Raw genomic sequence first — 49,701 nt, 5'->3', positions numbered from 1 at the left:
AATGGGCCACAACATGAGAATGTTGTGTCCGCCCGGACCTGCCATCCCACGTCAATGGCGGCTCTTATGGGCCAAGCGGTCATTCCAGCGCTCCTGTGCGAAAGGCCGCTAATGGCGCGAAGCCGAATAAGTCGGGAGCGAACTCCCGACCCAAACCAGGCCTTCGCGAGGTCCGCTTACAGGAATTCTGATGAGCAGCACGAGCGACCGATGGTGGCCGTGAGCGGCCCGTCCGCTTCGACGCTTGTGCGGCTAGAAAGCGGGCGTAGCAGGAATGCTCGCCGGCGAGGTCGGCGTGGGTCAGCACGGCCCGAGTGGCGAGCGAATGATCTCGGGGCAAGAGCATGGATCGCAATGCGATGTAGCTCGGACAGCCCTGTCGGCCAGAAACTGCAAGGTCCAGCCGGCATAGCGACCTCGTCACCGCTCGATGGGCTCAAGCCGCAGCTTCCTGCATCCGGGGATCTCGTCGACGCGCAACTCGCACTCGCGCGAAAGCGCAGTCCGATGGCCGAGCGGATCGGATACGATCGTCAGCTGAGCTGATCGTCGTGAGCCGCCATCGAATTGAATGCGGTAGACCTGGTACCGCGTTCGGTGTTTGCGGGCTGCCGCCATCTCCGTGGCCGTGAGGCGGACCGTGCCCGACTTGACCTCGATGAAGCGCACAACGAGGTCGAGCCGTCGGGGATCCGCGGCGAACGTGCGTTCGTCTTCCTCTGAAGCGAAGCTGAGGCAATCGCAGCCGAAGGCGTTCCGGCCCTGCAGCCGCGACACGTCGACCGGGTGTCGGCCCTCGCTCTTCTCGAACATGATCGCCCACTGCTCCGCATCGGCTGGGCCATGAATATCGGTCGGTCCTCCCAAGGCGCCGGTCCCGGCGCCGATCCTGACGCCCGCTCCACCACCGCCGCCGCCTCCAGCGCCCGCGGGCGGGTTCGTGGTGATCGGCGTCGCCCGGACGCCCCCAAGGCTGCGCTCCGGGCCGGTGCCGGCTCCCGCGCCTTTCGTAGCCTCACCGAACGTCGGTCCCTTCGCGTGCGGACCGGCCCCGACCGGAGGCGATGGGCCGTCCGCGGCCGGACCGGATGACGTTCCAGCACCTGCCTTGCCCTTCGCCTCGCCGCCGGGGTTGGTCGTGCCCAGCGCGAACGTGGCTGCGTCCATCGTGCCCTCCTCAGGGTCGGCGTTGGCGAGCTCCTCGTCGACCTGGACGAAAAGGCGGTCGATCTCGTCCGCCGACAGGTTGGTGAGCAGGCGGCGCAATTGCATGCGCCGAAGCTCAGGAGCGTCGACAATGAGCAGCTTCTCGAAATCACCCCCGCTCTGAAGGTCGAACAGTTCGGCCAGGCCATCGCTGATGGCGGTGAGCGCCTGGAGCCGGAACTGGTCGCTCGGCGCCGCTGGATCGACGACGACAAGGAGCTCGTCCTCGCGGAGGAGGTAGCCCCCAGGGTCCAGTTGGCCACCCACCGTATCCTCGCCGACGGTGAACCGCAGATCCGCTTCCACCACCGGAGCGAGAACCAACCTCTCCAGACGCCGCAGGCGAGGCAGCTCCACGCTGTGCGCGGCCCTGTAGGCCTTGATGAAAGGCAGCGTTGCCGAAAGGACGCCGCGCAACACCTCAGCGGTCGCGCGATCCACCTCGACCGACCTCGTCAGCTCCACTGAGAAGCGCTGCCGGCTCATGGCGTCCACGCCGAACCGGGCAAGGACCTCCTTGGCGCTCCTGCGGGGCGGAAGGTCGAGGAGCGCGAACAAGCTGCGCCCCACCGCGGGAAAGTTGTCGCGGTCGGCATAGCGAGCCTCGGCTGGTCGCGCCCAGGCCACCGTCCCGCCCTTGCGGACCTGCAGCCGTCCCGTCGCACGGAACGCGTCGCCCTCCGGCCCACCCCGGGACGGCTCGAAGCCGTCGAGATCGAGCACCTGCAGGTAGAGGCGGCGCACGAGGTCCGGCCCTGCCTTCCGGGCCTCCAGCGAAGCCATAAGACGGTAGATGTCCGCCTCGCGGAGTTCCGGCAACCTCTGCGGAACCCCGGCGTTGAGTAGGCCGCGCAGCCAGATAGTCTGGTTCATCCCGAACGAGACGGCCGCCTCCGCGAGCGGTCGGCCGGGAACCGCGAACAGCTCGGCCAGTCGGCCTGGCTCGACCATGGAGTCCCTGGGCGCCACCTTCCGCCCGTCGCCCACCCTCAGCCAAGGGCGCGTCGCGATCGCGTGCCGGACCAGGTCCGGCAGATCGCCGGTATAGGGCCGGTACTGGGCACGACCCTGGCGAGCGTGGACCGTCGTGACGAAGGCACTACCCTTCACGGCGTCGAACCGCTCGTCGAGCGCAAGCCAGGACAGGATCGCGTCGCTGCTGGCGTCCGCGAGGATCCGGTCCAGGCCGATGATGCCGTTAATCGACGCCTTAAGGTTGGCATCCCAGCGCAGATCGGCCTTCCGCAACGAGGCATGGTAGCCGTCGGCTGAGACGTCGACGATCTCAGGCAGGCAGGCTCTGACGAGGTCGCGTTCGCTTGGCGACACCTGCTGGACCTCCTCGCTCGGCCATGTCTGCACCCCGATCCAGCGCAGGAACCTGGCCAGGTCGGGGGCGTCGGGGGGAAGCCCGTTCGCTTCCGGCGACCCAACGAGCAGCGCAGGCTGCGACGCGTAAAGCGCCTGCACGATGTCGCCGTCGCGGCCGTAGCCGCCCGACAGGTGGGTGCGACCTGCCGCCCGCCATGTTCCGTCCTGGCAGCGCACCTCGGTCGCACCGGGAGGGTAGGCGGAATCGCGCGCGACGGTCTGCCGAAGGGCATAGAGAGCGCCCAGGAGCTCACGGCGGATCCGGTCGGGGTCGGCCTTGCCCTTCAGCATCTGCGCCCCCTGCCGGCGGAGCGACGTGATCACGCCCACAGCGCTGAATTCGGTCACCCCGAAGTGCTCAAGCAGGCCGAAGCGATCGCGGGCTGCGCCCGGCGACCGTGCGACGAGCTGGTTCCACAACCCGCGATCCAGAAACTTGGCGGTGGCCCAGCGGGGCAGTGCAGGCGGCCGCCCGCTGGCCGGCGGGGGAAAACAGGTGTTCTTCCGAGTGAGCGCCCGGCCGGCGCCGTCCACCAGCAAGGCTCGGTGATGGTGCTCCGATGGCAAAGCTTTCGCGATCCCGATGATCGCCGCCGCCCGCTCGTCGATGCGGAGGTCCGCCTTCACCAAGGTGCCGACGATCCCGGCCGCAGGCATCACCCCAACCTTGAGGCGCTCGAGCACGGCCACATCCCGGTCGGAGCGACATCGCGCCAGCGAGCCGAACAGGCGCTTGGGAAGATAGTCGACGTAGTTCTTCGGACCGAGGGCTGTGGCCGCGGCGGCCACGCGCCGTCCCGCCAGCGTCCCGATCAGCGGCAGTTCGGACGCCCGCTCGTAGACGCGCTGCTCGAACGTCGCGAGGCTTGGAGGAAACGTCGCCCGCCGGGACAGAAAACCGATCGGCTCGTCGATCACCTTCGCTTGCGCGAGCGCCACGAGGAACTCGGCATAGAAAACGGCAAGCGCATCGAGGACGGCGTCGTTCACCTCGGACTCGGCGCTCAGCGACTTGCGGTTCGAGTCGAGCTCCAGGGTGGCATGGGCCAGCACGGGGAACGGCAGAGGCAGATCGGTCGGGAAGTAGGCGTGCAGCCGCCCGGGTTCGGGGGCCCCCTTTCGAAACGCTAGCGCCAGCTCGTAGCCCCGCGCGGCCGAGGAGGGTTGCGCGACCTGGCCAGTGCGCCGGCGACAGACCCAGCGCTGCTCCTCGACGTCCCCCGTTCGTTCGATCTTGAGTACGACCTCGTCTCCCTGCAGGTGCCTTCTGCTCCAACGGAGCTCGGGCTCGCCCTCTACCTGGATGGCAACCTCTTCGATCGAGTCCACGAAAAGGAGGAACGAGGGCTCGAACTCCCGCACCTGGGCGAGGGCGCGGCCATGCTTCTCCGCTGTCAGCCCAGCCGCCACCACGGTGTCGTAACCTTCGGTGCGCAGGGCGAGCGCGCGCCGGCGGCGCTCCGCGGCCGCGCCCTCGTCGAGCGCGTTTAACTCCTCGCCAACGAGTGGAAACGCCAGCACCGGCACTTGCGGATCGGCGGAATCGAGCAACTGCCCCAGCCGCACGCTCCTGTCGGCGATCTCGGCGGCTTGCCCGAGAGCGTGCCGACGATGGAAGCCGATCCCGAGCGCCCCGCTCGAGATGAACGGCTCGCCGGACCAGTTGAGGAGCGCGCGAAAGCCCAGGCCCTTGGCGCCGATCAGCCCGCGCTTGCGTCTCGCCTTGTCGCTCGTGTTCGGGGTCATGAGCGACCGCACCCCATCGGGCGAGAAGGGAGCGCCCGTGTTGGCGACGAGGAGGGCGTCCGGCCGAAGCTCGATCCGGACGCGGCTCCGCACGCCCGCCTCGGTCGCCGCGTCGGCCGCGTTCTGAACGAGCTCCAGCAGCTCGCGGCCCGCATAGTCCCTCGCCGTGGCGTGCTCCTGCGCCGCATGGCCGAGCAGGAAGTCGGGTTTCGCCAGGTAGGCGTTCTTAGTCTCGCTTGTCAGCTGGGCGACGAGCGTGACCCAGTCCTCCTGCGTCCCAGGCACCTCGGGGGCAGGCGCATCAGCGGGGAGGACTGCCAGGAATGCCCCGGCGCTTATCATCTGAGTTGTCACAGTCGCATCTTCAGTCCGCCGGCCGTAGATGGCCAAAGGCGGCCCCCTGACCATGGCAGTCAGCAGTCGTTAAGTCGACAGACGCGGAGGCAATCCTCGACGGGCAATGCGAACCCGACCATAGACTCAATGCGACCCAGAGCTGGAGGCTCCAGCGCAGCCTGCTCGCGCAAACATGTGAAGCAAGCGGCTTGAACTTGAAGGCACAGCGGGTGGATCGAAGCTCGAGAGAGGCTCACGGCCGGCCCGACGCAGGAGGGACGCTGTGATCAATGTTGAGGTGCTGGACGCCCGCCCCGATCCGCGGGGCGGCTTACGTGTTGTTGCCGGCGACCGCTTTCAGGAACTGGCTTCAGCACCTGCAACGGCCGGCTTGGGCGCAAAGCTGAAGGTCTGCTTCCGGGCAAGCACCGCAAGTCGGCTTCTGGCGCGAAGCCGAACTGCCCATCCAGGTTTGCATCAAGTTTGCTGGCAAGTGAAAATGGCTCGCGGTCATTATGGCTCGACGTGCTGGAAACGGGTTGCTTTAGCGCCTGGACGGGATGCGGTAGGATAGTAGTAGCTTGGCAAGGTGCGGCAGCTCGATAACGGTGTATCGAGGATGATGAAGTTTGTCGTTTTCTTCGCCGTGCGGATGACGCCCCTCGGTCGGCACCACCTGTCCCTTCATGCATTGGAAGCGGCGGGCCTTGGGCACACAACGGGCCCTCATCAGGCCGCCTCCGAGGCTTTGCGCAATTAATTGCAGTGACTTTCGCACCTTCTCCAGCGCCCTGGATGGAGGCGTTGCCGAGCCAACCGGTTGTGATAGACTGAAATCATCGCAACCTTGCACGCCACTCGGCCCAGACCCGCTCATGTGTCAGCGGGCTCATGCGTGCGAAAGCAAAGCCGTGAACGATGATCATGTTCCCGCACCGATCGCGGTAGCATTTGCCGGGCGCGCCATCCTATCGGTGAAAGAAGTCTGTGACCTCCTCCGGATGGACGCCAAGACACTGCGTAAGCACTGTATTGCAGGCAACATCCGATTTATTTTGAAGGGGATAGGAGAACGAAGGCCAAGGAGAGAATTTATGCTCTCTGATGTTATGGGTTTCCTCCAAAACAGGTCTCGTGTTGAATGTCTGTCTACCGGCCTAAGGGCTCGCCGTACTACCATTTCGACTTCCAGTGCCGAGGTGTTCGATTTCACGGCTCGACGAAGCAAACCGAACGCCGCCTTGCGGAAGCGGTAGAGCGCTCAGAGCGGAAGCAGGCCGCTGCATCAGTCAGCGCAGATCGTGCTCGCACCGCAGGGCCTATGACCTTCGATGCTGCCGCAGGCAGATACTGGGATGAAGTCGGACAGCACATCGCATCAGCGTCCGAGACCGAACGAAATATTGAGCGGCTCGTCGAGTGGATCGGCAAGGAAACACCTGTCGCCGAGATCACCGACGACACCGTCGCTCGTTTGGTGGCCCGGCGTCGTGGACAGCATCGACGCGGTGAAAAGCACCTGGGATTCGTGTCTCCGGCACAGGTGAATCGGTCTGTGACGCAGTTGCTGCGCCGGATCCTGACGCGAGCCCGGAAGGTCTGGAAGGAGCCTTTGCCCACAGAGCCGAACTGGACAGCGCACGTTTTAGCCGAGCCACGAGAGCGGACACGGGAGCTATCCTATCAGGAAGAGAGGCGCCTTGAGGAGGTTGAACGGGCAGATTACCGGCCTGCTCGGCTCTTTGCGCAAATCACCGGCCTCAGGCGTCGAGAAGTGGTTTCGTTGACCTGGCGGCAGATCGATTTTGAAGCCGATGTAATTCGGGTGGTCGGTAAAGGCGACAAGCCTCACATAATACCGGTCACCCCGGACCTACACGCGCTTTTGTGGCCCCTTCGGAGGCACCACGAGACCAACGTTTTCACATACGTCTGCCAAAGGACGCGAACTGAACCTCGCTCTCGCCGACAGCTAATTGCTGGTGAGCGCTACCCAATAACTTACTGGGGGCTCGGTTCGGAGATGCGACGGGCGCTCAAAAAAGCCGATGTTTCGGACTTCCGCATCCACGATCTGAGGCATACCGGAGCTACGCGCGCACTACGCGCGACCGGGAATCTCAAGCTGGTGCAAAAGCTCCTGAATCATTCGAGCCTGCGAGTGACGGAAAAATACGCGCACGCTAGCCTTGAGGATCTCCGCGACGCAATGATGCAGACGGCCTCGGATGATCGAAGACGCCGCGCAAAGTCCCGAAAAAACTCCCGAACTGCGTCGGCAGATTGGGAAAAGTAGTATTCTGCAATAGGTTAGAATGCTTCACCAAGGGCCTTGTAAGCGGTAGGTCGCGAGTTCGATTCCCGCAACCGGCACCATTCTGCCGCGGTGACCAATGCAGGTTCGGCACGTTAGCCGAGACCGCAGAAGGAACCCGCGATGACGATCGATCCGCGCGAAGCAGGGCCGCGTCCGCCCTTTCCGGGCCAGCAGCAGCAGGAACGGCCCGGCCTCACCTCGAAGATGACGCCTGCACCGGATCACGGCGAGACGAGCTATGTCGGCAAGGGGCTGCTGACCGAGCAGGTCGCCCTGATCACCGGAGGCGATTCCGGCATCGGCCGGGCGGTGGCCATCGCCTATGCCCGCGAGGGCGCGGACGTGGCGATCTCCTATCTCGAGGCCGAGCAGTCGGATGCCGAGGAGACCGCGCGCTGGGTCGAGGAGGCCGGGCGGCGCGTCCTGCTGCTGCCGGGCGACCTGCGCGACGAAGACCATTGCCGCGGGATCGTCGCGCGCACGGTTCGAGAACTCGGACGCATCGACATCCTCGTCAACAACGCGGCGGCGCAGACCATCAACGACGGGCTCGACGACGTGACCGCGAAGGATCTCGAAGGTGCCTTCCGGGCCAACGTCTTCGCGATGTATTACCTCGCCCAGGCCGCGGTGCCGCACATGCGGCCGGGCTCGGCCATCGTCAACTCGACGAGCCAGCAGTCCAAGGTCGCCGACAGCACGATGCTGATCTACGCCGCGACCAAGGGCGCCATCGCCAGCCTGACGATCGGCTTGTCGAACCTGCTGGCGCCCAAGGGCATCCGGGTGAACTGCGTGGCGCCGGGCCCGGTCTGGACGCCGATCCAGCCGATCGCGAAGAGCCCTGAGCAGATCGAGAAACTCGGAGCCGACACCCCGCTCGGCCGGGCCGGCCAGCCGGCCGAGCTGGCGCCGGCCTACGTGCTGCTCGCCTCGCGCGAGGGCAGCTACATGTCGGGTGCCCTCGTGCCCGTCACCGGCGGCACGCCGATGTACTGATCGGCGGCCGCGCAGCACAGCCGGAGGGTGCCTCATGTCCAACCCGGTCCGGTCGGCCGTCCGCGCCGTGGCGGAGGGCGGCGTCACGCTGGTGGCAGCCCTCAACCGGTTGCGGCTGCCCAAGCGGCCGAGCCCGTTCGCGGTCGGCATCCATGCGCCGATGCGCGAGGAGCTGACGCTGTCCGATCTGCCCGTCGTCGGAACGATCCCGACGGCGCTCGACGGCCGGTATCTCAAGATGGGAGCCAACCCCGTCCGCCCTGCCGCAAGGGCCCACGAATGGTTCCTCGGCGACGGCATGGTGCACGGCCTCGCCCTCGCTGAGGGCCGCGCCCGATGGTACCGCAACCGCTGGATCGGCTCGCGCCTCGCAGCTGCCGCCCTGGGCCGGCCCGCGGCCGATGGGCCGCGCCGGGGCCGCAACGACACCGTCAACACCAACGTCGTCGCCATCGGCGGGCGCGCCTTCGCCTTGGTGGAGGCCGGCAGCTTCCCCGTCGAGCTGTCGGAGACCTTGGACGCGCAGCGCTACAACCCGTTCGACGGAACGCTGTCCGGGTCCTTCTCGGGGCACCCGCATCGCGACCCGCTCAACGGTGAGACGCACGCGATCGCCTATGACGGAGCGATCTGGGACAGCGTGCGCCACGTGGTGCTCTCACCCGCCGGACGCGTGGTGCGCGAAGTGGCGATCCCGGTCGAGCACGGCCCCTGCATCCACGATTGCGCGCTGACGGCGCGCTTCGCAATCGTGCTCGACCTGCCGCTCACCTTCTCGATGCGGGCGCTCCTCGCCGGCTATCGCCTGCCGTTCCGCTGGAACCCGTCCCACCGCGCCCGTGTCGGCCTGCTGCCGCGGAACGGCCAAGCGGCCGACATCGTGTGGTGCGTGGTGGAGCCGTGCTTCGTCTTCCACGTCGCCAACGCCTTCGACGAAGTGGACGGCCGGGTGATCCTCGACGTGATCGCTTATCCGAGGGTGTTCGCCTCGGCCGGCGGCGGTTTCGACGAACCGGGCCGGTTCGAGCGCTGGACCGCGGACCCCGCGACGCGGCGGGTCGAGCGGCGGGTGATCGACCCGACGCCCCAGGAATTTCCCCGGATCGACGAACGCCGGTTCGGGCAGCGCCACCGCTACACCTATTGCGTCTCGGTCCCGCCCGACGGCGATCCGCAGCTCACCGGCGCGACGCGGCTCTACCGGCACGATGCGGAGACGGGCGAGCGGCACGTGCACGAGTTCGGACCCGGTCGTCTCCCCGGCGAGTTCGTCTTCGTCCCCGCCGCCGACGACGCGGGCGAGGAGGAAGGCTGGCTCATGGGGCTCGTCGTCGACACGGCGAACGAGACCACGGATTTCGCGATCCTCGACGCGCGGAAATTCGAGGCTCCGCCGGTCGCCACGGTTCGGCTGCCGCACCGGATTCCACCGGGCTTCCACGGCAACTGGTTCCCGGCCCAGCCCTCGGGCGAGAGGGGAGGGGACGCTTACCCGGAGAGGGCGACGACGTAGGGGCCCTACAGCCGGAAGCGGTCGATCTCGCCGAGCAGGGTCACGAAGGCGTGCGCGCCGTGCTCCAGGGCGGCCCGGCCCTTCTTGGCGGTGCCGAGGCGCGCGTCGCCGAGCGAGCCCGATGCGTGGAGGTCCTGCGTCTTCCAGGCGAAGGCGGCCGGGCGCCCGGCCCGCAACAACGAAAACTCCCGCTCCATCGCCACCGTGCGCGGCGCGAAATCGGCGATGGCGTCGGTGCGCACGAGATCGGGTCGCAGATGCAGCATCAGCGCCGTCTCGATGCCGCCGGCATGGATGCCGTGGCGAATCTCTTCGTCCGGAAACAGCCCCTCGGGCAGGCCGAACCGGCTCCACGCAGTCGTCACCGCGAGCATCCCGAACCGCCCGCGCAACTCACCCGCCACGAGGTCCATCAGCGGGCTGTTGCCGCCATGCGAGGAGACGATGACGAGCTTTCGGCAGCCCGCCCGGTGCAGGCCGGCGCCGATCTCGGTCCAGGCCGCGAGCGCGGTGGACGCGGTGAGCGTCAGGGTGCCCGGAAAATCGTCGTGCTCGTCCGATTTGCCGACCGCCTGCACCGGCAGGAACCACACGTCGAGCGCCTCGGGTACGAGCGTCGCGACCCGGTCGAGATAGCCTTGCGCGATGATGGTGTCGGTGCCGAGCGGCAGATGCGGCCCGTGCTGCTCCACCGCCGCCACCGGCAGCACTGCGATGGCACGGCCCATGTCGCGGGTCCGCACCTCTTCGGTCGTCAGATCGAGCCAGGATCGTGCCGGCATTTTTTGGGGAGACGCCTCTGCCTATTCGACGTCCCTTGGGACGGCGAGACGGCGTCGGAGTCAACGTTCGGCAGCCCCGCGCGGGTCGCGCGGGGCCAGGCCAAGTTCAGCGACCGCGGCTCACCAGCCAGCCGAGGCCGAAGGCGGCGGCCGCCACGAGGGCCAGCGTGGTGCCGCGGTTGTCCTCGGCGCGGGCGACCAGGGCGCGGCCCTGGCGGCGGGCCTCGTTGCCGTAGTGGCGGGAACGGTCATAGGCCTCGTCGCGCAGCGAACGGCCGCGCTCGTAAGCGTCATCGCGCAGCGAGCGCCCGCGGCTCGCGGCCTCGTCGGCGAAGTGGCGCCCGTCGCGGTGAAGGCCCTCGGCCTGGGCGTGCATGCGACCGTAGGTCGATTGCGCGACGCCGGCCACCTGCTCGTAGGCACCCTCGACCTGCGGCCGGGCGCGGCCCGACACGGCGCCGAGCGCGGAGCGCCCGCGGCCCTTGATGTTGCGGATGCCGCCTTCGAATTGATCACGATTCATTGAAGTCTTCTCCAATGGTGAGGCGCCTGGATCGGCGCCGGAAAAGAAAGAGCCGCACCCGAGGCGGGTGCGGCTCTGTCGGTCGAAACCCGAAATCCGTCCGGATCAGATGCTGCGCTTGATCTTGTCGGCGGCGTTCTTCACGCCGTCCTTGGCTTCGCCGACGGTGCGCTGGGTCTTGCCCTCGACTTCCTGCGCCTTGCCCTCGGCCTGAAGCTTCTCGTTGCCGGTCACCTTGCCGACGGACTGCTTGATGTTGCCGGTAGCTTCGTTGGCGAGGCCCTTGAGCTTGTCGGTGGTGCTGCTCATCGGATGTCTCCCTTCGTTGGCTGTGCGCCGAATTGTGGCGCCTTCGGCAAGCGGAACGGTGAGCGCGGTCATTGGTTCCGAACCTAGGTTATGGGCAGCCCTGGTCTGCACGGCCCGCATCGGGCGCAAGCCCACGCTCTGCTTCAAAAAATTTCTGCGCACCGGCCAAATATTTTCCAGTCAACCTTCGCGGCTCGATGGGTCAAGGATGCTGTATCCAAAATACCTAACCGCATAGCGTCCGGCCGATCGCGCCAATTCGGCATTCGCGCCGGGACGAAGGGATCAGGAGACTCGATGAGCGTCGATGCCGACCCGCTCCACCGCCCTGCCGCCGCGGCGAACGGACGATGAGCGCCGCCATGGATTCGGATGTCATGGATGCGGGCGTGACCCGCTGGATCGGCTTCCGCCACGACGGCGCGGCCGGCTTCGGCCGCCTCGACGGCGAGACCATCGCGGTGTTCGAGGGCGACCTGTTCGATGCGCCGACCGACACGGGGCGGACCCTGCCGCTGTCGGAGGTGACGCTCGACCTGCCGTGCCGGCCCTCCAAGCTGATCGCCCTGTGGAACAATTTCGGGGCGCTGGCCGAGAAGCTCGAACTGTCCCGGCCGGAGGCGCCGCTGTTCCTGATCAAGCCGGCCAACACCTACCGCCCGTCGGGCGCGACGGTCGCCGCGCCGGAGGCGTCGGGCCGGGCGCTCTACGAGGGCGAACTCGCTATCGTGATCGGCAAGACGGCGCGGGACGTCTCCGAGGCCGAGGCGATGGACCACGTCTTCGGCTTCACCTGCATCAACGACGTGACCTCGGCCGCGATCCTGAAGGCGGATGCGAGCTTCACCCAGTGGGCGCGGGCCAAGGGGCTGGACGGGTTCGGCCCGTTCGGCCCCGTCATCGCCACCGGGCTCGATCCGGCGACGTTGACGGTGCGGACGCTGGTCAACGGCCGCGAGCGCCAGAATTTTCCGATCAGCGACATGCTGATGCCGGTGGCCCGGCTCGTGGCGCTGATCTCGCAGGGGATGACTCTGGAGCCCGGCGACGTCATCGCCTGCGGCACCTCGGTCGGCTCCGGGCCGATCCCGAAGGGGGCGACCGTCGAGGTCGTCATCGACGGCATCGGCACGCTGACGAACCGGTTCGAGTAACGCGCACAGAAACGTGCGTCGGGAAACACGGCCGCGCTTGCTCCACGAGGGCAACGCATAACGGCCAAGTGACTTGTAGAGGCGGACGGCCCGCGGAGCGACGAACCCGCGGGCCGTCCCGGACGACCATCACGCGAGAGGGCCCGCGAGGGGTCCTTTTCGCGAAACACGGATGAGAGACATGAGCATCGCGATCGTCGGCGCCGGCGCCATCGGCGGATATCTCGGGGTGAGGCTGGCGGAGGCCGGCGAGGACGTGACCTTCATCGCCCGTTCCAACGCGGACGCGATCCGCGAGAACGGCATGCGCCTCATCGAGGAGGACGGCACCGAGATCCACTCGAAGTCGGTGAAGGCGACCCGTTCGATGCAGGAGGCGGGCGTCCACGAGGTCGTGCTGCTCACCGTCAAGGCGCATCAGGTCGGCCCGATCGCCGCCGACCTGCACCACCTGATCGGCCCCGACACCGTCGTGGTGACGATGCAGAACGGCATCCCGTGGTGGTACTTTCTGGGGGGGCACGGCGGCGAGCATGCCGGCACGCGTCTGGAGAGCGCCGATCCGGGCGGCCTGATCGCCGACAACCTCGACCCGAAGCACGTGATCGGCTCGGTGGTCTATCCGGCGACCGTGCTGACCGATCCCGGCACCGTGAAGGTGATCGAAGGCAACCGCTTCGGCCTGGGCGAACTCGACGGCGCGAAGTCCGAGCGGGTGCTGGCGCTGTCGCAGCGCCTCGCCAAGGCGGGCTTCCGCGCGCCGGTCACCAGCGACATCCGCGCCGAGATCTGGCTCAAGCTGTGGGGCAACCTCAGCTTCAACCCGATCTCCGCGCTGACCCACGCCACGCTGGAGGACATCTGCCGCTTCCCCGACACGCGGGCGATCGCGGCCGAGATGATGCGCGAAGCCGAGACCATCGCGAACCGGCTCGGCGTCACCTTCAAGCTCGGCATCGAGAAGCGCATCGCGGGCGCCGAGAAGGTCGGCCCGCACAAGACCTCGATGCTGCAGGACGTGGAGGCCGGCCGCCCGATCGAGCTGGAGGCGCTGGTCGGCTCGGTGATCGAACTCGGCCGCCTGACCGAGACGCCGACGCCGCATATCGATACCGTCTTCGCCCTGATGCGCCTGCTCGCCCAGAGCCTGGAGCGCGCCAACGGGCGCCTCTCGATCCAGGGAGCCTGACCCGATGCGCATGCCCGACGATTCCGCCTCTTCCCCCATCGACGCCAAGGAGGCCCCCGTGGCCGCGACCACCCTCTACGACCTGATCCGGGCCGGCGACGACGCGGCCACCGCCCTGTCGAGCCCCGGCGGCGTGCCGCTGACCTTCGAGGCCCTCCGCGCGCTGACCGACCGCACGGTCGCCGAACTCAACGCCCGCGGCATCGGCCGCGGCGACCGGGTCGCCATCGTGCTGCCGAACGGGCCGGAGATGGCGGCTGCCTTCATCGCGGTGGCCGCGGGCGCCACCTCGGCCCCGCTCAACCCGAGCTACAAGGCCGACGAGTTCGAGTTCTATCTCACCGACCTCAAGGCGAAGCTCCTCATCGCCGCCGACGGCTCGGCGACGCCCGCCGCCGCGGTCGCCGAAAAGCTCGGCCTGCCGGTGGCGCGGCTGAAGCCGACACCGGACGAGGGCGCCGGAAGCTTCACGCTGGCCTTCGCCGACGAGGCGTCCGAGCCTGCCGCGAACGGCGGCCCGGCTAACTCCGAAGAGATCGCGCTGGTGTTGCATACCTCCGGCACCACCTCGCGGCCCAAGATCGTGCCGCTGACGCAAGGGAACGTCTGCGCCTCGGCCCGCAACATCCGCAACGCCGTGCAGTTCACGGCCGAGGATCGCGGCCTCAACATCATGCCGCTGTTCCACATCCACGGCCTGATCGCCGGCATCCTGGCGCCGCTCTCGGCGGGCGGTCAGGTCTCCTGCACGCCGGGCTTCAACGCGCTCAAGTTCTTCGCCTGGATGGATGAGGTGCGCCCCACTTGGTACACCGGCGTCCCGACGATGCATCAGGCGATCCTGGGCCGCGCCGCGCGCAACGGCGAGATCATCGCCAAGAACCCGCTGCGCTTCATCCGCTCCTCGTCCTCGTCCCTGCCGCCGCAGGTGATGAAGGAGCTGGAGGCGGCGTTCTCGGCCCCCGTGATCGAGGCCTACGGCATGACCGAGGCCGCCCACCAGATGGCCTCGAACCCGCTGCCGCCGAAGCCCCATCATCCCGGCTCGGTCGGCCTCGCGGCGGGCCCGGAGATCGCGATCGTCGATCTCGCCGGCGAGCCGGTGCCGGCCGGCGAGACCGGCGAGATCGTCATCCGCGGCGACAACGTGATGAAGGGCTACGAGAACAACGACAAGGCCAACGCCGAGGCCTTCACCCGGCAGGGCTGGTTCCGCACCGGCGACCAGGGCACGCTGAGCCCCGAGGGCTACCTCTCGATCACCGGACGCCTCAAGGAGATCATCAACCGCGGCGGCGAAAAAATCTCGCCGCGTGAGGTGGACGAGATCCTGATGGACCATCCGGCGGTGTCGCAATGCGTCACCTTCGCGATGCCGCACGACAAGCTCGGCGAGGACGTCGTCGCCGCGATCGTGCTGCGCGAAGGCGTCCACGCCGTCGAGAAGGACATCAAGGGCTTCGCCTCGGAGCGGCTCGCCGCCTTCAAGGTGCCGTCCAAGATCCTGATCCTCGACGAGATCCCGAAGGGCGCTACCGGCAAGCTCCAGCGCATCGGGCTGGCGCAGAAATTGGGACTCGCGTAGTTCTTTCGACACACCCCGCGGCCCACCGGCCGCGGGGTTTCTTTTTGCTTTGCTCGACGCTCGTCATTCCGGGGCGCGAAGCGAACCCGGAATCCACGACTGGCCGCGACGGTCCGACTTCGGCCGGGTATCCCGCATCACGGGTGGATTCCGGGTTCCGCTGCGCGGCCCCGGAATGACGGGAGTGGGTTCGAAAGAGCGATCTGACACGCATCGCTTCTTGCGTGCAGCGCCGGCTGACGCGCAATCCGAAAATCCCAAAAATAAACCCCGCCGGAGCGGGGTTTTTGTCGTCGTTCGTTGGCCTGAGCGTCAGACCGCCATGCGGACTTCACCCTCGTTCGGCTCGCGCAGCACGTAGCCGCGGCCCCACACCGTCTCGATGTAGTTCTTGCCCTCGGACGCGTTGGCGAGCTTCTTGCGCAGCTTGCAGATGAACACGTCGATGATCTTCAATTCCGGCTCGTCCATGCCGCCGTAGAGATGGTTGAGGAACATCTCCTTAGTCAGCGTCGTGCCCTTCCGGAGCGAGAGGAGTTCCAGCATCTGGTACTCCTTGCCGGTGAGGTGCACGCGCGCGCCGCCCACCTCGACGGTCTTCTGGTCGAGGTTCACGACCAAGTCGCCGGTGGTGATGACCGACTGGGCGTGGCCCTTCGAGCGACGCACGATGGCGTGGATGCGGGCCACCAGCTCGTCCTTGTGGAACGGCTTGGTGAGGTAGTCGTCGGCGCCGAAGCCGAGGCCTTTCACCTTATCCTCGATGCCGGCCATGCCCGACAGGATCAGGATCGGCGTCTTCACCTTCGCGACGCGCAACGAGCGCAGCACCTCGTAGCCCGACATGTCGGGCAGGTTCAGGTCGAGAAGGATGATGTCGTAGTCGTAGAGCTTGCCGAGATCGACGCCCTCTTCGCCGAGGTCGGTCGTGTAGGTGTTGAAGTTCTCGGATTTGAGCATCAACTCGATGCTCTGCGCCGTAGCGCTGTCATCCTCGATCAGAAGTACGCGCATCGTCGGTCCCCACCCCGGCCCAGCCGTATCAGGGCGCTTGAGACAAGCCGCCGCCGGGCGCCTACCGACGGCCTCGGCAGACGCTCCCTCATTCCCACTTCAGAAACGCTATTCCTTAACCGTTAACAAAAGCCGAATCCCGCTTGCAAGGATCATCGCATTCGAGTCCGCAGGCGATTCTCCTTATGGTTGGCAATCTGTTCTCCGGGAACCGCCGCTTTGGCCGGGTGGCCGATAGGCCGGATGGGGTAAGCCGTTCATTTCCCTCAGGTTGTCAGGTTTGTTGCCCAAGAGTGACAGGGGGCGATCGTTACCGCACAAGCTTTCGTGGGCCTTACCGCGATGGGTCGGATCGCGCCGACCCGTGCCGAGCGGGCCGCCGGGGTGTTAAGATATCCGTCCGATCGATGGCGCGAGGAAGGGGCTAAGCCGATGACGCGCGGGCGGTGGCCGGCATGACGGGCGGGGCCGGAGGCGGGCTGGCGGCGGCGCTCGCTGCGCTGTCCACGGTCGAGACCCTGGAGGTGTTCGGGCGGGTCACGGCGATTCGCGGGCTGCTGGTCGAGGTCGCCGGGCCCGTGGCCGCGATGCGGCTCGGCGGGCGGCTCGACGTGGTGGTGGAGGCGAGCGGGGCCGGCAGCGTCCCCTGCGAGGTGATCGGCTTCTCCGGCGACCGGGCGCTCGCCATGCCGTTCGGCTCGCTGGAGGGCGTGCGCCGCGGCTGCCCGGTTCTGGTGCGCGACGAGGCGGCGGGCGCGGTCCGGCCCTCGCAGGCCTGGCTCGGCCGCACGATCGATGCGCTCGGGCGGCCCATCGACGGACTCGGGGCCCTGCCGCAGGGGCCCGCGATCTATCCGCTGCGGGCCGACCCGCCGCCCGCCCACGGGCGCCGCCGCGTCGGGCCGCCGCTCGATCTGGGGGTTCGCTGCATCAACACCTTCCTCACCATGTGCCGCGGCCAGCGCATGGGCATCTTCGCCGGCTCGGGCGTCGGCAAGTCGGTGCTGCTCTCCATGCTCGCCCGCTACACCGCCGCGGATGTGGCCGTGATCGGCCTCGTCGGCGAGCGCGGCCGCGAGGTGCAGGAGTTCCTGCAGGACGATCTTGGCGCCGCCGGCCTCGCGCGCTCGGTCGTGGTGGTGGCGACCTCCGACGAGCCGGTGCTGATGCGCCGCAACGCCGCCTACGTGACGCTGGCGGTCGCCGAGTATTTTCGCGATCAGGGCGCGCAGGTGCTGTGCATGATCGATTCGATCACCCGCTTCGCCATGGCGCAGCGCGACATCGGGCTGGCCGGCGGCGAGCCCCCCACGGCCAAGGGCTACACCCCCACCGTCTTCTCCGAACTGCCGCGCCTGCTCGAGCGGGCCGGCCCCGGCACCGGCGAGGGGGCGATCTCGGGGCTGTTCACGGTGCTGGTCGAGGGCGACGACCACAACGAGCCGGTGGCGGACGCCGTGCGCGGCATCCTCGACGGCCATATCGTCATGGAGCGGCGCATCGCCGAGACCGGCCGCTATCCGGCGATCAACGTGTTGCGCTCGGTCTCGCGCACCATGCCGCGGGCCTGCGACCCGGCTCACCTTCCGACGGTGCGTCGTGCGCGAAAGGTGCTCGCGACCTATGCCGACATGGAGGAACTGATCCGGCTCGGCGCCTACCGGGCGGGTTCGTCCCCGGAAGTCGACGAGGCGGTCGCGCTCATGCCGGATCTGACGGCTTTTCTGGGGCAGGGTAAGGAAGAAGCAACCTCCATCGGCGAGGGTTACGAACGGCTGGCCGCCATCGTGGGCGGCGGGTGAGGCGGCATCGCGTCGGGGGACGGACCCACAAGGTCCGGCGAACGCGTCCGGCCCTTTCACCAGCGTAGCGTAGGAGTGGATGGCCCGACATGAAATCGCGTGACACGCTGATCCGGCTGCGGCGGTTCCAGGTGGACGAGAAGCGCCGCCGGGTGGCGCAGATCGAGATGATGATGGCCGACTTCAACCGGATGGCATCCGAGTTGGAGCGCGAGGTCGCTCAAGAAGAGGCCCGCGCCGGCATTTCCGATCCCGCCCACTTCGCCTACCCGACCTATGCCCGCGCCGCGACCACGCGCCGGGACAACATGCGCCAGTCGGCGGCCGCCCTCGAAGGCCAGCTCGCCGAGGCCAAAGCCGAACTCGGCGAGGCGTTCGAGGAGCTGAAGAAGGTCGAGATCTTGGAGGACCGCGAGCGCTCCGCCGAGCGCGCCGCGGAAGCCGCCCGCGAACAGGCCGAGATGGACGCGATCGGCCTGCGCGCCCGGGCCTGATTCTTTTTCGGGGTCGCACGACCGCTCTTACGGATCGTCGGGCCGCCTCGGTGGCTCGGCGATTTTTGCGTTGAGGTGCCGACACGCTAAATGTAAGAAATATTCCTTACTCTGTGTCGCGAGGGGCCGATGTCCGTTCCGTTCAGGGAGCACAGCCGGATCACCGCCAAGGGCCAGACGACGGTGCCGAAATCGGTGCGTCAGGCCCTCGGCGTCAGCTACGGCGGCGAGATCGCCTTCGTCGTGGACGAGCAAGGCGTACGCGTCGTGCGCGTGGAGGAAGAGACCGATCCGGTCATCCAGAGCTTCCTCGAATTTCTCGCCCGAGACATCCAGCAGAATCCGGGCAAGAGCGTCGTGGACTTTCCGGAAGCGCTCGTGGAGCGGATGACCGCGCTCACCCGTGGGGCTACGGTCGATCTCGACGAAGAGATCGACGGGCCGGTCGCCCTCTGAGCCGATGCCCGTCGTCGGCAACTGGACGGTCCTGGCGCATCCGCTGCTGCTCGATCAGCTGGACAGGCTGACCGCCGCCGTGGCCTCAGCGCAGACCAAGGATTCGGACGGATATCTCGGCACCGCCAACGCGAAGCTGCTCGTGATGCTGCATCGGCTGCTGTTCGAGACGGTGGCGCAAGATCCGACTCGTCCCGAGTATCGTCAGGGCAACACCCTGGGCGACGGGCGCAAGCACTGGTTCCGGGCCAAATTCGGCAACGGGCGCTTCCGCCTCTTCTTCCGCTACGACAGCCGGGCCAAGGTGATCGTCTTCGCCTGGGTCAACGACGAGACGACGCTGCGCACCTACGGCTCGAAGACGGACGCCTACCGGGTGTTCGCCGGCATGCTCGACAAGGGCAACCCACCCGACAGCTGGCAGGACTTAATGAAGGCTGCGTCGAGCGAGGCGGCGAAGGCACGCTTCGAGCGAGCCAAGCCGACATAGCGCGCGACAACTCTTCTGAGGTGTTCCCACCGGCATGAAACCGTCACGATCGGCGGGCAAGAGCCCGCCGCATCGAGCCGGTCGCTCCGGTGCCGCTTGCGATGCACGCGGCCCTGGCGCAGGAGGGACCGGTCCCGAGGGAGGCGGCCGGTATCCATGAAGAAAGTCAGTGAGATCTTTTGGGGCCTGATCGGCCTCGCGGCGGTGGCGGCCTCCTGCTACCTGCTCTGGGGCAAGCTGAAGGACCAGTCCTGGGCGAGCATCGAAGCCGCCTTCCTGGCGATCCCCCCGCATCACGTCCTCTTCGCCGCCCTCTCGACGCTCGTCGCCTACGCGGCGCTCGCTTGGTACGACCGGATCGCGCTGCTCCACCTGGGCGTGCGCGGCATCTCGTGGATGTTCGTCTCGGTCTGCTCCTTCACCACCTACGCGCTCTCGCACAACATCGGCGCATCGGTGTTCTCCGGCGCGCTGGTGCGCTACCGGGCCTACACCGCCAAGGGCCTCTCGGCGGCGCAGGTCGCGGTGCTGGTGGCCTTGTGCTCCTTCACCTTCGGCCTCGGCACGATCCTGCTCGGCGGCTTCGTGCTGGTCTACGATCCGGGCCTGCTGGCGCGGCTCGACAGCCTGCTGCCCGCGGCCCTCACCAACCCGCACACCGCCCGGCTCGTCGGCTTTGCGCTGCTCGCCTTCGTGGCGCTCTACGTCCTCGGCTCGGTGCTGCGCTTCCGCCCGCTGACGATCCGCAAGTTCAAGGTCGAGTATCCCCGGCCGCAGATCATGGTGCGCCAGCTCATCGCGGCGCCGCTGGAGCTGCTGGGTGCCGCCGGCATCATCTACTTCGCGCTCCCCGACAGCCTGAACCCCGGCTTCATCGCTGTGCTCGGCATCTTCCTCGCCTCGTTCTCGGTGGCGCTCGCCTCGCACGCGCCCGGCGGCCTCGGCGTGTTCGAACTGGTGTTCTTCACCGCCATGCAGCTCCAGACCGATGCCGAGAAGGCACCGGTGCTGGCGGCCCTGCTGATCTTCCGCCTGTTCTACCTGCTGATCCCGTTCGCGATCGCCATCGTCGTGGTGGTGCTGTTCGAGCGTGCGCGCCTGTCGAAGGCACTCCACAAGACCGATGCGAACCCGCCCGAGCCCCCGCTCGTGGCGCCGGGCCTCGACAACCACGTCATCGAGAAGCGCCTGGAGAAGAAGGCGGTTTGAGGGGGCTTCGTTAGCCTCGGTCGTCCGCGCCCGCCTCCGCGGGCCTGAGGCTCGCTCCGCTCGATGCCTCGGCTTTCAGCCGAGGCCCGCTCAAGCGCGGCGCTCTTCGCGCCGCGAAGCCGCCAACGCGGCTTCGATCGGCGCCGGCCCTGGCGGGTCGGCATCGCTCGGCCATGCGCGGCGAGCGAATCTGCGGACCGTTTCCCGCAGGATGACGCCGCCTTCGTAAAGGATTAACTGCCGCGATCGTGGACGGTGGGACGGGCGCCCTTGCCCGGCCTTCACGAACGGTTAAGCTTGCACCGTGGGCGCAGGTCCCGCGCTCGGATCATCGAACATCATGGCTTCCATCAAGGTGCGGGTTTCCGAGGACGGAACCTGCTCGATCTGCCGCAACGGCACGATCGTCAGCACGGGTCTCACGCGCCATCAGGCCGACCAACTGGTCGCGGTCCTGCGCGCCATCGAAGGCCACGCCTGAGGTTTTTCCGGTCGATCCGCGCGGTTTCAGCCCCACGCCGTCGTCGCGAGGCGGAGCCGAAGCGATCCAGGACGCCGCATCATCCGGAGGGGGCGCGTCCTTCGACGAAGCGGCTGCGACCGAATCGCCCCTCCTCGCACGGTCGCGCGCTGTTGGGGTGGACGGCCCCTGACGGCATCGGTGTGCTACGATGAAGTTGTCGAAGACTTCCTCAAGTGAGATCGTCCATGGAGCGGTGTATCCGCATCGGGGTGGACACGTCGAAGCACTTGTTTCGGCTGCGCGGTGAACGCGGCCGAGCAGCCGGTGCTGCGGCGCCGGTTGCGGCGTGGCTGGGGCTGACGACCAAGACCCCCTCGACGGCGCGCCGGACCCGGCTGGGGGGATCACCCGGGCGGGCGCCCCGATGCTGCGCAGCCTGCTCGTGGTGGGAGCGACCGCCATCGTCTGGCGGGTGCGGGGTTCGAAGCCGAAGACCGCGCAGAAGACCGGTGATGCGAGCGTGGGCGGGGACGAGCCCTGGCTGCAGGCCTGGGTGCGGGCGCTGCTGACGCGCAAGCTGGCGGCGCCGGCCAACAAGTTCGCCCGCATCGCCTGGACGCTGATGCAGAGCGGTGAGCGCGACCGGATGCCGGCCCTGCCCGCGGCGGGACCGCAGCCGGCCACCGCCTGAGGGCGGCCCGATCCGATCCGGGCGCGCATCGCGCCCACGACCCATCACGCGGCCGATCCGATCCGGAGGCAGACCGCCTGACGCGCTTGCAAGAGGGCGATGAGGAACCGGGATCGTCCGATCCGGGACAAGGGATCAACCGTGCAATCCAATGGCCGATCTCAGGTCGTCGCTCGGTGTGGGTCCCCCGTCGCGGACCCCATCTCGGCCAGCAATCCCGAGGCTGCGCTCACAGGCCGGACAGATGAAGGCAAGCGAACGCAGCCCCGAACAACTCATCCGACCATCTTGCGAGAAGGGGGCCGTCCACACAGGGATTGCTTCGGCTGCCCCTCGCAATGACGGTGCGGGTGTCTCAGCCCGCCGCGGGCGCCTTCAGCAGCGTATCGGTGATGCGGTTCGACAGCCTCAGCGCCGAGCCGGGCCCCCCGAAATTCCAGATGTTGCGTTCGATCAGGCCGACGCGGCCCGCGCGCAGGGCCGGCACCCGTTGCCACGCGGCGCTGCGGGTCTTGGCGGTGAGCGGGATGTCGGGGCCGGTCGTGCTCACCAGCATGACGTCGCAATCGTCCAGCGCGAGCAGGTCCTCCGAGGTCAGCGGGCGCACGCCCTCGCGGCTCCGGTCGGGGGGCCAGAAGCGCAGGCCCAGCCGCGCCGCGAGGCCGGCCGAGAGGCTGTCGGCGGTGAAGACCCAGTAGGTGTCCTGGCCGCCCAACTCTTGGAGCACCACGAGGCGCCGGCCGCTGCGCCCGGCCTCCGCGAGGCGGGCGGCATCATGGGCGATGCCCGCGGACACCTCGGCCTCCGCGTGCTCCGCGTCCGCGCGGTGGCCGGTGAGGCCACCGATCATCGTCTGGAGCGTGAAGGCGGAATCGAGCCGTGTGGCCGGGGGGACGGGCTTGAAGTCGAGCAGCACGGTCGGGGCGATGCTCTCGAACACGTCGAAGAGCGGGGCGTGGCGGTAGGAGACGCCGAGGATCAGGTCGGGCTTGAGCCGGGCGATGGCCTCCAGGCTCGGCTGCTGGCGGGTGCCGACATCGGCCACACCCTTCAGGCGCTCCGATAGGACGCCGATCCAGCCGGGATAGAGTTTCGGGTCGGACATGCCGACCGGCGGGCAACCGACGGCGGCGAGCATCTCGGCGAGGAGGAATTCCAGCGCCACCACGCGTTGGGCCGGCTCGGGCAGGACGGCGGAGCGCCGGAATATGAGGTCGCTCGCCCGCGCGGGCGCCGCCGCAAGCCCGGCCGCGGCGAGCCCCCCGACGAGAAAATCGCGGCGGCGAATCGACAAAAGCGTCATCGCGCGCCCTTTCGGCCGCGGGACATCAGCCAGAGGAAGTAGGGGGCGCCGATCAGCGCGGTGAGCGCGCCGGCCGGGATCTCGGTCGGGGCGAGCGCCGCCCGGCCGACGATGTCGGCGACGACAGTGAGCAGCGCCCCCAAGAGCATCGCGATCGGCAGACGGTCGCCGTGGGCGTGGAAGCCGACGAGGCGGGCGAGGTGGGGCGTCAGCAGGCCGACGAAGGCGAGCGGGCCGACGATGGCGACCGCGGCACTCGCCAGCACGGCGGCCAGTCCGAGGGCGAGGGCGCGCAGCAGTCCGACATCGAGGCCGAGCCCGGCGGCCGCGTCGTCGCCGAGCGTCAGGAGGTCGAGGGGGCGGCTGAGGAAGGCGAGCGCGGGCAGGCCGACGAGGAGCCAGGGCAGCAGCGCGGCGGCGTCGGGCCACGCCCGGCCGTAGGTGCCGCCGACGAGCCAGATCAGGGCGCGGGCGGGCTGGGCGCTGGTCTCGACGATGACCGCGTAGGTCAGCGCCGCGAACAGGCCGCTGAAGGCCAGCCCCGTGAGCGCCACGGGCAGCGGCGCGAAGCGGCGGCGGCGGTTGATGGCGAGGATCAGGCCGAGCGTCGCGAGCCCGCCCGCGAGCGCCAGGGCGAAGGTCTCGGGCCGGCCGATCAGCGGCCAAGCCAGAAGCCCGCACAGCGTCGTCAACGCGGCGCCTTGCGTGACGCCCAACAATTCGGGGCCGGCGAGCGCGTTGCGCACCACGCTCTGGAGCACGACGCCGCTCGCCGCCAGCATCATCCCGGCAATCGCCGCGACCGCGATGCGGGGGCCGCGGATGCCGAGGATCAGCGCGGCCTCCGGGTCGGTGCCGGCGAGCGCGGAGATCCAACGGGCAGGGGGAAGGCAGGTCTCGCCCCAGGCGAGGCCGCAGGCGGCGAGCGCGATCAGGGCGGCGAGCAGGGCGGTCGCCACGACGGCAAGCGACGCGGCCCGGCCGGAGGCCGCGACCTCGCCGCGGTCGGGCGGGGTGAGCGCCCGCCCGCGCATCACCAGAACGAGCAGGATCGGCGTGCCGACCAGCGCGGTGGCGACCGCGGTCGAGAGGCCGGCGGAGAGACCGAGGCCGGCCACCGCGCCGTCGGCGGCGATCAGCAGGCCGCCGCCGGTGAGCGCGGAAAGGGCGACGAGGCTGCCGAACCGGCGGATGCCGGCCGCCCGCACGAGGTTCGGGGCGATGAGGCCGATGAAGCCGATGGGGCCGGCGAGCGCCACGGCGAAAGCGGTGAGCGCGGTCGCGACCACGACGCCCGCGAACCGCACCGGCAGAACCGCCACGCCGATGCCGGTGGCGGCGTCGTCCCCGAGTGCGAGCGCTTCGAGCCCGCGCAGCAGGAAGGGCAGGGTGAGAAGCGGCGGCAGCAGCCACAGGGCGGCCACGGTGAGGCCTTCGGCGCCGGGCTGGTAGAGCGCGCCGCTGCTCCACAAGGCGAGGCCGGCGATGTTCTGCTCGAACAGGGCGAGCGCGATCGTGATGCCGGCCCCGAGCAACAGGGCGCAGGCACCCCCCGCGAGCAGCAGCCGCAGAGGCGGGGCGCGCCAGCCCCCGGCGGCGGTCAGCGCCAGCGCCGCCGCGCCGAGCCCGCAGGCGAACAGCAGCGGTGGCCCTGAGAAGGCGGCCAAAGCCGGAACGGTAAGTCCAAGCAAAACGCCGATCTGTGCCCCGGCCGTCACGCCCAAAAGATCGGGGGCGGCGAGCGGGTTGCGGGTCACCGCCTGGAACAGCGCGCCCGCGGTGCCGAAGGCCGCGCCCGCGGCCAGCCCCGCGAGCACCCGCGGCAGGCGCAGTTCCCAAAAGAGGAAGCGGGCGGCTTCCGCCTCAGCCGGGCCGTGGGCCGTCATCAGTGCATGGAGCGTCGGCCACAGGCGGGCGACGGCGAGCAAAGCCACGAGGGCGGCGGCGATCAGGGCGAGGCGCAGGCCGGGCGCAGGCCGGGCCGGCGCCGGCAGGTCGGCGGCGAGCGCGGTCACGGGCGGACGGGATGCGTCTGGCGCCGGGCCGGGGCGAAGGCGGGCACGCAGAGCGGGGCGGCGGAATCCGGATGGTCGAGCCGCCACATCTCGACGCCGTAGACCTCCGCCAGCGGCCCCGGCCGCAGCACCTCGGCGGGCGGCCCGTCATGGAGGATGCGGCCCGCCTTCATCAGCAGCACCCGGTCGGCGAGCGCGGCGGCCTGATTGAGATCGTGCAGCACGCAGACGATGGTGATGCCGCGCTCGCGGTTGAGGGTCTTGAGCGCCAGCACCAACTCGACCTGATGGCGCACGTCGAGCCAGGTCGTCGGCTCGTCGAGGAGAAGGACGCGGCATTGCTGAGCGAGCGCCATGGCGATCCAGGCCCGCTGCCGCTCGCCGCCCGACAGCGCCGCGACCTCGCGGGCGCCGTGATCGCGCAGGCCCGTGGCGGCGAGCGCGTCGAGGATCGCGCTGCGGTCGGCGGATGACAGCCCGCCAATCAGCCGGCGGTGGGCGTGGCGCCCGTAGGCCGCGAGTTCGAACACGGTGAGGCCGGCCGGCACCTCGTTGGCCTGGGCCAGCATCGCCAGCGCCTGCGCGCGCTCGCGGCGCTTCAGATCGCCGAGGGGGCGCCCATCGACCTCCACGGTCCCGGCCTGGGCCGGCTGCAAGCCGGCGAGCGTGCGCAGCAGGGTCGATTTCCCGCAGCCATTCGCGCCGCAGAGCGCGGTGACGCCACCGGAGGCAATCGCCACATCGAGCCCGGCGAGAACGCGCCGCGCCCCGTAGGCGACGGTGAGGCCCTTACCCTCGAGGATCGCGGCCCCCTTCATGCGGTCGAACTCATGCGGCCCTGTTCATCCCGTGTGCCTCGGCCATGGCGACGACGACCTTGCGCGGGCCGGCATAGGGTTCGCGACCGTGCATGATCAACATGTTGTCGAGCATCAGCACGTCGCCCGCCTGCCAGGGGAAGGTCACCTTCTCGGCCTCCAACACGGCGCGCACGGCGTCGAGGTCTTCGTCGGGAATCGGGCTTCCGTCGCCGAAATACACGTTGCGGGGGAGTTCGTCCTCCCCGACCGTGTCGAGCAGCACCTCGCGCTCCACCGCGTCGAGCCCCGAGACGTGGAACAGGTGGGCTTGGTTGAACCACACGTCCTCGCCGGTGCGGGGGTGCTTGGCCACCGCCTGACAGAGCTGGCTCGTGCGCAACTCGCCGTCCTCCTTCCACGTGAAGTCGATGGCGTGGTCGCGGCAATAGGATTCGACGGCGCTGCGGTCGTCGGTGTCGAACACCTTGCTCCAGGGCAGGTCGAGGCCGTTGCCGAAGTTGCGCACGTAGCGCAGGCCGTTTTTGGCGAATTTCTCGCGCAAGCCCGGATCGAGCGCCCGGTAGATCGCGCGGCTGTCGGCGAGCGGGGTGGCGCCGCCCTCAGGGCTGGCGGTGACGCAGTGGAACCAAATCCGCAGCGGCCAGTCGCGGGTGTAGGATTGCTCGTTGTGGAGCGGGATCTCGCGGTGGGCCGGATATTCGGTGGAGGAATAGACCCCGCCCTCGACCTTGCTGCGCGGCGTCGAGCCGAACTCGTAGGACAGCAGCGGATGGCCGAAGCTGGCGGCGAACGCCCGAAACGCCTCGACGCTCTCGACCGAATAACCCCGCAGCAGCACGCCGCCGACGGTGCCGAGCGTGTCGCGGATTTCGGAATCGCGGGCCTCGATCGCCTGGATCAGCGGGCCCGAGCCTTCGAGCAGGACGGGGAGGGCGGGAGCGGGCATGGTCGGCCTCTTCGGCGAGAGAGGGAAGATGCGATTCAGGCGCGGGCGTCGGCGTCCATCGCCTCGCGCAGGCTGCGCGGGCGCATGTCGGTCCAGACGGTCTCGATGTGCTTCAGGCAGGCGGCCTTGTCGCCGCTGAACCCTTCCCGGCGCCAGCCCTCGGGGGTCGGCTTGAAGTCGGGCCAGATCGAGTACTGGTCCTCGTCGTTCACCACCACGTGAAACAGGATGTCGTCGCGGTCGAAGCTCAAGGTCGCGGACTCCCTTCGGAGCGCCCGGTCGGGCCGGGGCATGTCGGAAGGGTGACGAACGGGGGCTCGCGGAATTTAGGGAAGGGGGCCTTTCGCTTCGCGATGGCGCACGGGGGTTTAGTCTGGAAAAAGTATAATCAAGAGATCGCACAGCATAAGACAGCACTACGTTGACGCTGCCTGAGATCACCCTCTAAACCGGACGCCCATCGACCGCCTCGGTTTCCAACTCATGCCGTCATTGCGAGGCGGGGCCGAAGCAATCCAGCGCTCCGCACTGTCCGGATGGCTCGCGCCGGCGATGACCGTCCGGCCGAGGCCGGCTCGCTGCATCCGGCTCCGTCGCGCCCTGGATTGCTTCGGCTTCGCCTCGCCGGGGCGGGGAGGGGCGGGACGGTCCGGCCAAAACCTCACGAGGCGCGGGCCAGGAGCCGATCCGCGATGCTGTTCTCCGAAGCGACGGTCGCGCTCGCCGATCCGCACAAACTCGCCGCCGACCTCGTCGAGCACCTGAGCGCCCACGATGTCGCCCACGAGCGGCACGGGGCGCGCGTCGTCCTGCAACTCGGCGTCGGCACCGGTAGCCTGGAGCCGGTGGGCGAGCGTTTGCGGGTGCGGGTCGAGGCGCCCGACGAGGGTGGGCTGGAGATGCTGCGCGCACTGCTGGCGGCCAACATCGTCGACTTCGCCGAGGGCGAGGCACCCGCCATCGCGTGGTCGGGCTTCGCGGCGGGGGCTCCCACCTTCGCGAACTTCCGCGAGTTACGGCTGGTGGCGACCGAGGCGCTGACGCCGCGGCTGCGCCGCCTCACCTTCACCGGCCGCGATCTCGGCCGCTTCGCCAGCGCGGCCGACCTGCACGTGCGGCTCTACCTGCCGCCGCCCGGCGTCACGCGGCCGGAATGGCCCCGTCCCGGCCCCGACGGCCGCACCCTGTGGCCCGAGGCTCCGCTCTGCCCGGAGGTGCGCTATTACACGATCCGCCGGGCGAGCCCCGACACGGTCGAGATCGACTTCGTGCTGCACGACGATCCGGGACCGGGCGCGCGCTTCGCGCTTCAAGCCCGGCCCGGCGCGATCTGCGGCATCGCCGGGCCCATGGGCCGCGCGGCGCCGCCCGCCGCCTGGACCCTGCTCGCGGGCGACGAGACGGCGCTGCCGGCCATCGCGCGGTTGCTGGAGGCAATGGCGCCGGACGCCCGCGGCGTCGTGCTGATCGAGGCCGACGGGGCGGAGGCCGGCTATCCGCTGGCCGCGCCGGAAGGGGTGAGCGTGCGCTGGCTCGACCGGGCGCCCGAGAGCCCGCTTCATGCCGCCATCCGCGCCCTCGACTTCCCTGCGGGCGACGACCTGTTCGTCTGGGCCGGCTGCGAGGCCAAGGCCGCCCGTACGCTCAGGAAACACCTGCGCTCGGAGCGGGGCCTGACCCGCGAGCAGCACCTCGTCGTCGGCTATTGGGAGCGGGCCAGGGTGCCGGTTCCATGACCGCGGCGCCGAAGAGCGACGCGCGTCGGCCGACCGGTGACCTGCGGTCGTATGTGCAGGGGGCGACCGATCTGCTACGCAGCCAGGAGTCGTGACTCGACGAGACAGGCCCCACCGCCGCGGGTCGATCCTTCGAGGCGCGAAATGCTAAGCTGAGCCATGTCCGACGCGCCCCATCCCGTCATCGACGAGACCGACGAGGCCTCCGGCGACCTCGAACTGCTCGGCCAGGTGCTCGCTCAAGCCGAAGCGGCGATCGAGCTGATCGATGCCGTCCAGATGCCCCGATCGCATGCGGCGTTGATGACGCTGCTCTCGCGGCTGGGCTACGAGATCGAGCGAGCCAAGCCGGCGCGGCCTGGATAGCGGACTTCGTCCGATCTTGGAGCCGGGATCGCTCGCCGCGTCCCCACGAGGAGCCGGTCGGGCGGCCCCTGATAGCGGAGCGCACGACGGCGGGCCTGCAAGCGATAGGCTCAGACCGTCCGCTTCGGAGCGGCCCCGGTGGGGCCGCGCTCCGCTTCCAGTTCCCGCAATTCGGCTTGCACGGTCTCGACCAACGCCAGCGCGGCGGCCCGGAGTTCGGGTGAACCGTGCTCCTCGACCAGCGTGCGGATCTTGACCGCGATCGCTTCCACCCGTGATGGCTCGTGCGGTGACAGCGCGTCCGCCACCGGCTTCTGCTCCGGAGGGATCACGCTCGCACCTCGGGCCATGCGGTTGTCGCGGTGCGCGGATGCGGCAATGATCGGGACGGCAGCGAGAATCGGAGCCCATGCACCTTTTTCAGACGGACGCGCGTTCGGTGTCGGGCTCCAGCCTCGACGAGCCGCGCCTGCTCAGCGGACACTGGGCCGAGTTGCTCACGTTCCTGTCGGTGGCCAAGGCGGGCTCGATCACGCGCGCGGCCGAGCAACTGGGGGCGAGCCGCAGCACGGTCAACGGGCAGATCCGGCGGCTGCAGGACGTGGTCGGGGCGCAGCTCCTCATCTCCAGCGCCAGCGGCATCGCCCTGACGCCGAAGGGTGAGGAGCTCGCCAAGTCGCTGGCCCGGGTCGACCGCGACCTCTTTCTGGCGACCCGACAGGCCGCCGCGCCGCGCGGCGTGGTGGAGGGCTCGGTCCGGCTGAGTTGCCCCGACGGCCTCGGTCTCATCGTCATCACGCCGGCCTTGCGCCGGTTCAGCGACCAGTACCCCGGCGTACAACTCCACCTGAATGCGCTGCAGAACTACCGGTCGCTGCGGGAGAACTCGACCGACTGCATGATCGGCTTCAGCCCCGACGAGCAGAAGGACGTCACGAACATCCGGCTGGGCTGGCTGCATCTCGCGCCCGTCGCCGGCCGCGAGTACCTTACCGAGCGCGGCCTGCCGACGCTCGCCACCCTGCACGAACACGACTTTCTCGACACGGAGAAATACGCGGCCCCGGTCCCGCCCTGGACGCAGTGGCAGAACCTCGTGCGCCAGGGGCGCACGACCCGGCACTTCTCGGACAACGCCATCATCTACGCCGTGATGGTCAAGGCCGGCCTCGGCATCGGCCTGCTCGCCAGCTACACCTTCCAGGAGCCGACGCTGATGCACGTCCCGCTCGGCCTGGAGATCCGCCTGCCGATCTACGCCTCGATCCTGACCGACCGCCTGCAGGACCGATCGGTCGCGGTCGTGCGCGACTTCCTCGTCGATCTCTTCGCCGCGCAGCCCTGGTTCGATCCGACCTTCACCGCGCAGATCGGCACGACCCATCCGGGGCTCGATCTCTTCCTGGGAAGCTGATCGGGCCGTCTTTCCTGCAACGTCCGGGCGGGCGGTCAGCCCAGCCATGTCGGCTGATCCCAGGCCCCCTCGACGCGGTAGAGCGTGCTGATGTCGCTCTCCATCGTGATGGCGTTCGAGGGCACGTCGAGGCGTTTGATCATCTCGATGCAGTCCTCGTATTCGGGACTGATCAGGGCAGGCTTGTCGACGACCTCGAAGCCGAGGAAGCGCCGCCAGACGGGCACGAAATTCGGGCCGGCATGGGTGATCAGCTTGTCGTAGCCCTTGCGGGCAACGTGGGCGAACACGTCCACCGACAGGCGCTTGAGCACCTTCGGCGAGCGGTAGGCCGGCCGGAACGCGGTCCGCTCGATCTTGGCGAAGTCTTGGAACCACCGGATGCGGGTCGCACCGATCGGCTCCTCGAGATCGTAGAAGACGAAATGGGTCGCCTGGAAGTCGTTTCCGTCGATGGCCTGCTTCGTCTTCAGGCCTTCGCCTTCCATGAAGCAAATGCTGCGGATCAGGAAAGCATGCAGCAACTGTTCCTGCGTCGTGACGACCTCTGCACGCACCCGATTGTGCATGATCTGTAGTTGAGACGCGTCCATAACGCTTCCACGGCTATATCCGCAGGCAACCTATCGAACGCCGGGGTGGGCTGCGTAGTCGCGAAATCGGCGAGGGTGTCTCGAAAATGGACAACAGCGGTGAGGCGATAGAAGCCCTGCAGAAGCTGATGGCGATCTGCCGGGAGGCGGCCGCAGAACATGGCGGCGACTACGCGGCAGCCTGGGCGAGCCTGCGCACGCGCATGCTGGCCCTGCCGAAGGAGCAGCGCGAGGAGATCGGCCTCGTCCTCAAGGACATCCTGCGCTTCGAGCCGCCGCCGACCCGAGGGTCGCAGTAAGGCGGCGGCCGGCCGCTGGTTTTCCGCCCGCCGTTACTGAGAAAACCTACTTGTTCATCATCGAGTAGGCCTGGATGCCCGCGGGCGTCATGATGACGACGAAAAGCACCGGCAGGAAGAACACGATCATCGGCACGGTCAGCTTCGGCGGGAGCGCGGCGGCCTTCTTCTCCGCCTCGTTCATGCGGGTGTCGCGGCTCTCCTGGGCGAGCACGCGCAGGGCCTGGCCGACGGGGGTGCCGTAGCGCTCGGCCTGGATCAGCGCCGTGGTCAGCGACTTCACCGGTTCGAGGCCGGTACGCAGCGCGAGGTTCTCGTAGGCCACGCGCCGGTCGGGCAGGTAGGACAGCTCGGCGTTCAGGAGCGCCAACTCCTCGGCGAGCACCGCCGATTGCGAGGCGATCTCCAGGCTAACGCGGCGGAAGGCGTTTTCCGCCGACATTCCGGATTCGACGCAGATCAGGCACATGTCGAGGGCGTCGGGCCAAGCCAAGCGGATCTGCGCCTGACGCTTGGAGGTCGCGTTGCTGAGGTAGACCTCCGGCAGCTTCATGCCGACGAAGGCCACCAGCAGCACGATGCCGAGGCGGATCATCAGCGGCTGGTCCAGCACCTCCAGCACGAACAGGTAGAACAGGGCCGCGAGCGTCGCGACGGCCGGCGTCACGAGGCGGAAGAACAGGAACGCCGTCTCGGCGCCCGCACCGCGATAGCCCGCGAGCACCAGCTTCGCTTTCGCGGTCTCGGTGCCGAGCCAGCGAGTGAGGTGGAGCTGCTCCACCACGCGCTTCATGTAGGCCTTGGGCTCGCTGCGCAGGGTCGCGCGGTTCGACAGGCGCTCGCGCTCACGCAGGCGCATCTGCTCGCGCTCGTCGCTGACGAGCTTCATGCGCTTGGCCAGCGTGTCGGTCTCGATCAGCGGCTGAACCAGCGTGAACACGGTCGCGGCGGCGGCGATGCCCGTCAGCACGGTGGCGACGAAGCGCGGCTGAAGCGCCGCGTCGACCATCTGATCCAGCATTGATTCCCTCCCAACGCACGCTTCTTACACGTCGAAGTTGATCATCTTGCGCATCATCGCGATGCCGAGGCCCATCCACAGGGCGGAGGCCGCGAGCGCGATCTTGCCGATGGCGGTGGTCCACAGCAGCGAGATGTAGTCGGGGCTCGACAGGTAGGTGGTGAAGGCGACGATGAAGGGCAGCGCGGCGATGATGAACGCCGAGACCTTGGCCTCCATGCTCATCGCGGCGATCTTGCCGGCCATCTTCTTGCGCTCGCGCAGCACCCGCGACAGGTTGCCGAGCGCCTCGGAGAGGTTGCCGCCGGCCTTCGCCTGGATGCCGATCACCACGGCGAAGAAGTTCACCTCCGTTACCGGCACGCGCTCGTACATGCGCTGGATCGCCTCCGACATTGGCAGGCCGAGCGCCTGCGCTTCGTTGGCGACCCGGAATTCGCTGCGCAGGGGCTCCTTGGCCTCGCGCGAGATCATCCGCAGGCAGTCGCCGAGCGGGATGCCGGACTTGAGGCCGCGCACCACCACGTCGATGGCGTTGGGCAATTCGTCGATGAAGGCGGCGATGCGCCGCTTCTGCAGGTGCTTGAGCATCCAGGCCGGGACGCCGAGCCCGCCGACGAACATCGCCAGCAGGGCCACGAGCGGGCGGCCCGAGACGAGGAGCACGCCGAAGCCGAGGCCGAGCGCGATCAGGACCGAGAGGACGATGTACTTCTTGCGGCTCCAGCCGAGGCCGGCCCGGGCGATCTTCAGCTCCAGGGTGACCTTGGTGTTGCCCTTCTTAGCCTCCAACTCCTTGAGGCTCTTGGCGACCTGCTCGCGGCGGTTGGCGGCGGTGGCGCGCTCGGCCACGACCGTGCGGCTCTGCCCCACGGCCTTGCGGCGCTGCTCTGCCCGGCGCTCGCCCGAGAGCAACGGAACGAGCGCGACGTAGGCGACCGCGCCCGCCGCCACGGCGACGAGGCCGGCCGCCAGCGGCAGGTTGAGCGCGCTCACGCCACCTCTCCCTCGACGGCCGCCGCGTCGAGGGCTTCGGCCAGCGCCCGCTCCTCGCCGTAGTAGCGCGCCCGGTCCCAGAAGCGCGGGCGGCCGATGCCGGTGGAGCGGTGGCGGCCGATCAGGCGGCCGTTCGCGTCCTCGCCGAGGATGTCGTAGACGAACAGGTCCTGAGTGATGATGACGTCGCCCTCCATCCCCAAAACCTCGGTGATGTGGGTGATGCGCCGCGAGCCGTCGCGCATGCGCATGGCCTGGATGATGACGTCCACCGAGCCGGTGATCATCTCGCGCAGCGTCTTCGAGGGCAGCGAGAAGCCGCCCATGGTGATCATCGATTCGATTCGCGCCAGGCACTCGCGGGGGCTGTTGGCGTGCAGCGTGCCCATCGAGCCGTCGTGGCCGGTGTTCATGGCCTGGAGGAGATCGAACGCCTCCGGCCCGCGCACCTCGCCGACGATGATGCGCTCGGGCCGCATGCGCAGGCAGTTCTTGACGAGGTCGCGCATGGTGACCGAGCCCTGGCCCTCCAGGTTCGGCGGGCGCGTCTCGAGCCGGACCACATGCGGCTGCTGGAGCTGCAACTCGGCCGCGTCCTCGCAGGTGATGACCCGCTCGTCGTGCTCGATATAGGCGGTGAGGCAGTTGAGAAGCGTGGTCTTGCCCGAGCCGGTGCCGCCGGAGATGACGACGTTGCAGCGGACCTTGCCGATGATCTGCAGGATCTTGGCCCCCTCTGGCGAGATCGCGCCGAAGCGGACGAGCTGGTCGAGGGTGAGTTTGTCCTTCTTGAACTTACGGATGGTGAGCGCGGGCCCGTCGATGGCGAGTGGGGGCGCGATGACGTTGACGCGGGAGCCGTCGGGCAGGCGCGCGTCGCAGATCGGCGAGGATTCGTCCACGCGCCGGCCGACTTGGCTGACGATCCGCTGGCAGATATTCATCAACTGCTGGTTGTCGCGGAAGCGGACGTTGGTGAGCTGGATCTTGCCGCCGACCTCGATGAAGGTCCGGTCGGCGCCGTTGACCATCACGTCGGCGATGTCGTCGCGGGCGAGCAGCGGTTCGAGCGGGCCGTAGCCGAGCACGTCGTTGCAGATGTCGTCGAGCAGTTCCTCCTGCTCGGCGATCGACAGGACGATGTTCTTGAGGCCGATGATCTCCGAGACGATGTCGCGGATTTCTTCGCGGGCCGATTCGCCGTCGAGCTTGGCCAGCTGGGCGAGGTCGATCGCCTCGATCAGCGCGCCGAAGATCATGCTCTTCGTGCGGAAATACTCTTCCGACTTTTGTGGCGCGAGCGGCGCCACCGGCGTCGGCTTGGGCGGCGGCGGCGCGTCGGGCCGCGCCGCGCGCGCTTCGTCCTGCAGGACGGGGGCGGGCGGCAGCGGCTTTCCGGCCGGCAGGACCGGGGCGGCGGGGGCCGCTGCTGCGGTGGAACGTCGTCCGAACATGGCGCCGTGCGCCCTCAACTGACGGGAAGGGAGGGGGCGGAGTTCACGTTCACGAGGCCTTCTTGCGGCTCAGGCGCGCGAGCAGCGGCTCCAGCAGGTTCGGGCGCGACCGCTTCACCTCGGACCGGCCGGTGACGACGCCCGCGACCTCGGAAAAGATTTCCGCCGCCTTGGCGTTCGCCTGCACCTCGGCGATCATCTGGCCGTTGTTGGCCGCGGTGCCGAAGAGCGCCGGATCGAAGGGAATCGACGCCTGGAGCGTCGCATCGAGCGCCTTGGCGAACTCGGCCGCCGCGATCTCCGGGCGCTTGGGCATGCCGACGCCGTTGAGGATCACCCGCGCCTTCGCGTCGTTGGGCCGGTTCACCTGGAGCAGGGCGAGCAGGTTCTTGGTGTTGCGCAAGGACGCGAGGTCGGGCGAGGCGACGATCAGGATCTCGTCGGCGGCCACCAGCACGCGGCGGGTCCAGGCCGACCAGTGATGCGGCACGTCCATGACGATGCAGGGCACCGCCGCGCGCAGCAGGTCGGTGAGCGCGTCGAAGGCCGGCTCGGTCAGGTCGATGGTGCGGTCGAGGGTGGCCGGCGCCGAGAGCAGGCTGAGGTTGTCGGCGCACTTGGAGAGCAGCCGGTCGAGCAGGTTGGCGTCCAGGCGCTCGGGGGCGAACACCGCCTCGGCGATGCCCTGGGGCGGGTCCTGGTTGAAGTTGAGGCTGGCGGTGCCGAAGGCGATGTCGAGGTCGGCGATCACCGTCGAGGTGCCGTGCTCGCGTGCCACCGTCCAGGCGAGATTGTGGGCGACCGTCGAGGCGCCGACGCCGCCGCGGGCGCCGTAGACCGCGATGGTGCGCCCGACCGGCTTGGCGCCCGGCGCCGAAAAGAGGTCGGACACCGCCGCGATCAGCGCCACGGGCGCCACCGGGGCCATCAGGTACTCGCTGACGCCGCGCTGCATGAACTGGCGGTAGAGCAGCACGTCGTTGACGTGGCCGACGACGAGCACCTTCGTCCCCTCGTCGCAGCACTCGGCGAGCGCGTCGAGGCATTCGAGCGGGCGCGACTTGGTGCCGACGAACTCGATCAGGATGACGTTGGGCGTCGGCGCGTGCCGGTAGGCTTCGACCGCCGCCGCGCCCCCGCCCATCTGCACCTTGACGTGCGCCTTCTGCATCCGCCGGTCGGAGACGATCCCCTCGATCATCGCCGCGGTCTCGGGCGTCTCGCAGAACGCCTGGATCGTGATCCGGGGCACCGGGGCGATCGTGCGGTCCGTGGCCTCGTGGTTGTCCGGCATGACGCGTTGTTCCGGTTCGAAGGTCGTGTGGGGCGGGGCGGCGGTGGAGGAAGCGGTCGGTTAGTTCTTCACCTGTTCCTTGACGCTGTTCGTCCCATCCTGCCGCCACTCGGTTGACGGATCCTTGCCCTTGCGCAGCTCGCCGATGTCGCGGGTGCGGCGGACCGTGTCGATGCGGCCCTCGGGGCGCCCGCGCACGAGATCGATCGGGTCGGCGACCTGGGCGGCGATGTTGGACTGCGTCGCGCAGCCGAGGTTCCATTGCGGCTCGTTCGACCAGTCGGCGCGGATGTCGCTGGCGCCGAGGTCGCGCGGCCAGAGCCCGCATTTGCTCGACACCTTGGCCTGCATCCGCTGGAAGGTGAGCCGGACCGGGGCGGCGAGGCCTGGGTTGGCGACCGGATAGCCGCCGACCGTCCAGCCGCCGGGCGGCACGCCGAGGTCGGTTCCGAGCCGGCGGATCGCCGCGCCGGTGCGCTCGACCGGGACGGCGAGCGAGGGGGCCACGCCCTGAGGCAGTTCGAGGGTGATCAGGCCGCGGCCGTAGCGGCGGTATTCGAGCAGGAAGGCCTCGATGTCGGCCGCTTGGCGCGGATCGATATGGCCGACGCCGGTGGGGAAAACGTCGAGGGTGCGGTCGGCATCCGCCAGCACGATCGGATGTCGGGTGCGCACGTCGATCGGATAGGTCGAGCCGGTGGTGGCCACGCGGTCGGCCCTGCAGGCGCCGAGGAGGCCGGCCAGCACCAGCACGGAGACCGGGGCGAGCGAGCGGACGGGGAGGCGAGTGGGGGAAGGCATCGGTGGTTCGATCCTGCTGGGGCGCTTTTTTTCGCACCCGCGATCCGTCGGGTTCGGCCGGACCTTCCGGCCCGGCCCCGCTGCGCGTGTCCGAGATCAGTCGGCGATGAAGCCGACGCGTCCGCGATAGGCCGGTCCGAGCGTGTTGCCGCCGACCGTGCCGTAGATCCGGTTCAGCTGCCCGAGCAGCACCGCCTTGCCGTCCGGCGCATCGACGAAGTTGTCGTCGGGGCGCTGCACCTGCCGCGCCTCCATGGCTTGCGCAATGTAAGGGGTGACCATGATCATCAGCTCGGTCTCGTCGCGCTGGTAGTCGCGCGAGCGGAACAGGGTGCCGAGGATCGGCAGGTTCATGAGGCCGGGCAGGCCGGAGATCGCCGCCCGGTTCTTCTGCTGGATCAGGCCCGCGGTCATCATCGTGGCGCCCGAGGCCAGCTCGACCGTCGTCTCCGAGGTGCGCTTCGTCGTGGCCGGCACCGGCACCGTCTGGCTGCTGTTGCCGAAGGTGAAGGGCAGGCTGTTCTGGCGGTCGAGTTCGGTCACCTCGGTCGCGACGCGGATCGAGATGCGGTTCTCCGCCAGCACCACCGGGGTGAAGGCGAGGCTGACGCCGTAGGGCTTGTACTGGACCGAGATCTGGCAGCTCGCGCTCGCCCCCGTGGCGATGCCGGAGCAGTTGCCCGGCACCGGAATCTCGCCGCCGGCCATGAACTTGGCCGCCTCGCCCGAGATCGCGGTCAGCGTCGGCTCGGCCAGGACGCGGGAGACGCCCGCCTGCTCGAACGCCTTGAGCGTCGCCTGGAGCGAGAAGCCGCCCGCCCGCACCGAGGCCTGGAGCGCGTTGCCGCTCGGCGAGTAGATGCCGGTGAGCGGGAACGGGGTGCCGTTGGAGAGGAACGAGTTGGTGCCGTTCAGGTCGCCCAGCGGGTTGAGCGCGGCCCAGTTGCCGCTGGTGCTGACGCCGAACTGCTTGATGACGTTGCGCGAGACCTCGACCACGGTGACCCGCAGCATCACCTGATCCCGGTTGCGCACGGTCAGGTTGTTGATCACCGCGCCGCGGATGCCGCCGACGGCGCCCGCGATGCCGACGAAGGCGTTGGCGATGTCGATCGCCTGCTGCGCCTCGGAGGCCGAGCCGACGGCGCCCGACAGCACGATCGAGTCGCCTACCGCCTTCACGTCGAAGCGGCCGGTGGGCAGGCTCTGCTGCAGCGACTGCTTCAGCACGTTGATGTCGCGGGCGATGGTGACGTCGAGCGCGGCGATCTGGCGACCGTCCGCGTCCATCACGAAGATCGAGGTCGCGCCGTTGTCGATGCCGATCAGGAACAGCTTCCGGCTGGAGCGCACCACGGCGTTGGCGACCGCCGGGTTGGCCACGAACACCTCCTTGGCGTCGCGCGGCAGATCGACGATCAGCGAGCGGCCCTTGGTCAGCTCGACCTTGCGGGAGGCGCCCGACTCGCCGGCACCGATGGTCAGCACCGGCGAGATGCCCTGCGCCTGGGCGGGGCCGGCGGCGGTAAGGCCGGAGCCGGCGAGGAGGGCGAGGGCGAGCGCCCGGTTTCGGATCTGAAGGGGCATCGGTCTCGTCCTCACCGGCGCTGCTGCTTGGCGACGCCGAAGCGCACCACCGTCATGGCTCCGTCGGGCTCGGCATCCGCCACCGTGGCGGTCTGACCCGCATCCTGAACGCTGCGCAGCACGAGCGAGAGCTGCCCGACCTTCTGCGCCAGGGTGACGATCTCCGCCTGGGACGGGGTCAGGGCCAGCGTCGCGGTGTCGGCGGTGACGACGTTCTGGCCGCCTTTCTCCTGGACGATCTGGCCGACCGCGAGCACGCGGATGTCGGTCAGCAGCGTCTCGGCGAACTGGTCGTTGCCGTTGCCGCTCTCGTCGCGGGCGGTCTTGATGAGATCGACCCGGTCGTTGGGCAGGATGAAGCCGCCCGCCGCCGAGGAGCCGCGGTTGTCGATGGTGATCGCCACCGCGCGCATGCCGGGCGGCAGGATCGCCGACATGAAGCCGCTGCCGGCCTTGACCAGGCGCTCGGGGCGGATCGGCTCACTGGCCGAGAAGGGGGTGCGCACGATCGAGCCGACCGCGTCCTCCAGGCCTTTCGGTGCGGCCTTGCGATCGACGTAGGCCGGCGACAGGGCCTGTTCGGGCCAGGGCATCCAGCGCAGATCCTCGGCCTTCAGGGTCTGGCCCATCGGCAAGTCGGCGGCGGCGACGAGCACCTCGGACAGCGGGATCTGCGGCGCGGGCGCGGCCTGGGCGACGGGCTCGGGCGGCTTCTCTTCGCCGCTCATCAGCAGGGCGGCGCCGCAGCCCGCGACGATCGCGACGGCCAGGACGGCGAGACGGGCAGGTTTCATGGCGGGTGCGGAACCGTTCGACGGCTCTCCGCCGTCAGGTACCGACTTTGGCCCGCGATTGGTGTAGTTAAGGTTAACCGCCCGTCACCAAAGCGTTCGTCGCGGTTTCTGCGTCGGCATGTCTGGAAAGTTTGGGGTTGCCAAAGGGCAAGCCCTTTGGTGGGTCGTCAGGGCAGCGCCCTGACAAGGAGCGCAGGGCGCTGCCCTGCACCCGCGAGAGGACTTGCCCTCTCGACTCCCTTACATCAGCGCGAGGCGCTCCCAGCCAGCGGCGCGCGGCATGACGATGAGGGCGGCGGCGGCGAGCGCGATGCCGTAGGGGATGCCGGTCTTCATGTCGTGCAGGCGCACCGCGAAGGGCAGGCGGACCGTGATCGCCGGCAGCGGCAGGGTGCGGAGGTAGAGGAGCCCCAGCGTCAGCAGGCCGCCGAGGATCGAGGCGATGACGACGTAATCGAGCAGGCTGCCGAAGCCGAGCCAGAGGGCGGTGCCGGCGGCGAGCTTGGCGTCCCCCCCGCCGACCCAGCCGCGGGCGAACATCGTGAAGGTGACGGTGAGCGTCAGCGCCCCGGCGGCGAGGTGCCAGCCGATCTCCTCCAGGCCCATGCCGGAAGCCGGCGCGTAGAGGACGAAGCCCACGGCAACGAAGCCGGTCACCCGGTTCGAGATCCGCATGGTCAGCAGATCGCTCGCGGCGGCGTAGGCCATGAGGAAGGGAAACAGGACGCAGAGAAGCAGGTTGGCCGCGCTCATCGACATGGTGCCGCTCCTTTTCGCCGTCGTTCGACGCTGGTCCGGGCCTCTACGAAGAAGGGCATTCCCTCGGGTGGACCACGTCCGGCGGCCCAACCCGAGGGAATGCCCGAGACCCTCCCGTGCGTCGCCCGGCGTCTTCGCGGACGCCGATGGCCGGGCTGGTCGCCTTACTTGATGTTGCTGGCCTGGGTCTGGATGGCGCCGCCCATGGTGTCGAACGCGGTCGACAGCTTGTCCTTGAAGGCGGTGAAGATGGTGACGACGGCGATGCCCATCATGGCGGCGACGAGGCCGTACTCGATCGCGGTGGCGCCGGACTCGTCGGCGGCGAAACGCTTGGCGAGGGTGTTCATGTTTGCTGCTCCAGAAGAGGGCGACTGTGGAGCGGTCGGCCGCTCCGTTCGTCGCTCAATCGGTGCGGCGGCCGATGCCGCCGCGGCCTCACTTGATGTTGGCGGCCTGGGTCTGGAGGGCGGTGCCCATGGTGTCGAACGCGGTCGACAGCTTGCCCTTGAAGGCGGTGAAGATGGTGACGATCGCGGTGGCGCCGGACTCGTCGGCCGCGAAACGCTTGGCGAGGGTCTTCATCCTGATCTCCTGCTTCGGAATGCGGCTCCCGGAAGCGGGGCGGCCGGGAAAATGGGGCGGACGGACGGACGCAGGCTCGGCGTCCGGGCTACGGAGGGCGACCGGAAATCGGTCGGCCACTCCGTTCGTCGCGCGATCACTACGGCGGCCGATGCCGCCTCGGCCTCACTTGATGTTGGCGGCCTGGGTCTGGAGGGCGGTGCCCATGGTGTCGAACGCGGTCGACAGCTTGCCCTTGAAGGCGGTGAAGATGGTGACGACGGCGATGCCCATCATGGCGGCGACGAGTCCGTACTCGATCGCGGTGGCGCCGGACTCGTCGGCCGCGAAACGCTTGGCGAGGGTCTTCATCCTGATCTCCTGCTTCGGAATGCGGCTCCCGGAAGCGGGGCGCGGCCTCACTTGATGTTGGCGGCCTGGGTCTGGAGGGCGGTGCCCATGGTGTCGAACGCGGTCGACAGCTTGCCCTTGAAGGCGGTGAAGATGGTGACGACGGCGATGCCCATCATGGCGGCGACGAGACCGTACTCGATCGCAGTGGCACCGGACTCGTCGGCGGCGAAACGCTTGGCGAGGGACTTCATTGTAATCTCCACTTGAACCTGTGTCCTGAGCGACGGTCGAAAGTCTGTTCAGGCCTCGATCGGCGACGGGGCTAGAGTTACCGCCGACGCGTTGCGTTTGGGTTAAATGGACCGTCGAAGGTCGGGCTGCGAGCGGAGTTCGAGAGCTAAGTTAACGGTCGGTTGCTGCGATTGCGCAGCGGATCGGAGAGTCGTCGCGGTGTGTTGCTTGCACGCCTTAGCGCTTCCTTCACCACTTTGCTGTTGTTCTGTGGTTCGCGAGACGCCGGACGGGCTCCTCAGGGAACCGTCTCAAGGCGCCGCGCCCCGGCGGCGTTCCGCCGGCCCATCGGACCGGACCGACAGCCCATGCCCCGCCCCGTACGCTCTGTCGCCCTTGCCGTCCTCCTCGCCGCCGGCCCGGCGCTGCTGGCTCTTTCGGGCACGGCGACGGCCAACGAGCCGCTGCCGCAGGGCGTCGTCTCCGTTTCGGTCGACAACGCGAAGGTGATCCGGCTGCCCGAGAAGACCGCGACGGTGATCGTCGGCAACCCGCTGATCGCCGACATCACGCTCCAGCGGAACGGCGTGGTGGTGCTCACCGGAAAGAGCTTCGGCAGCACCAACCTGATCGCGCTCGATCACAAGGGCACGATGCTCGCCGAATCGACCATCAGCGTGCAGGCGCCGCAGGCCTCGATCATCACCGTGCAGCGCGGCCTCGACCGCGAATCCTATTCCTGCACCCCGAACTGCCAGCCCTCGGTTCAGCTCGGCGACGCGCAGAAGTACTTTTCGGACGCCAGCGCCCAGGCCGAGCAGCGCCGCGCGATGGCGGTGGGCAAGTAAGTTTCCGTCTCCCACCTACTCGTCATTCCGGGTTCGCCTGCGGCGCCCCGGAATGACGGCGTTTCGTGGAGGATGGCCACCGCCCGCTGCGATGGCCCGCCGAACGTCCTCAGATCGTCTGGTTGTACGCCCCGACCTCCGGGTGCTGCCGCAGCACGCCGTCCACCGCCTTGAACATCGCGTGCAGCCGCGCCTCCGAGACCGGGCTCTCCACCACGACCACCAGTTCCGGCTTGTTCGAGGAGGCCCGCACCAGCCCCCAGGTGCCGTCCTCGGTGGTGATCCGCACGCCGTTGACGGTGACGAGGCTGGTGATCGGCTGGCCCGCCACCGGTTCGCCGGTCGCCTGCATCGCCCGGAACCGCTCGGTCACCGCCTCGACCACGCCGTACTTCACCTCGTCGGCGCAATGCGGCGACATGGTCGGCGAGCCCCAGGTCTTGGGCAGCGCCCGGTAGAGGTCGGCCATCGATTTGTCGGGGTTGCGGTCGAGCATCTCGATCACGGCAATCGCCGTCAGCAGGCCGTCGTCGTAGCCGCGGCCGACCGGCTCGTTGAAGAAGAAGTGCCCGGACTTCTCGAAGCCGGCGAGCGCTCCGAGCTCGTTGACCCGGCGCTTGATGTAGGAATGGCCGGTCTTCCAGTAATCGGTCTTGACCGCGCGCGACTGCAATTCCGGGTCGGCGGCGTAGAGGCCGGTCGACTTCACGTCGACCACGAAGGTCGCGCCGGGATGGAGCTTCGACAGGTCGCGGGCCAGCATCACGCCGATCTTGTCGGCGAAGATTTCCTCGCCCTCGTCGTCCACCACGCCGCAGCGGTCGCCGTCGCCGTCGAAGCCGAGTCCGACATCGGCGCCGTGCTCCTTCACGGCATGCGCGATGGCATGGAGCATCTCCATGTCCTCGGGGTTCGGGTTGTAGCGCGGGAAGGTGTAGTCGGGCTCGACATCGAGCGGGATCACCTCGACGCCGAGGCGCTCCAGCAGTGCCGGGGCGAAGGCGCCGGCCGTGCCGTTGCCGCAGGCCGCCACCACCTTGAGCTTGCGTCCGACGGGCTTGGCCCGCGCGACGAGGTCCTTGAGGTAGGTCTCGGCAAAGCCTTCGATGAACTCGTAGGAGCCTCCGTCGCGGTACTGGTAGGTGCCGCCGGTGACGATCTCCTTGAGGCGGGTCATTTCCTCGGGGCCGAAGGTCATTGGCCGGTTGGCGCCCATCTTCACGCCGGTCCAGCCGTTGTCGTTGTGCGAGGCGGTGACCATGGCCACGCAGGGACAATCGAGGGCGAACTGGCCGAAATAGGCCATCGGCGATAGCGCCAACCCGATATCCTTCACGCGCAGTCCCGCCGCCTGCATCCCGGCGATCAGCGCGAGCTTGATCGAGGAGGAGTAGGAGCGGAAATCGTGCCCGGTGACGATCTCGGGGCGCACGCCCAGTTCGTGAACCAGGGTGCCGAGGCCGAGACCGAGCGCCTGCACCCCCATCAGGTTGATCTCCTGCGGGAAGAGCCAGCGGGCGTCGTACTCGCGGAAGCCCGTGGGCTTGACCAGCGGCAACTGCTCGAACGCGAAGGTGTTGGGGTCGAGCTTCGGCAGCGGCTTGGGAAACATCGCGGGCCCTTCGCATCGTCGGTTTTCGGAACCGACGACGCGTGTAGCCCGCGAGGGCGGCCGGGGGAAGCTGGGGGCCTTTCCTGGCCTCGAGCGCCGGCGCCTGCCTCCGCGGGCTTGGCTTTCGCTCCGCTAGACGCCTCGGCAGAAGCCGAGCGCTGTGCTGGGCGCGCTTCGCGCCCGGTCATCCGGCGCGATGGCTCAATGAACGAGCCATCGCCATCGCAGATCAGAACACGCGCTTCTCGCGGATGTCGCCGTCGAAGCCGACATGGAGCATCCGCTCGCGCCCGTCCACGCCCTTGGCGGCCACGTCGAGATGCTTCGGCCCGCGGCCGGCGACGCGGACGTCGGTGTAGCCCGCGGCCTCCACCTTGGCCTTTAGGCCGGGCAGGTCGATCTCGGGGCCGAGGCCGACCTTGTCCTTCATCCAGTCGAGGCCGCCGGGCGGCGGACCGCCCGCGGGCTTCAGGCTCGTCGTCGTGCCGTCGGCCCGCACGAGGCTGGCGGCGTGGAAGAAGCCCTTCTCGAAGCGGCCGCGCACCGTCACGGTCTCGCCCTTGCGGACCAGCTCGCCCCCCTCGCCCTGGCGCCCGGTCTCGACCAGCGTCCGGCCGGTGCCGTCCTGCAGGATGAACTTGTTGCCGAAGATCTCGGCGACCTCGCCCTTGGCCGCGACCGCACCGGACGGGGCGAGCGCGGAGATCGCGATGGGCTCCAGCGGGGTCGTCGCGACCTCGCCCTTCTGGGCGAAGGACAGGCCGGCGGCGCCGAGCGCCAGCGGCAGAGCGAGCGCGCCGACGACGAGACCGCGGCGGGCACCCGCACGGCGCGGGGTTTTTGCTTGAGCGGTCTCGGTTGAATGGGTCTCGGGGAGGGCAGGGGAGGTCTGGTCGGTCATCGGTCGTAGTCCTTCGTTAAATCCGAAAACAATCTCCGGTGGGGCTTTCGTCCGCCGGGATGGGCACCGTTTAGAGGGGCCCCCGAAATCCGGTCTGAACCCGCCGGTTCAGTTTCCGTTAAAGGTCGGCGCCTACAGCGCGCCGCCCCTATCAGCCCCCGCGCGAGACGCCCGACCGATGAAACTGCTGCTGGCCGAGGACGATGCCGCGCTGGCCAGTGAGCTGCTGCGGGCGCTGCGCGCCGAGCACTTCGCCGTCGATCACGCGGTGAACGGCGAGGATGCGCGCCATCTCGGCGAGACCGAGCGCTACGACGCCGTCGTGCTCGATCTCGGCCTGCCGGTGGTGGACGGCGTCACGGTGCTGCGCGACTGGCGCGCCGCGGGCCTCACTTTGCCGGTGCTGATCCTCACCGCCCGCGACGGCTGGAGCGACAAGGTCGCGGGCTTCAAGGCCGGCGCCGACGACTACCTCGTCAAGCCGTTCCGGACCGAGGAGCTGGTGATCCGCCTGCGCGCGCTCGTGCGCCGCGCCAGCGCCAACGGTGCCACGCGCATCGCCTGCGGGCCGCTCGTCTACGATGCCGGGCTCGGCAGCTTCGAGCGCGACGGGCTCCCCTTGCGCCTCACCGGCCTCGAATGGCGGGTCCTGTCTTGCCTGATCCTGCGGAAGGACGCGGTGGTGCCGCGCGACCAGCTGATCGAGCGGGTCTACGACGGCGACGCCGAGGTCGATTCGAACTCGGTCGAGGTCATCATCACCCGCCTGCGCCGCAAGATCGCCCCGGCCCGGATCGAGAGCGTGCGCGGTCACGGCTGGCGCCTGCAGGCGGGGGACGAGGCGTGAGCCCGCGGCACCCCGGCGGCTCGCTCCAGCGGCGCCTGTTTCTCGGGGCGCTCGTCTTCGTCACCCTGGCGCTGGTGGTGGCGGGCCTCGCCATCGGCCTCGTGCTCTACCGCTTCGCCCGCGGCCAGATCGACGCCCGCCTCGACGGCGAGCTTTTTGCCATCTCCGCCGACCTGAGACCGGGCAAAAGGGGGCCGACCCTGTCGGCGGCCCATGACGGCCCGCCCTTCGACCGCCCGCGCTCCGGCTGGTATTGGCAGGTCCGCGCCGGTGACACCGTTCTGCGCTCGCCCTCCCTCGGCGAGGCCGACCTCGCGCTGCCGCAGATGCCGGAGCGGGAGGAGGGATACCCCGTCCCGGCGGACGGCATCGGGCCGCGGGGCGAGGGGCTGATCCTGCGGGTGCTGCCCCTCCCCGGCCCCCGAGACGGGCCTGCCGCCGTGATCGTGGCCGCCGCCCCGGCCGCCGCCCTGCACGGGCCGCTACGCGAGGCCGGCAAGACGCTGGCGCTCGCCTTGGGGCTCCTCGGCCTCTGCCTCGTCGCCGGCATTACGGTCCAAGTGCGGCTGGGCTTGCGCCCCCTGCGGGCGCTGCGCGACGACCTCGCCGCGGTGCGCGCCGGCGCCCACGAGCGCGTGCCCGCCGAGCAGCCGCAGGAAATCCGCCCGCTCGTGACCGAACTCAATCTTCTGCTCGACCAGAACGCGGCCAATCTCGAACGCGCCCGCTCCCATGTCGCCAACCTCGCCCACGGCCTCAAGACGCCGCTCGCCACCCTCGCCATGGCGGCCGAGCGCAACCCCGAGCCCGGCCTTGCCCCCCTAGTCGCTGCGATGGACCGTCAGGTCCGCCACCACCTGCGCCGCGCCCGCGCCGCGGCTTTGGGCGGATCGACGCGGGCGCGGGCCGATCTTTTCGCGCACACACGCGACCTCGCCGCAGCTCTGACCCGCCTTCACGCCGAGCGCGGCGTGTCCATCGCGACAGAGGTGGCGGACGGCACGCAGGTGGCCTGCGACGCGCAGGATCTCGACGAGATGCTCGGCAACCTGATCGACAACGCCTGCCGCTGGGCGGGCTCGCGCGTGCGCATCCGCGCCGAGCGCGACGGCGGCCTGATCGAGGTGCGGGTGGAGGACGACGGCCCCGGCCTGACGCCGGAGCAGGTCGCCCACGTCCTTCAGCGCGGCCGCCGCCTCGACGAGACCGTCCCCGGCGACGGCTTCGGCCTGCCGATCACGCTGGAACTCGCCGAACTCTACGGCGGAGGATTGAGCCTGGAGCGCTCCGACCTCGGCGGCCTGCTGGCGCGGCTGCGCCTGCCGGCTTGAGGGTCATGGATACGGCCTCCGGATGATCGCCTCGAAGGCCGCCGGTCCCCCACTCCCCGCACGCGGGGAGAGGCCTGTCTGCGCCTTGTCGTGCAGACAGGAAGCGGAGGCGAAGCCGGAGCGGCGGTGAGGGGGCAATTCAGGAAGAGGCTCGTCCTGAACCTCCCCCTCACCTTCGGCTACCGCCTCGCTTCGGCGACGACAAGGTCGCCGAAGCCCTCTCCCCGCGTGCGGGGCGAGGGGATGCGCGCTCGCCGTGGCGATCAAACAGAAACATGCGGGTCGCGGGACGCAGCCCTCAAAACCCCTCCAGCTCGAACGCATTCGGCAGGTGCCGCGGCCAGCGGCGCGGCATTACGAACACCGCGTCGGCGCGCAGGGTCACGTCCGGCGGCAGGTTGTTTCGCGCGAGCCAGGAGCGTGCGGCCCGCGACATCCGCGCCCGCTTTCGCGCATCGATGGCCCCCGCCGCCGCGTCGAGGGTGGCCCGCGCCTTCACCTCGACGAAGGCGACGGTGCGCCCGCGCCGGACGATCAGGTCGATCTCGCCGCCCGCCGCCGCGTAGCGTCGGGCCAGCGGGCGGTAGCCCTTCACGAGCAGCGCCAGCAGCGCGAAGGTCTCGGCCGACAGGCCGCGGCCGTGGGTGGCGCGGCGGCGCGCCTGCGCGCGGTCAGGCGGGCTCGTCATCGCTCTTTCGGGCGAGCGCGAGGGCGCGGGCGTAGATGGCGCGCTTGGGCTGGCCGGTCTCGTCGGCGATCAGCGCCGCCGCGTCCTTGATCGAGTGGCGGGCGAGCGCCGCCTCGATCCGCGCGTCGAGCCCGGTATCGGCCTCGCGGGCCTTGGCGTCCTCGGGCTCAGGCCCGATCACCACCACGACCTCGCCCTTGGGCGGCCCTTCCTCGGCGTACAGGCGGGCCAGCCCGCCGAGGCTGTCGCGGCGGATGGTCTCGTAGAGCTTGGTCAGCTCGCGGGCGACCGCCGCCGGGCGCTCGGGGCCGAGCACGTCGGCGGCGTCCGCCAGCATCTCGGGCAGGCGGTGGGGGGACTCGAACACCACCAGCGTGCCGGGGATCGGCGCCAGCGCCTCCAGCCGGTTGCGGCGCGCGCCGGATTTCTGCGGCAAAAAACCCTCGAAGAAGAACCGGTCGGTTGGCAGGCCCGCGGCGACGATGGCGGTCATCACCGCCGAGGGGCCGGGGATCGGCGTCACCGGGATGCCGGCCGCGATCGCCGCCTGCACCAGCTTGAAGCCGGGATCGGAGACGAGCGGCGTGCCGGCATCCGAGACCAGCGCCAGGGTCTCGCCGGCCTTGAGCCGCAGCACCATCCGCTCGCGCACGGCCTCGTTCGAATGCTCGTGGTAGGACAGGAGCGGCGTGGTGATGCCGTAATGCATCAGCAGCGTGCGGGTGACGCGGGTGTCCTCGGCCAACACCGCGTCGGCGGCGGCGAGCGTGGCGAGCGCGCGGAACGTGACGTCGCGCAGGTTTCCGATGGGGGTCGCCACCACGTAGAGGCCGGGCGACGGCCGTTCGGCCTCCGCCGCGAGGCCGAAGGCGGTGAAGGTGGCCGGCTTGGTCCGGCGGTCGTCCGAGTCGCTGCGCTGTGTCATCGGCGCGACAATGCCACGCCGAGCCCTGTTTGCGGACCGTGGAGAAGGCCTGCCTCACATTTACTTTTTGCGGGCTTTGCCCATCGTGACCCGAGCATCGGCCCGAAAGGTGGTTGCCGGCTTTTGGGCCGATGCTCCAGCGATGGCGAGCGGGGAGGCTCGGCGATGGGGCGGTTCGGCGGACGGATGGCAATGCTGTGCGGTGCGGCGCTCGCACTCTCTGCCTGCGTCGGCGGGCCCGACGGGCCGCGGCCGGAGGCGAACGCGGCCCCGCTGCCGGTCGCCGAGGCCCCTCCGGCCCCCACGGCGGCCCAGCGGATCGGCACCGGATCGATCAAGGTCGCGCTGATCGTGCCGCTGACCGGCCAGGGCGCGGCGGTCGGCGCCGCGCTCCGCAACGCCGCCGAACTCGCCTACGACGACTTCCAGAAGCCCGACCTGCAGATCCTCGTGAAGGACGACCGCGGCACCCCCGAGGGCGCCCGCGAGGCGGCCCAAGTTGCCCTCACGGAGGGCGCCGAGATCGTGCTCGGGCCGCTCTTCGCGGCGAACGTCCAGGCGGCGGGTGCGGTTGCGCGGGGCGCGGGCAAGCCGGTGGTGGCGTTCTCGACCGATGCCGGCGTCGCGGCCCGCGGCGTCTACCTCATCAGCTTCTTGCCGCAATCGGAGGTGGACCGCATCGTCGAGGAGGCGACCGCCGCCGGGCGCCGTTCGTTCGCCGCGCTCATCCCCGAAACCACCTACGGCAACGCCGTCGAGGCGCAGTTCCGCGAGGCGGTCGCCCGGCGCGGCGCCCGCCTCGTCGCCATCGAGCGCTATCCCGCCGGCAATCCCGGCCCGGCGGTGGAGCGCCTGCGCGCCGTGGTGACCGGCGCGAGCGCGCCCGCCGACGCCCTGTTCCTGCCCGACACGCCGGACGGGCTTTCGGCGGTCGCTCCCGCGCTGACGAAGGCCGGTTATTCTCCCGGACGGGTGCGCCCGATGGGGCTGGCGCTCTGGAACGACCCGCGGGTGCTGTCGCAAGCCGCCTTCCAGGGCGGCTGGTTCGCCGCGCCCGACACCGCGGGTTTTTCAGGCTTTGCCCAGCGCTATCAGGCCCGCTTCGGCGCGGCCCCTCCGCGCGCCGCCTCGCTCGGCTACGATGCGGTCTCGCTCACGGCGGCGCTGGTGCGCCAATACGGCACCCAACGCTTCGCTGACGCGACGCTGACGAGCCCCGCGGGCTTCTCGGGCCTGGAAGGTACCTTCCGCTTCCGCCCGGACGGGCTCAGCGAGCGGACGCTGGCGGTCTACGAGATTCGCGGGAATGCTGCGGCGGTGGTGAGCCCGGCGCCGAAGGTGCTGGGGCCGTCCGGCATCTGAGACATTTCGTTACGTGAGGGGTCGCCGCGCCGCATGGCGGATCGTGACGACGGCGACCGCCGGGATCGTCTCGTCCACGCGGTACAGGATCAAGTGGGGGAGGCGCGGCACCGCAAAGCGGCGGAGTCCGCGGCCCGTTGGCCGACCCGCCTGCGGATGATCGAGAAGCCGGTCGAGTGCAGCCGTGAGG

Annotated in this window: 50 protein-coding genes and 1 pseudogene (1 of these 51 only partly in view); 22 read left to right on the top strand and 29 right to left on the bottom strand. The window is 69.3% G+C overall.

All coding sequences use genetic code 11. The annotated features are described in order from the left end of the window. Window positions 1-420 precede the first annotated feature (420 nt). Complete coding sequence (locus ASG52_RS09370) at window positions 421-4,713, bottom strand: sacsin N-terminal ATP-binding-like domain-containing protein (protein WP_156383871.1); 4,293 nt, start codon at window positions 4,711-4,713, stop codon at window positions 421-423. Between the two features lie 1,087 nt (window positions 4,714-5,800). Between ASG52_RS09370 and ASG52_RS26145 the strand changes: the two genes are divergently transcribed. The 3 genes from ASG52_RS26145 (at window position 5,801) to ASG52_RS09360 (ending at window position 9,488) form a co-directional block, all read left to right on the top strand. Beyond that, entirely contained in the window at window positions 5,801-6,955 is a 1,155-nt protein-coding gene (locus tag ASG52_RS26145; protein WP_082552465.1) for a tyrosine-type recombinase/integrase, read from the top strand. A 141-nt stretch (window positions 6,956-7,096) separates the two neighbouring features. Further along, window positions 7,097-7,975, top strand: coding sequence for an SDR family oxidoreductase (locus ASG52_RS09365; RefSeq protein WP_056242113.1), 879 nt, complete (start codon window positions 7,097-7,099; stop codon window positions 7,973-7,975). 34 nt (window positions 7,976-8,009) lie between these two features. Beyond that, window positions 8,010-9,488 carry an 8'-apo-carotenoid 13,14-cleaving dioxygenase gene (locus tag ASG52_RS09360; protein ID WP_056242110.1) on the top strand — a complete coding sequence of 493 codons (1,479 nt, stop codon included), beginning with the start codon at window positions 8,010-8,012 and terminating at the stop codon, window positions 9,486-9,488. Between the two features lie 5 nt (window positions 9,489-9,493). On the opposite strand, the gene ASG52_RS09355 is transcribed toward ASG52_RS09360, so the two are convergent. From ASG52_RS09355 to ASG52_RS09345, 3 genes are all read right to left on the bottom strand, one after another. Continuing rightward, on the bottom strand, window positions 9,494-10,270 hold the full coding sequence (locus tag ASG52_RS09355) for a creatininase family protein (RefSeq protein WP_056242107.1): 777 nt from the start codon (window positions 10,268-10,270) through the stop codon (window positions 9,494-9,496). A gap of 106 nt (window positions 10,271-10,376) precedes the next feature. Next, complete coding sequence (locus ASG52_RS09350; RefSeq protein ID WP_056242103.1) at window positions 10,377-10,793, bottom strand: CsbD family protein; 417 nt, start codon at window positions 10,791-10,793, stop codon at window positions 10,377-10,379. A gap of 105 nt (window positions 10,794-10,898) precedes the next feature. Further along, window positions 10,899-11,102, bottom strand: coding sequence for a CsbD family protein (locus ASG52_RS09345; protein ID WP_056242100.1), 204 nt, complete (start codon window positions 11,100-11,102; stop codon window positions 10,899-10,901). Window positions 11,103-11,491: 389 nt separating this feature from the next. On the opposite strand from ASG52_RS09345, the gene ASG52_RS09340 reads away from it, so the two are divergent. The 3 genes from ASG52_RS09340 to ASG52_RS09330 all read left to right on the top strand — a co-directional run bounded on the left by ASG52_RS09340 (window position 11,492) and on the right by ASG52_RS09330 (window position 15,030). Beyond that, entirely contained in the window at window positions 11,492-12,256 is a 765-nt protein-coding gene (locus tag ASG52_RS09340; RefSeq protein WP_056242144.1) for a fumarylacetoacetate hydrolase family protein, read from the top strand. A 181-nt stretch (window positions 12,257-12,437) separates the two neighbouring features. Further along, a complete protein-coding gene (locus tag ASG52_RS09335; RefSeq protein ID WP_056242097.1) occupies window positions 12,438-13,445 on the top strand; it encodes a 2-dehydropantoate 2-reductase in 1,008 nt (335 codons plus the stop codon). 4 nt (window positions 13,446-13,449) lie between these two features. Next, window positions 13,450-15,030 (top strand): acyl--CoA ligase, encoded by a 1,581-nt coding sequence (locus tag ASG52_RS09330; RefSeq protein ID WP_056242094.1) that lies wholly within the window; start codon window positions 13,450-13,452, stop codon window positions 15,028-15,030. Window positions 15,031-15,342: 312 nt separating this feature from the next. Here ASG52_RS09330 and ctrA read toward each other — a convergent pair whose 3' ends face one another. Next, window positions 15,343-16,044 carry a response regulator transcription factor CtrA gene (gene ctrA, locus ASG52_RS09325; RefSeq protein WP_056242091.1) on the bottom strand — a complete coding sequence of 234 codons (702 nt, stop codon included), beginning with the start codon at window positions 16,042-16,044 and terminating at the stop codon, window positions 15,343-15,345. A 455-nt stretch (window positions 16,045-16,499) separates the two neighbouring features. On the opposite strand from ctrA, the gene fliI reads away from it, so the two are divergent. The 8 genes and pseudogenes from fliI (at window position 16,500) to ASG52_RS09295 (ending at window position 21,649) form a co-directional block, all read left to right on the top strand. Beyond that, window positions 16,500-17,846 carry a flagellar protein export ATPase FliI gene (gene fliI, locus ASG52_RS09320; RefSeq protein WP_056242142.1) on the top strand — a complete coding sequence of 449 codons (1,347 nt, stop codon included), beginning with the start codon at window positions 16,500-16,502 and terminating at the stop codon, window positions 17,844-17,846. A gap of 89 nt (window positions 17,847-17,935) precedes the next feature. Further along, window positions 17,936-18,340, top strand: a complete 405-nt coding sequence (gene fliJ, locus ASG52_RS09315) for a flagellar export protein FliJ (protein ID WP_056242087.1) — start codon at window positions 17,936-17,938, stop codon at window positions 18,338-18,340. 129 nt (window positions 18,341-18,469) lie between these two features. Further along, the gene (locus ASG52_RS09310; RefSeq protein WP_056242085.1) at window positions 18,470-18,796 is read left to right on the top strand and encodes a type II toxin-antitoxin system PrlF family antitoxin; all 327 of its coding nucleotides are present in this window, start codon (window positions 18,470-18,472) and stop codon (window positions 18,794-18,796) included. Between the two features lie 4 nt (window positions 18,797-18,800). Next, a complete protein-coding gene (locus ASG52_RS09305) occupies window positions 18,801-19,286 on the top strand; it encodes a type II toxin-antitoxin system YhaV family toxin (protein WP_056242082.1) in 486 nt (161 codons plus the stop codon). A gap of 156 nt (window positions 19,287-19,442) precedes the next feature. Further along, window positions 19,443-20,495, top strand: a complete 1,053-nt coding sequence (locus ASG52_RS09300) for a lysylphosphatidylglycerol synthase domain-containing protein (RefSeq protein ID WP_056242079.1) — start codon at window positions 19,443-19,445, stop codon at window positions 20,493-20,495. A gap of 340 nt (window positions 20,496-20,835) precedes the next feature. Continuing rightward, window positions 20,836-20,976, top strand: coding sequence for a hypothetical protein (locus ASG52_RS27825; RefSeq protein ID WP_200945591.1), 141 nt, complete (start codon window positions 20,836-20,838; stop codon window positions 20,974-20,976). Window positions 20,977-21,203: 227 nt separating this feature from the next. Beyond that, window positions 21,204-21,306 (top strand): annotated as a pseudogene (locus ASG52_RS28750) (IS110 family transposase); the annotation flags it as partial. Continuing rightward, the gene (locus tag ASG52_RS09295) at window positions 21,305-21,649 is read left to right on the top strand and encodes a hypothetical protein (protein ID WP_156383870.1); all 345 of its coding nucleotides are present in this window, start codon (window positions 21,305-21,307) and stop codon (window positions 21,647-21,649) included. The pseudogene ASG52_RS28750 and the gene ASG52_RS09295, both read left to right, overlap by 2 nt. A 355-nt stretch (window positions 21,650-22,004) precedes the next feature. Here ASG52_RS09295 and ASG52_RS09290 read toward each other — a convergent pair whose 3' ends face one another. Genes ASG52_RS09290 through ASG52_RS09270 form a run of 5 tightly spaced genes read right to left on the bottom strand, consistent with a single transcriptional unit; the run spans window position 22,005 to window position 26,985 of the window. Further along, complete coding sequence (locus ASG52_RS09290) at window positions 22,005-22,952, bottom strand: ABC transporter substrate-binding protein (RefSeq protein ID WP_082552464.1); 948 nt, start codon at window positions 22,950-22,952, stop codon at window positions 22,005-22,007. Next, a complete protein-coding gene (locus tag ASG52_RS09285) occupies window positions 22,949-24,967 on the bottom strand; it encodes an iron ABC transporter permease (protein WP_200945590.1) in 2,019 nt (672 codons plus the stop codon). Before ASG52_RS09285 ends, ASG52_RS09290 begins: the two co-directional genes overlap by 4 nt. After that, the gene (locus ASG52_RS09280) at window positions 24,964-25,785 is read right to left on the bottom strand and encodes an ABC transporter ATP-binding protein (RefSeq protein WP_056242069.1); all 822 of its coding nucleotides are present in this window, start codon (window positions 25,783-25,785) and stop codon (window positions 24,964-24,966) included. Before ASG52_RS09280 ends, ASG52_RS09285 begins: the two co-directional genes overlap by 4 nt. 10 nt (window positions 25,786-25,795) lie before the next feature. After that, the gene (locus tag ASG52_RS09275; RefSeq protein ID WP_082552463.1) at window positions 25,796-26,734 is read right to left on the bottom strand and encodes a TauD/TfdA family dioxygenase; all 939 of its coding nucleotides are present in this window, start codon (window positions 26,732-26,734) and stop codon (window positions 25,796-25,798) included. A gap of 35 nt (window positions 26,735-26,769) precedes the next feature. Further along, on the bottom strand, window positions 26,770-26,985 hold the full coding sequence (locus tag ASG52_RS09270) for an MbtH family NRPS accessory protein (RefSeq protein ID WP_286158998.1): 216 nt from the start codon (window positions 26,983-26,985) through the stop codon (window positions 26,770-26,772). Window positions 26,986-27,426: 441 nt separating this feature from the next. Here ASG52_RS09270 and ASG52_RS09265 point away from each other — a divergent pair, with 441 nt between their 5' ends. After that, a complete protein-coding gene (locus ASG52_RS09265) occupies window positions 27,427-28,470 on the top strand; it encodes a siderophore-interacting protein (protein ID WP_056242066.1) in 1,044 nt (347 codons plus the stop codon). Between the two features lie 159 nt (window positions 28,471-28,629). Further along, window positions 28,630-28,836 (top strand): hypothetical protein, encoded by a 207-nt coding sequence (locus tag ASG52_RS09260; protein WP_056242063.1) that lies wholly within the window; start codon window positions 28,630-28,632, stop codon window positions 28,834-28,836. Between the two features lie 110 nt (window positions 28,837-28,946). On the opposite strand, the gene ASG52_RS27045 is transcribed toward ASG52_RS09260, so the two are convergent. Next, the gene (locus ASG52_RS27045) at window positions 28,947-29,144 is read right to left on the bottom strand and encodes a hypothetical protein (protein ID WP_156383869.1); all 198 of its coding nucleotides are present in this window, start codon (window positions 29,142-29,144) and stop codon (window positions 28,947-28,949) included. Window positions 29,145-29,245: 101 nt separating this feature from the next. Here ASG52_RS27045 and ASG52_RS09255 point away from each other — a divergent pair, with 101 nt between their 5' ends. Beyond that, the gene (locus ASG52_RS09255) at window positions 29,246-30,250 is read left to right on the top strand and encodes a LysR family transcriptional regulator (RefSeq protein WP_056242061.1); all 1,005 of its coding nucleotides are present in this window, start codon (window positions 29,246-29,248) and stop codon (window positions 30,248-30,250) included. A 35-nt stretch (window positions 30,251-30,285) separates the two neighbouring features. Here ASG52_RS09255 and ASG52_RS09250 read toward each other — a convergent pair whose 3' ends face one another. Further along, window positions 30,286-30,843 (bottom strand): GNAT family N-acetyltransferase, encoded by a 558-nt coding sequence (locus ASG52_RS09250; protein ID WP_156383868.1) that lies wholly within the window; start codon window positions 30,841-30,843, stop codon window positions 30,286-30,288. 86 nt (window positions 30,844-30,929) lie between these two features. On the opposite strand from ASG52_RS09250, the gene ASG52_RS09245 reads away from it, so the two are divergent. After that, the gene (locus ASG52_RS09245; RefSeq protein WP_056242056.1) at window positions 30,930-31,142 is read left to right on the top strand and encodes a hypothetical protein; all 213 of its coding nucleotides are present in this window, start codon (window positions 30,930-30,932) and stop codon (window positions 31,140-31,142) included. Window positions 31,143-31,188: 46 nt separating this feature from the next. On the opposite strand, the gene ASG52_RS09240 is transcribed toward ASG52_RS09245, so the two are convergent. The 12 genes from ASG52_RS09240 to ASG52_RS09190 form a co-directional block, all read right to left on the bottom strand. After that, window positions 31,189-32,163, bottom strand: a complete 975-nt coding sequence (locus ASG52_RS09240; RefSeq protein ID WP_056242054.1) for a type II secretion system F family protein — start codon at window positions 32,161-32,163, stop codon at window positions 31,189-31,191. A gap of 24 nt (window positions 32,164-32,187) precedes the next feature. Next, window positions 32,188-33,159 (bottom strand): type II secretion system F family protein, encoded by a 972-nt coding sequence (locus ASG52_RS09235; RefSeq protein ID WP_056242051.1) that lies wholly within the window; start codon window positions 33,157-33,159, stop codon window positions 32,188-32,190. Beyond that, the gene (locus tag ASG52_RS09230; protein ID WP_056242048.1) at window positions 33,156-34,613 is read right to left on the bottom strand and encodes a TadA family conjugal transfer-associated ATPase; all 1,458 of its coding nucleotides are present in this window, start codon (window positions 34,611-34,613) and stop codon (window positions 33,156-33,158) included. The genes ASG52_RS09235 and ASG52_RS09230 overlap by 4 nt, the downstream gene beginning before the upstream one ends. 49 nt (window positions 34,614-34,662) lie before the next feature. Further along, window positions 34,663-35,907, bottom strand: a complete 1,245-nt coding sequence (locus ASG52_RS09225; protein ID WP_056242045.1) for a CpaE/TadZ family protein — start codon at window positions 35,905-35,907, stop codon at window positions 34,663-34,665. 60 nt (window positions 35,908-35,967) lie between these two features. Then, window positions 35,968-36,708, bottom strand: coding sequence for a CpaD family pilus assembly protein (locus tag ASG52_RS09220; protein WP_056242042.1), 741 nt, complete (start codon window positions 36,706-36,708; stop codon window positions 35,968-35,970). A 96-nt stretch (window positions 36,709-36,804) separates the two neighbouring features. Beyond that, the gene (locus ASG52_RS09215; RefSeq protein ID WP_056242039.1) at window positions 36,805-38,295 is read right to left on the bottom strand and encodes a type II and III secretion system protein family protein; all 1,491 of its coding nucleotides are present in this window, start codon (window positions 38,293-38,295) and stop codon (window positions 36,805-36,807) included. A gap of 11 nt (window positions 38,296-38,306) precedes the next feature. Next, a complete protein-coding gene (cpaB, locus tag ASG52_RS09210) occupies window positions 38,307-39,089 on the bottom strand; it encodes a Flp pilus assembly protein CpaB (protein WP_056242036.1) in 783 nt (260 codons plus the stop codon). A 240-nt stretch (window positions 39,090-39,329) separates the two neighbouring features. Then, the gene (locus ASG52_RS09205; protein ID WP_056242033.1) at window positions 39,330-39,848 is read right to left on the bottom strand and encodes an A24 family peptidase; all 519 of its coding nucleotides are present in this window, start codon (window positions 39,846-39,848) and stop codon (window positions 39,330-39,332) included. A 164-nt stretch (window positions 39,849-40,012) separates the two neighbouring features. Continuing rightward, a complete protein-coding gene (locus ASG52_RS09200; protein ID WP_056242030.1) occupies window positions 40,013-40,198 on the bottom strand; it encodes a Flp family type IVb pilin in 186 nt (61 codons plus the stop codon). Between the two features lie 88 nt (window positions 40,199-40,286). Beyond that, window positions 40,287-40,433, bottom strand: a complete 147-nt coding sequence (locus ASG52_RS27040) for a Flp family type IVb pilin (protein ID WP_156383867.1) — start codon at window positions 40,431-40,433, stop codon at window positions 40,287-40,289. Between the two features lie 165 nt (window positions 40,434-40,598). Next, window positions 40,599-40,784: a Flp family type IVb pilin gene (locus ASG52_RS09195; RefSeq protein WP_056242027.1), complete on the bottom strand. Its 186-nt coding sequence runs from the start codon at window positions 40,782-40,784 to the stop codon at window positions 40,599-40,601. A gap of 47 nt (window positions 40,785-40,831) precedes the next feature. After that, the gene (locus tag ASG52_RS09190; protein WP_056242024.1) at window positions 40,832-41,017 is read right to left on the bottom strand and encodes a Flp family type IVb pilin; all 186 of its coding nucleotides are present in this window, start codon (window positions 41,015-41,017) and stop codon (window positions 40,832-40,834) included. 348 nt (window positions 41,018-41,365) lie between these two features. Between ASG52_RS09190 and ASG52_RS09185 the strand changes: the two genes are divergently transcribed. After that, on the top strand, window positions 41,366-41,845 hold the full coding sequence (locus ASG52_RS09185; RefSeq protein WP_056242022.1) for a pilus assembly protein N-terminal domain-containing protein: 480 nt from the start codon (window positions 41,366-41,368) through the stop codon (window positions 41,843-41,845). A gap of 109 nt (window positions 41,846-41,954) precedes the next feature. Here the strand turns inward: ASG52_RS09185 and ASG52_RS09180 are convergent, their stop codons facing one another. Together ASG52_RS09180 and ASG52_RS09175 are read right to left on the bottom strand one after the other, a co-directional pair. Further along, window positions 41,955-43,457: a phosphomannomutase/phosphoglucomutase gene (locus tag ASG52_RS09180; protein ID WP_056242020.1), complete on the bottom strand. Its 1,503-nt coding sequence runs from the start codon at window positions 43,455-43,457 to the stop codon at window positions 41,955-41,957. Between the two features lie 229 nt (window positions 43,458-43,686). Next, on the bottom strand, window positions 43,687-44,358 hold the full coding sequence (locus tag ASG52_RS09175; RefSeq protein ID WP_056242018.1) for a hypothetical protein: 672 nt from the start codon (window positions 44,356-44,358) through the stop codon (window positions 43,687-43,689). Between the two features lie 178 nt (window positions 44,359-44,536). Here ASG52_RS09175 and ASG52_RS09170 point away from each other — a divergent pair, with 178 nt between their 5' ends. After that, window positions 44,537-45,205 carry a response regulator transcription factor gene (locus ASG52_RS09170; protein WP_056242016.1) on the top strand — a complete coding sequence of 223 codons (669 nt, stop codon included), beginning with the start codon at window positions 44,537-44,539 and terminating at the stop codon, window positions 45,203-45,205. Then, window positions 45,202-46,536 (top strand): sensor histidine kinase, encoded by a 1,335-nt coding sequence (locus ASG52_RS09165; protein WP_056242013.1) that lies wholly within the window; start codon window positions 45,202-45,204, stop codon window positions 46,534-46,536. Before ASG52_RS09170 ends, ASG52_RS09165 begins: the two co-directional genes overlap by 4 nt. Before the next feature lie 298 nt (window positions 46,537-46,834). On the opposite strand, the gene ASG52_RS09160 is transcribed toward ASG52_RS09165, so the two are convergent. Next, the gene (locus ASG52_RS09160) at window positions 46,835-47,224 is read right to left on the bottom strand and encodes a YraN family protein (RefSeq protein WP_056242011.1); all 390 of its coding nucleotides are present in this window, start codon (window positions 47,222-47,224) and stop codon (window positions 46,835-46,837) included. Continuing rightward, the gene (gene rsmI / locus ASG52_RS09155) at window positions 47,208-48,149 is read right to left on the bottom strand and encodes a 16S rRNA (cytidine(1402)-2'-O)-methyltransferase (RefSeq protein WP_056242009.1); all 942 of its coding nucleotides are present in this window, start codon (window positions 48,147-48,149) and stop codon (window positions 47,208-47,210) included. The genes ASG52_RS09160 and rsmI overlap by 17 nt, the downstream gene beginning before the upstream one ends. Window positions 48,150-48,314: 165 nt before the next feature. Here rsmI and ASG52_RS09150 point away from each other — a divergent pair, with 165 nt between their 5' ends. Further along, window positions 48,315-49,511: a penicillin-binding protein activator gene (locus tag ASG52_RS09150; protein WP_056242006.1), complete on the top strand. Its 1,197-nt coding sequence runs from the start codon at window positions 48,315-48,317 to the stop codon at window positions 49,509-49,511. A 9-nt stretch (window positions 49,512-49,520) separates the two neighbouring features. Here the strand turns inward: ASG52_RS09150 and ASG52_RS09145 are convergent, their stop codons facing one another. Next, window positions 49,521-49,701, bottom strand: the 3' portion of a protein-coding gene (locus tag ASG52_RS09145; protein ID WP_056242003.1) for a type II toxin-antitoxin system RelE/ParE family toxin. The gene runs 101 nt beyond the window's last position; the window shows 181 of its 282 coding nt (coding positions 102-282); its start codon lies off the right edge, out of view — the gene reads right to left on this strand; its stop codon occupies window positions 49,521-49,523.

Origin of the sequence: Methylobacterium sp. Leaf456 (genome assembly GCF_001425465.1) — a bacterium.
GTDB lineage: Bacteria > Pseudomonadota > Alphaproteobacteria > Rhizobiales > Beijerinckiaceae > Methylobacterium.
Note: the sequence above shows the minus strand (reverse complement) of the source record. Positions and strands in the feature narration are given on the sequence as shown.

Excerpts from the sequence above, each read along its gene's own strand:
- ASG52_RS09160 (WP_056242011.1), bottom strand. The coding sequence starts at position 47,224 with ATGACGAGCCCGCCTGACCGCGCGCAGGCGCGCCGCCGCGCCACCCAC.
- ASG52_RS09305 (WP_056242082.1), top strand. The coding sequence starts at position 18,801 with ATGCCCGTCGTCGGCAACTGGACGGTCCTGGCGCATCCGCTGCTGCTC.
- rsmI (WP_056242009.1), bottom strand. The coding sequence starts at position 48,149 with ATGACACAGCGCAGCGACTCGGACGACCGCCGGACCAAGCCGGCCACC.
- ASG52_RS09275 (WP_082552463.1), bottom strand. The coding sequence starts at position 26,734 with ATGCCCGCTCCCGCCCTCCCCGTCCTGCTCGAAGGCTCGGGCCCGCTG.
- cpaB (WP_056242036.1), bottom strand. The coding sequence starts at position 39,089 with ATGAAACCTGCCCGTCTCGCCGTCCTGGCCGTCGCGATCGTCGCGGGC.
- ASG52_RS09205 (WP_056242033.1), bottom strand. The coding sequence starts at position 39,848 with ATGTCGATGAGCGCGGCCAACCTGCTTCTCTGCGTCCTGTTTCCCTTC.
- ASG52_RS09240 (WP_056242054.1), bottom strand. The coding sequence starts at position 32,163 with ATGCTGGATCAGATGGTCGACGCGGCGCTTCAGCCGCGCTTCGTCGCC.
- ASG52_RS09195 (WP_056242027.1), bottom strand. The coding sequence starts at position 40,784 with ATGAAGACCCTCGCCAAGCGTTTCGCGGCCGACGAGTCCGGCGCCACC.
- ASG52_RS09200 (WP_056242030.1), bottom strand. The coding sequence starts at position 40,198 with ATGAACACCCTCGCCAAGCGTTTCGCCGCCGACGAGTCCGGCGCCACC.
- ASG52_RS26145 (WP_082552465.1), top strand. The coding sequence starts at position 5,801 with ATGTCTGTCTACCGGCCTAAGGGCTCGCCGTACTACCATTTCGACTTC.
- ASG52_RS09170 (WP_056242016.1), top strand. The coding sequence starts at position 44,537 with ATGAAACTGCTGCTGGCCGAGGACGATGCCGCGCTGGCCAGTGAGCTG.
- ASG52_RS09190 (WP_056242024.1), bottom strand. The coding sequence starts at position 41,017 with ATGAAGTCCCTCGCCAAGCGTTTCGCCGCCGACGAGTCCGGTGCCACT.
- fliJ (WP_056242087.1), top strand. The coding sequence starts at position 17,936 with ATGAAATCGCGTGACACGCTGATCCGGCTGCGGCGGTTCCAGGTGGAC.
- ASG52_RS09280 (WP_056242069.1), bottom strand. The coding sequence starts at position 25,785 with ATGAAGGGGGCCGCGATCCTCGAGGGTAAGGGCCTCACCGTCGCCTAC.
- ASG52_RS09180 (WP_056242020.1), bottom strand. The coding sequence starts at position 43,457 with ATGTTTCCCAAGCCGCTGCCGAAGCTCGACCCCAACACCTTCGCGTTC.
- ASG52_RS09220 (WP_056242042.1), bottom strand. The coding sequence starts at position 36,708 with ATGCCTTCCCCCACTCGCCTCCCCGTCCGCTCGCTCGCCCCGGTCTCC.
- ctrA (WP_056242091.1), bottom strand. The coding sequence starts at position 16,044 with ATGCGCGTACTTCTGATCGAGGATGACAGCGCTACGGCGCAGAGCATC.
- ASG52_RS09355 (WP_056242107.1), bottom strand. The coding sequence starts at position 10,270 with ATGCCGGCACGATCCTGGCTCGATCTGACGACCGAAGAGGTGCGGACC.
- ASG52_RS09310 (WP_056242085.1), top strand. The coding sequence starts at position 18,470 with ATGTCCGTTCCGTTCAGGGAGCACAGCCGGATCACCGCCAAGGGCCAG.
- ASG52_RS09225 (WP_056242045.1), bottom strand. The coding sequence starts at position 35,907 with ATGCCGGACAACCACGAGGCCACGGACCGCACGATCGCCCCGGTGCCC.
- ASG52_RS09230 (WP_056242048.1), bottom strand. The coding sequence starts at position 34,613 with ATGTTCGGACGACGTTCCACCGCAGCAGCGGCCCCCGCCGCCCCGGTC.
- ASG52_RS27825 (WP_200945591.1), top strand. The coding sequence starts at position 20,836 with ATGGCTTCCATCAAGGTGCGGGTTTCCGAGGACGGAACCTGCTCGATC.
- ASG52_RS09365 (WP_056242113.1), top strand. The coding sequence starts at position 7,097 with ATGACGATCGATCCGCGCGAAGCAGGGCCGCGTCCGCCCTTTCCGGGC.
- ASG52_RS09290 (WP_082552464.1), bottom strand. The coding sequence starts at position 22,952 with ATGACGCTTTTGTCGATTCGCCGCCGCGATTTTCTCGTCGGGGGGCTC.
- ASG52_RS09215 (WP_056242039.1), bottom strand. The coding sequence starts at position 38,295 with ATGCCCCTTCAGATCCGAAACCGGGCGCTCGCCCTCGCCCTCCTCGCC.
- ASG52_RS09175 (WP_056242018.1), bottom strand. The coding sequence starts at position 44,358 with ATGACCGACCAGACCTCCCCTGCCCTCCCCGAGACCCATTCAACCGAG.
- ASG52_RS09330 (WP_056242094.1), top strand. The coding sequence starts at position 13,450 with ATGCGCATGCCCGACGATTCCGCCTCTTCCCCCATCGACGCCAAGGAG.
- fliI (WP_056242142.1), top strand. The coding sequence starts at position 16,500 with ATGACGGGCGGGGCCGGAGGCGGGCTGGCGGCGGCGCTCGCTGCGCTG.
- ASG52_RS09250 (WP_156383868.1), bottom strand. The coding sequence starts at position 30,843 with ATGGACGCGTCTCAACTACAGATCATGCACAATCGGGTGCGTGCAGAG.
- ASG52_RS09255 (WP_056242061.1), top strand. The coding sequence starts at position 29,246 with ATGCACCTTTTTCAGACGGACGCGCGTTCGGTGTCGGGCTCCAGCCTC.
- ASG52_RS09245 (WP_056242056.1), top strand. The coding sequence starts at position 30,930 with ATGGACAACAGCGGTGAGGCGATAGAAGCCCTGCAGAAGCTGATGGCG.
- ASG52_RS09300 (WP_056242079.1), top strand. The coding sequence starts at position 19,443 with ATGAAGAAAGTCAGTGAGATCTTTTGGGGCCTGATCGGCCTCGCGGCG.
- ASG52_RS27040 (WP_156383867.1), bottom strand. The coding sequence starts at position 40,433 with ATGAAGACCCTCGCCAAGCGTTTCGCGGCCGACGAGTCCGGCGCCACC.
- ASG52_RS09150 (WP_056242006.1), top strand. The coding sequence starts at position 48,315 with ATGGGGCGGTTCGGCGGACGGATGGCAATGCTGTGCGGTGCGGCGCTC.
- ASG52_RS09265 (WP_056242066.1), top strand. The coding sequence starts at position 27,427 with ATGCTGTTCTCCGAAGCGACGGTCGCGCTCGCCGATCCGCACAAACTC.
- ASG52_RS09260 (WP_056242063.1), top strand. The coding sequence starts at position 28,630 with ATGTCCGACGCGCCCCATCCCGTCATCGACGAGACCGACGAGGCCTCC.
- ASG52_RS09360 (WP_056242110.1), top strand. The coding sequence starts at position 8,010 with ATGTCCAACCCGGTCCGGTCGGCCGTCCGCGCCGTGGCGGAGGGCGGC.
- ASG52_RS09350 (WP_056242103.1), bottom strand. The coding sequence starts at position 10,793 with ATGAATCGTGATCAATTCGAAGGCGGCATCCGCAACATCAAGGGCCGC.
- ASG52_RS09335 (WP_056242097.1), top strand. The coding sequence starts at position 12,438 with ATGAGCATCGCGATCGTCGGCGCCGGCGCCATCGGCGGATATCTCGGG.
- ASG52_RS09185 (WP_056242022.1), top strand. The coding sequence starts at position 41,366 with ATGCCCCGCCCCGTACGCTCTGTCGCCCTTGCCGTCCTCCTCGCCGCC.
- ASG52_RS09345 (WP_056242100.1), bottom strand. The coding sequence starts at position 11,102 with ATGAGCAGCACCACCGACAAGCTCAAGGGCCTCGCCAACGAAGCTACC.